Raw genomic sequence first — 57,671 nt, forward strand, 5'->3', positions numbered from 1 at the left:
GTGCTCGATGGCCTCGAAGAGGCGGAACGCACCATGACCAACTTGCAGATGGTGCCCAAAGGTCAGTTAAGACTGACAGCCCCTGTGACCTTTGGCGAAAAGAATATCGCCCCGCTGGTGAACAATTTCGTGCTGCGCTACCCGGAACTGCAAGTACAGCTCAACCTGACCAACCAAAAACTGGATTTGGTGGCCGGCGGTTATGACCTGGCAATACGACTGGGTAAGCTCGAAGACTCCAGCATGATGGCAAAACGCTTATCCTCAAGAACCCTGCATGTGTGCGCCTCACCCGCTTATCTGTCGGCCTTCGGAACTCCACATTCCCTGTCAGAACTGGATAAGCACAACTGCCTTCAGGGAAATCTGGATTACTGGCGTTTTCAGGTAATGGGTAAACCGCAAAACATCCGGATCAAAGGCAACATCATGTGTGATAGCGGGTGGGCCTTACTGGACGCAGCTCTGAAAGGCATCGGCATTGTGCAGCTGCCGGATTACTATGTTCAACCTTCTCTGGCGTCCGGAAAGCTGATCAGCCTTTTAGGGCCCTACCAGGAGGCTGATGATGGTATCTGGGCCATTTACCCACACAACCGCCATTTATCACCGAAGGTTCGGATGCTGTTGGACTACTTGAGTGAATCACTGCAGGCGAAGTGACTGCCATCACATCGGTGGGCGCAAGGAAATAATAGGGAGTCTGAAACGAAAAAAGCCGTTAACTGCGATGCAGCTAACGGATTTCTTAAATAGTGGCGGAGCGGACGGGACTCGAACCCGCGACCCCCGGCGTGACAGGCCGGTATTCTAACCAACTGAACTACCGCTCCACAGTTATAACCGATTGCTTTTCAAATACTTTCAAAGCGCTGCAATCTCTAAAAGATTGCTCGGTGACAACGAGAGCGCATTATAAAGAGGTGCATGATTAAGTCAACGCCTTTTCTGAAAAAATCTATAAACCCCGCCTATTACATGGCATCAACCATCGCATCTTTACCCTGGGCGGTTTTCCGATACTCTATGGGCGTCATGCCAGACCAGCGTTTGAACGCACGGTAAAAGGTACTCGGCTCGGAAAACCCGGTGAGGTAGACGATCTCATCAATCGACTCATCTGTGGTTGCCAACAGCTGCCGGGCCAGGCGGTATCGGAAATCAGCCAGCACCTGGTTAAAGCTGGTTTCTGCCTCAGTAAGCCGAGTACGCAGCGTGCGAGGCTTGATGTCCAACCGGGTAGCTACCGAATCCAGTGTTACTTCACCGCTATCGAGTAATTCAGCAATGATGCGCTCCACCTGCCCAACAATATCCTTTTTCTCCAGCCGAGCCACCTGCTCACTGGCAAAGCGCTCATGCAAATCCAGGAGTTCCGGCTCGGCATGGGGCGACGCGTGAGCAAGCAAGCTTATGGGAAAGTACAGGCGGTTTTCCTGAGCACCAAACACCACGTCGCAACCCAGCAATTCCGCAACGTACTCGCGCCCTTCTTCACGTTCATGTTCAAACTCGACCCGCGACGGACGGAACTCGTTATCCGTGATGGATCGGAAAAAGGTAAGCAGGCCCTGCACAAAGCACTCGTTAAAATGTCGCAGGCGTCGGACTTCATCAGAGGCCGCATCCAGTACCATGCAGGCTTCCTCACCTTCAATGAAGAAATCTGTATTGGCGGCATCACTTAACAGGCGCTGGTAGTTCTGTGCGCGGCGTAACCCTTCACCAAACGTAGGGCTACTCAAAAACAGATACTCGAGAACCTGGCCTTTATAAACTGGCAAAAGCTGCCCAAGGTGGAGCCCGATATCGGGATCACCGGATACATCTTCTACCGCCTGCCAGAAAAACATCTGGGCACTATGGGGCGTGCGAAGCTGTTCGGTGTACACATACTCCGCATTCACGCCAAGTCGGCTGAAAATAAGATCGGTATCAAGACCCTTCTTTTTCATTGCCTCGTAGATAAGGCGCAGCATCACGCCCGCGTCACGTAGTTCCTGCATATAATCCCGCTTTGTATCTATTGGATACTACTTTGGCCCGGCAGACACCTGCCAGAACACCCCAAGTCAATGCGTCATCCGGACGGGTTTGCCAGACTGATGGCTGGCCTGAAATCACTACCGGCATCAGTCCTGAAACTGCCCGACTTGCTCAGTCGCTTACTTAGACTATCGTCTTTTATTAGAGCATATCAGGCCACAGACGCACAGTTGTAACAGAATCCATGCATATCAGGTACCTGCATCTAACTACTTTTACCAATCTTTCGCGCCATAGCTATCATCGCGTTGCCTCTAGAGAGAACTATTTATGTCAGACACACTTGTATACAGAGACACCCCACCGAAGCTGCTCCCGCTGTTTGGCAAGGCAGTATTACCGAAAAAAGTCAGTTCTGAAGGCGACATTAAGCTCCCGGAACTTTCTGCCAAGCTTCTGTACGCAAAGACTTCCAGCGATGATTTGGATCAATATGAGCGTGTATGCGGATTCAACCCCGGCAACCACATACCCATTACCTGGCCCCACATTCTTGCGTTCCCACTCCACCTGAAGCTGCTGACTGAAAAAGCCTTTCCATTGCCACTGCTTGGGCTGGTGCACCTGCGCAACAGCATTACCCAGCACAGAGCAATTGGAAGAGGAGAGGTTCTGGAACTGGAGGTTAAACTGGGCGGGCAGGAACGCACCAGCCGGGGAATCGAGTTTGACGTAAACACCACCGCTCGCTCCGCGGGCGCGGTCGTATGGGTGGGTGATAGCACTATGCTCTTCCGCCAACCCGATCCAAACTCCAAGTCTTCAGAAAAGACTGCTCCCCCAGCGCTCGAGCATTACCCAAATATGGTCGATATCAATGTAGCGGAGTCCATCGGGCGCCAATACGCCAAAGTCTCCGGCGACAGCAACCCGATTCATATGCACGCCCTGAGCGCCAAGGCTTTCGGCTTTCCCCGCGCTATCGCCCACGGCATGTGGAGCAAAGCACAGGCTCTGGCAATTATGGGGCAACAGAACGGATGGCGCTCGGGGCCAGTTAAGGTGAGCTGCCAGTTCAAGAAACCGGTATTTTTACCCGGAACAGCACAACTGAACTGGCGGGAAGGAAAAGCCGCTTGGGACTATCAACTGCTGAATGCCCGAGGCGATGCACCCCACCTCAGTGGTCGCATAGAATGGCTCTAAACTGCCTCAGAGGGGCTCTCATCGTCACCCAAGGAGGGTGATGCTGCGACGGGAAGTGTAAAGAAGAATCGTGCCCCACCACCTTCAGGGCGCTCAAAGCCTATTTCCCCTCCCTGAGCTTGTATCAGGGAGCGGCAAGTGGGCAAGCCAATCCCCATGCCCTCTTCTTTGGTGGTATAGAACGGCAGAAACAGCTTTTCTTCAGCATCTTCTGCAAGCCCTTCACCATAGTCCCTAACGTCAATGCGAACAAAACCTTTATCCGTGAGGCGCGCGCTTACCTCAACAGGCAGCGCAGCTTCTTTGCTGCGAGTTGCTTCAAGCGCGTTTCGAATCAGGTTCAGAGCAACCTGCTGAACCTGAATCGGGTCAGCCAACACCTCTGGCAGCCCTTCGGGCACAAGCAGCTCAATGGCCCCGTCGTTGTTGCGCGCATCCACTTCGGCGAACTCCCGGGTGTCTTCCAGCAGTGCAGAAACAGCAAGCACTTCCTTGCCGGTCGCTGGTTTTTTTACAAATCGCCGGATCCTTCGGATAATCTCGCTGGCACGGTGCGATTGCGCCTCGATTTTATCAAGGGTTTCTTGTAACAGGCTCAAATTCGGGTTTTCAACGGACATCATCCGCTTGGAAACCCGGGCGTAATTGGCAATCGCCGTCAGTGGCTGATTCACTTCATGGGCAACACCTGCGGCCATCTCTCCCATGGTGGTCAAACGGGATATATGCGCCAACTGGTCACGCTGCTCCTGCACAAGCTCTCGCGCCTCTTCCAGCGCCTGTTCACCATCAAGCTCAACGGTTATATCGCGGAACACAACCACAGCACCGTGTAATTCGTCATCCTCAAGTTTCGGTGTGGAGCGATATTCGGCCGGAAAGCCGGTGCCATCTGCGCGCAGCATTCTGATGTCGCGCTGGTTTTCTGCAACACCTTGGCTGCAGGTCGCATGAACCGGGAGCCCACTGGGGCACTGGGCTGCTGTACTGAAGTGGGTCTCAAAAAAATTGCGGCCGATCAGATCCTCAACAGGGCACCGCATAATAATGCCTGCGGCAGGGTTGGCGAACTCGATTAAGCCCATCTCATCAAGCCCGTAAATGCCTTCACTGATGGAATTGAGGATACGAGCCTGATCGCTTTGAAGCTCCCGATTCCGCGCCTGCAGCTCACGCTCAAGCCGAATAACACGGGCATGGGTTTTAACCCTGGCGATCACTTCAAGGGACTGAAAAGGCTTGGAGATATAGTCGGCCCCGCCAAGCGCGAAGCCTTTTACTTTCGCTTGCAGGTCATCCAGAGCTGAAAGGAATACAACGGCGCAATCGGCCGTTTCAGGATCGGCTTTGAGACGTTCGCATACCTCATAACCGTCCATTTCGGGCATCATGATGTCGAGCAGGACAACTTCGGGCTGATGGCGGTGGGCAAGATCCAATGCTTTTTCGCCTTCATTGGCGATCAGCAGCCGATAGCCTTTATCTTTCAGTGTCTCGTAGAGAACTTTCAGGTTCTGTGGATTGTCATCCACGAGCAGAACCGTCACCTCTGAATTTTCGCTGACAACTTCAGTCATATAATAAAAGGCCGGTCAAAAATATAACCGCATCATGCCGGTGAGATTACCTCGCGTCGATAAGGTTCTTTACGGACAGCACCATGCGGACAAGGTGTGCCAGTGAATGGGTACCCATCTTGTGCATCACTCGGGAGCGGTGAATCTCCACCGTGCGCTGGCTGATTTCCAGTTCAATAGCGATCACCTTGTTCGCCTGGCCTTCTATCATTCGATCCATGATCTCGTGTTCACGGGGGGTCAGGCTTTTAACCCGACGAATGATTTCCTGCTTCTCACCCAACGTTTTGCGCTGCTCCAGATCCTGCTCCAACGCCGCTTCGATTTTCTCAAGCAACGCTTCTTCGCGGTAAGGTTTCTGGATAAAGTCCACGGCGCCTTCTTTCATGGCGTCAACTGCCATAGGGACGTCACCGTGCCCGGTCACAAAAATAATTGGAAGAATTGAGTGTTTCTCGTTCAACTTTTTCTGCAATTCCATGCCGTCCATGCCCGGCATACGGATATCCAGTACGATGCAGCCAGCCATTTTTTCGGAATAATCCTTGAGAAATACGGCAGCATTCTCATAAGGTTTAACCAATTTGCCATCAGTTTTCAGTAACAGCTCCAGCGAGTCACGAACGGCTTCGTCGTCCTCTACCACGTATACAGTCTGCTGAATATCAGTCATGGGTGTGCTATCTCCTGTCTGTTTTGTTATGGCGATCGGTCAATGAATCGACGGATCTTTCTGATCGTCCCGGGCGTGTTCCTGGCGCTCGTGCTCACGCATTTTCTCAAGCCGTTGCTGGATAATGCCAAAAACACTCTGTTTCGGATAGTTGCCTTTGCTGTCTGCCTTACCGGCTGGCTTGCCCAGCAGTAGGGTCACCGCTTCCTCAACACTTGAAACAGAGTAAACCGAAAACTGATTTTCACGGACAGCCTGAACCACTTCACTGTCCAACATTAAGTTCTGGACGTTGTTGGCAGGAACAATGGCACCCTGCGTGCCAGTAAGCCCGCCCTTGAGCTGACAGGTAGCGAAGAAACCTTCCACTTTTTCATTCACACCACCAATCGGCTGCACCTCGCCAAACTGATTTACGGAACCTGTAATGGCCAGATCTTGTCGCACCCCAACACCGGAAAGCGAGGATATAAGAGCACAGAGTTCGGCCAGCGAAGCACTGTCACCATCTACCTCGCCGTAGTTCTGCTCAAACGTCAGGCTGGCGGACAGGTGCATAGGGTCCATCACCGCAAAGTGCGAGGCTAACCATGAACTCAAAATCATCACACCTTTGGAGTGAATGTTGCCACCCAATTTCACATCCCGCTCGATGTCCATAATCCCGCCATCTCCATAATAGCAGGTGGCCGTTACGCGGTTGGATAACCCAAACTCGAACCCGCCAGTGGAGAGCACAGACAGCGCGTTGACCTGGCCCACGACCGAGCCTTGAGTTGAAACAAAAGTGGAGCCGTCACGGATTGAGTCGTAGAGTTGGTCACGGATACGGCTACTGCGGTATTTAGCACTCTCAAGCGCTCTTTCCACGTGAACATCCTGGATCATCTTGGCATTCGCCTGCCGAGCCCAAAAATCCGATTCCCGGAGCAGGTTGGCAATATTGGCGGCATGCAATGAAAGCCTGTCTTGATGTTCTGCCATACGGGCACTGTGTTCGATGACCCGCGCCACGGCCTTATTGGTGCAATGTAACAGGTTTTTTTCTTTGACAACGCTGGCAATAAACTTCGCATACATAACCTGGCTGTCTTCGGAGCGATACATTTCGTTCTCGAAGTCCGCAGTCACCCGGAACAATTCTGCAAACTCGGGATCGTAATCCTGCAGCAGCATCCAGGTTTCACGATCCCCGAACAGCACAAGTTTCACATCCAGCGGCACAGCTTCAGGCTCAATGGAGATAGTGCCTGAGAGTGTCAGCTCTCTTTCAAGGGAGTTGATCTGGATGCACTTCGAACGCAACGCCCGTTTGATTCCATCCCATACGAAGGGCTGCTCGAGCACCTTTATGGCGTCCATCAACAGATAACCACCATTGGCGCGGTGCAGACTGCCTGCCCGAATCAGTGAGAAATCAGTAAACACAGTGCCCTTGTAGGTAACATTCTCAACGTATCCGAAGAGGTTGTGGTAGGTGGGGTTATCTTCCACCACCATCGGCACCTCATTGGTCTTCTGATGCACCACCACGTTAACGAGATAGCGCCGGGGCATCTTTTTGTCCAGCGACGCATAGGCAATGGCTGCCTGCTCTTCGTTGTCGTCGAGAAAAATCTCAAGATTTTCAACCAGGTCTTTGCGTACTGCCTCGAAGTAAGCCACCACATCCGGAAGGTTCTTGTAACTCTCAATCAATGCGTCAATTTGGTGGCCAGAGATGCCTTCAAGCGTTTCCTTATTCAGGGCCTGCTGCTCATCTGCGTACTCCTGTTCCCAGTCCGCCAATTTCCGGAGTGCCTGTCGGAGCTTTTTCTCGAGTTTGTTGATCGAATCTTCGAACTTGTCGCGCTGTGCATCTGTCAGCGCCTTGAAGGTCTCTGCGGTATGCGGTTTATCACCTTTCATTGCGACCAAGCGATACCCGCCTGGCGTCGTGATGGTCAGGCTGACTTTCTTGCGGCGCGCCTGAGCTGCAACTTTCTCAAGTTCGTCTTCCTGCTTTTTTCCATACTCTTCTTTAAGCTGCTCTGACCGTTCCAGAAAGCTGTCGCTATCGAAGGTCTGCGGAATGACCTTCACCAGCCGGCTCATGAGTTTCTCCATGTCCTGCTTGAGCACCACACCTTTGCCCGCAGGCAATTGCAACAGCTTAGGAATGCGCGGCTCTTCAAAATCTGCGACATAGCACCAGTCGTGACTTTGCTGCTCGGTATCCAGGTGGTGTTCAAGGTAGCGCAACATCATCGTGCGCTTGCCCAAGCCATTCCGCCCTACGGCATACACGTTGTAACCACCATGTGGCATAGCAAGCGCAAACCGCACAGCTTCCTGAGCCCGGTTCTGGCCCACAATTTCCGCGAGCGGCTCCAGTTGTCTGGTCGACTTGAACGGTAGATCTTTCAGAACACAGGCTTTGTAAAGCTGATGCAGAGACAGTGACTTCAAGGTTGGGTCCTGTAACGGTTGACTCATTGGCCGGTCATTGTAGGTTCTGTGGACCAGTCTGTCGCGCCTGGGGACAAGAATTGTGACAAACTCTCAAAGGCGGGACGTTTTGTGACGCAGCTCACGCTTCACAATCTCCTCATTGCCCTCGTCTTTCATCGAACACTACACTTCATCTTCCGACTCTAAGCCTTTAGTCTTATAGTCGGCTATAACAACAACATAATAAGCAATGGGTGCCAATCTACGATGAGTGATTCCGAAGATCGCCGGCTCAAGGATCGCTATTCTGCTTCGTGCCTTAAGGTACAGGTTCGTCAGCGCGGTTTTTTCAAGAAGAATAAGCCTTCTTTCCAGGCGACCTGCCTCGATCTAAACCGTTACGGCATGGCTTTGCTAAGCCCGCGCCCACTGGAGCCTGGCACACGGCTGTTTATGGATTTTGAGGGGAAGTACATCAGTGAATCGAAGGTGTGCGCTCGTGTTGTCGAGTGCCGCCCTTTCCAAGCCGGCTATCGGGTAAGCGTTCAATTCAGCTACTACCTTAACAAGAAAGGCTACTCCAGAACGGTGGACAACGCCTTGTCACGCATCGAAGGTTTTTACAACCGCCTCGCCAGCTAGAACGCTCCTCAGACCAACCCGGCATCCAGGCTTGCTGCAACGTACATCCCTAACTCCCGGCACTGCTCTTCGAACTCATCCTGATACTCACCACGGCACATCAGCGGCTCCTGAACAAGCTTCCAGCGTAATCCGGTGGTGATGCTTTCGATAGCGCGCCGCGTCCCGGTGCCGTCGTGGCCTGCGCGTATGTAAAAGGCAAATGGAAGACCCTGGGTTTTCTCCAGGCAGGGATAGTAGCTGCGATCGAAAAAATCCTTCAAAGCGCCACTCATGTAGCCAAGGTTTTCAGTGGTGCCAAGGATAATGGCATCGCAGGCAAGAACATCATCCGGGCCGGCATCCAGGGGCGCCAGCACGGTTACTTCTACGTTCTCAATATCTTCGTGGCGAGCACCCTGCGCGACCGCATCGCGCAGGGTGAGGGTGTTCGGAGAGGGCGCATGGGAAACAATAAGCAGTCTCTTTTTACGATCCACATCACACTCCCATGATTGCTTTAGAGCAGTTCGTCGACAGCAGCCTCTGCCTCTGCAGCGCTTTTCTTATCAACCGGCTTTGGCATCAAGCTTTCACGTACCTTGGCTTCGATTTCCTTGGCAATTTCCAGATTCTCTTCAAGGAACTTGCAAGCATTGGCCTTACCTTGGCCAATCTTATCGCCGTTATAGGCATACCAAGCGCCGGACTTATCCACAAAGCCCTCTTTAACACCCATATCGAGCACTTCGGCCATGTGATAAATGCCCTTGCCATAAAGAATCTGGAACTCGGCCTGGCGGAATGGCGGTGCAACCTTGTTCTTGACAACTTTAACGCGGGTCTCGTTACCCACAACTTCATCTCCGTCTTTTACTGCACCGATGCGACGAATATCCAAACGTACTGATGAGTAGAATTTAAGCGCATTACCACCGGTGGTGGTTTCAGGGCTGCCGAACATTACGCCGATCTTCATACGGATCTGGTTAATGAAAACCAGCAAGCAGTTGGCGTGCTTCACATTGCCCGTGAGCTTACGCAGAGCCTGTGACATCAGGCGGGCCTGCAAGCCGACGTGGCTATCGCCCATCTCGCCTTCAATTTCTGCCTTTGGAGTCAGCGCCGCCACAGAGTCAACGATGATGACGTCTACCGCATTGGAGCGTACTAACATGTCGGCAATTTCAAGAGCCTGCTCACCGGTATCTGGCTGGGAAACCAGAAGGTCGTCTACGTTAACGCCCAACTTCTCAGCGTAGATGGGATCCAGCGCGTGCTCAGCATCGATGAAGGCACAGGTTTTACCGGCTTTCTGAGCTTCGGCAATAACCTGGAGGGTCAGAGTTGTTTTACCAGAGCTTTCAGGGCCGTAGATCTCAACAATTCGGCCGTAAGGCAGTCCGCCTATACCCAGAGCAACGTCCAACCCGAGGGAACCAGTAGAAACCGCAGGTATGGCTTCGCGGGGCTGATCGCCCATTTTCATTACGGCGCCCTTACCAAACTGGCGCTCAATCTGACCCAGCGCTGCGCTCAATGCTTTTTTGCGGTTATCTTCCATCAGTTCAAACCCTCTGTTGCCTTGGCCAGCGGCATTACATGCTTGTCGCTGGAGGTATAGTTAAGCGGGAGCTCGTACAGTAGTAACAGCGAATTCCCTGTATATTTGAACAGTATTAAAACATACCCCGAGGGAGAGGCCAACCCCTGTTATTGTGAAAGCATTCAGGTTTGCTTCAAAAACCCGCTAACTCCCTGCAGGGCAAAGAGAACCGCCTGCCGTCGCACCTGATCGCGATCGCCTTTGAAGTGCTGCACAACCGCTTCGGTGCTCTCAATGCTGGCGCCCCAGGCAAACCAAACCGTGCCTACCGGCTTTTCTTCACTGCCCCCACCTGGCCCGGCTACCCCGCTAATGGCAACCGCAACATTCGCACCGGTCGCTGCAAGTGCGCCTGCAACCATCTCACGCACCACCGGTTCGCTAACAGCACCATGATTGCCCAAAGAGGCATCGGTAACGCCTAACAACGATTGCTTGGCTTCATTACTGTAGGTGACCAAACCACCCACCACATAGGCGGATGAGCCTGGTTTGTCTGTCAGCACCTTGGCAACCCAACCACCGGTACAGCTCTCGGCAGTCACTACCGCGTAGCCAAGTTGTATCAACTTTGTGGCTAATTGATCCCCAGCATGTTCGAGTTCGTGGTCACTGGCAGGCATAATGTGCTCCCTCGTTTCATCACGGGCATAATTTTCTTACAATCCGTGGCTTCATCCAAAGTAAGATTATCCGGACTTGTCCATGTCAGCAGCTCAGAACACCAAACCCCAGCACACACCCATGATGCAGCAATACCTGAAGATCAAGGGTCAACACCCGGATGAGCTAGTGTTCTATCGCATGGGTGATTTTTACGAACTGTTCTATGACGATGCAAAAAAAGCTGCAGAGCTTATGGATATTACCCTCACTGCAAGGGGACAATCCGGTGGCAACCCGATTCCTATGGCGGGCATCCCTTTTCACTCTTCTGAGGGTTACATTGCCCGCCTGGTGCGTGCTGGTCAATCCATTGCCATTGTTGAGCAGATAGGTGACCCGGCAACCAGCAAGGGGCCGGTTGAGCGCCAGGTGGTCAGAATCGTCACCCCCGGCACGCTCAGCGACGACGCCTATCTGGAAGACCGCCGCGACAACCTGCTTGCGGCCATCTATCACCACCGTGAGCAGTTTGGCTTTGCATCACTGGACATCTCCAGCGGCCGCTTTGTGGTTTCAGAACTGGACACTCTGGAAGCCCTGCAGGGAGAGTTGCAGCGGTTACGCCCAGCGGAGATTCTTATCAGCGAGGATTTCCCCTACCAGGAAGTCGTCGCCGGGCTGACCGGTGTTCGGCGTCAGGGCCCCTGGCTGTTTGAATCAGACACTGCATTCCGGGTACTAACCCAGCAACTGCAAGTTCGCGACCTGACCGGGTTTGGCTGTGAGGACCTGAGCCTGGCCATTTGTGCCGCCGGTTGCCTGCTGCAGTATGCAAAGGAAACCCAGCGCACAGCCCTGCCCCACATTCGCAAGCTCACCCGGGAACGCCGGGACGAAGCCGTGATTCTCGACGCCACCAGCCGCCGCAACCTTGAGATTGATATTAACCTCATGGGCGGGCACCAACACACCTTGGCCTGGGTGATGGATAAAACTGCCACCTCCATGGGCGGCCGTGAGTTAAGGCGCTGGCTAAACCGTCCCTTGCGGGATATCGACGTAGTAAAGCAGCGCCAGCAAGCAGTATCGGCCCTGCTAGAAGGCTTTCATTACGAGCCAGTACACACTCTACTCAAAGCCGTGGGCGATATTGAACGTGTTTTGGCCCGCGTGGCGCTCCGCTCTGCACGCCCGAGGGACCTTGCCCGACTAAGGGACGCATTTCAGGCACTGCCCGATCTGCAGGAAACCCTGAAACCGGTTAACTCCCATCATATCGTCAAGCTGGCCACCACCATTGGCGAATACCCCGAGCTTGCCGACATGCTGGAGCGCGCGGTTATCGACAACCCGCCTGTAGTGATTCGGGAAGGTGGCGTAATCCGAGAAGGTTTTGACGAAGAGCTGGACGAACTGCGAAACATAAGCGAAAACGCCGGTCAGTACCTGCTGGATGTGGAAACCCGGGAGCGGCAGCGCACCGGCATAAGCACCTTGAAAGTGGGGTACAACCGGGTGCACGGCTATTACATCGAAATCAGCCGGGCCCAGTCTGCACAGGCACCGGTGGATTACATTCGCCGCCAAACCCTGAAAAACGCCGAGCGTTTCATTACACCCGAGCTAAAAGAATTCGAAGACAAGGCTTTGAGCGCGAAGAGCCGTGCTCTTGCCAGAGAAAAAGCACTCTATGATGAAGTGCTGGAAGCAGTTGCTGAGCAGCTCGCACCTTTACAGGATGCAGCTCAGGCCTTGGCTGAGCTGGATGTCATCAGCAACTTTGCTGAACGCGCCACCACCTTACGCTTTGTTGCACCGGAATTTCGCGACGCTCCGGGGTTCGATGTCGAGGATGGCCGCCATCCCGTCGTCGAGCAGCTTCTGGATGAACCGTTTGTGCCCAACAACTTACTGATGGATGCCCAACGCCGAATGCTGGTCATTACCGGTCCCAACATGGGCGGTAAATCGACCTACATGCGCCAGGCCGCTCTGATTGCACTACTGGCCTACACGGGGAGTTTCGTGCCCGCCAACCGGGCAGTGATGGGGCCGGTGGATCGCATATTCACTCGCATGGGTTCTTCAGATGACATTGCCGGCGGGCGTTCCACCTTTATGGTGGAAATGACAGAAACCGCAAACATCCTGCACAACGCTACCGAGTTCAGCCTTGTGTTGATGGACGAAGTCGGCCGGGGTACCAGCACGTTCGATGGCTTATCTCTGGCCTGGGCTACAGCCGAGCATCTGGCAAAAGAAATCCGTTGCTACACCCTGTTTGCCACTCACTATTTCGAACTTACACAGTTGGCAGACGACCTGGAACTCGCTGTAAACGTGCACCTGACAGCAACAGAGCACGACGACAGCATTGTGTTTTTGCATAACGTACACGAGGGCCCAGCCAGCCAGAGCTATGGCCTGCAGGTGGCCAAACTCGCCGGCGTACCTCAGAACGTTATACTCAACGCCAAAGCCCAGTTAGAGCTACTTGAGAATAGCGCAGTACCCGCCACGGCTCTGCCATCCCCGGCTGTTGAAGACCGTAGCAGGCAACCGGCCATGCCCACACAGGTTGTTTATCAGAGTGATATGTTTGCCAGCGCAGAACCCAGCGCTGTAGAAGAGGCTCTTCAGGGCATTGATTTGGATGATTTATCGCCCAGAGAAGCCATGAACAGGCTGTATGAACTGAAGAAATTACTGAAAAGCTGATAACAAATTGATCTGGGTAATAAGGTTATAGCGGTCAAACGCTTGCGGCAGTGCGGGCTGCTCCCTACAATATCGCCCATTAAAATATAACCACGGAGCATGACAACAAGCTCCGGATGAGATTGACCACTGGACCAGGGATCTGATTATGGCGTTTATCGTTACCGATAACTGCATCAAGTGCAAATACACAGACTGTGTAGAAGTGTGCCCGGTAGACTGCTTCTATGAGGGGCCGAACTTTCTGGTAATCGACCCGGACGAGTGTATTGATTGCGCTTTGTGTGAACCCGAGTGCCCAGCCGAAGCGATCTTCTCAGAAGACGAGCTGCCCAAAGACCAAGAGCAGTTTGTAGAGCTTAACGCCGATCTGGCGGGCAAGTGGCCCAACATCACCGAAAAGAAAGACCCACTCCCAGATGCGGCAGAGTGGGATGGCAAGCCCGACAAACTTCAATATCTGGAAAAATAATTACAGGTAAGCCTGGCAACATTGCCAAGACCTGAACCAAAAAAGGGAAGCCCATATCGGCTTCCCTTTTTTTTATCTATACCGCACTGACAACTCTATACCACCGATCATGATGGCTCGAGTATTTTCCGGGCCGCAGCGGTTTTATAGAAAGCCGATAGCCGCCTGCGCACAAGCGCCTCAACGTAGCCCTCTTCTTGAAGTAAACCTATTACCGGGATAGCCCAAGCGTCTACCTCTGCCACGATCACGTCACGAGTAACACCCAGGTCACCGAGCAGGTCGGTAAGTGGTCGGTCCCCATACTTCACAAAAAGATGGGCAACCACGGCCCGGGCGCAACCGGCAAAGTAGTCGGTTTTCCGGAACTGCAACCAGAACTCATACCCAAGCACCACAAATGCCTGCAGCTCAACGTCGCCAAGCCCTTCGCGAAGCTCATCAACCGTGCGGTCTTCTACGGCAACCCAGGCCGCCATAACCGTATCCCGCACTTCATCATCAGAGAGTGCCCGCTGCAGGAACTGCTCACTGCGACTGATCAGCCCCGGCAAGCTATCTGAAAGCCAGGCTTTGAGCCTGCGCTCAAAGGTTTCATCCAATCCGGGTACCGCTTTGTTGGCCATGCGCTTGCCAAATTTCATCATGGAACCCACACCGGGTACCGATTTGGTGATCAGGTTGTCTTCATAGAGGTAATTAACAATTCCCTGATACACCACATTCGAAACCAGTTCCTGATAAACCGGGTGCGCCATAATTTCGCTGATTATACGTTCGCGCTGCTGGCGCAATTCAAGCATTTCTTCCACAAAGCCCGTGGCTTGTTCACGGGTGATAATGTCACTTAATACAGTATTTGCCTGAACGGATGCGTTGAGCACCTCTGTGGCCATCTCACCCGCCAGTTCAGGAATTCCGGCATCCAGTTCCATGTCCACAACCACTCGCTGAATGGTCTCCATGACCTGCTTTTCCGAGGCTATGCGATTCAGCGTGATCGTATCTGCATGATCAAGAAGTTCGTTAACCTCTTGCGTGAGAAACTTGCGCAGCTTTGTGCCTTTCAACGAGGCAACCTCGTGCTTCACATGCAATTCCAGCAACTGACTGGCTGGATCGTTTTTGTCCTTGGTCATGATGTTCGTGGTCCTATTGATATGAAGAAACACAGTTATAATTGCACTGAATACCGAAAGGCTAACACGAAGACAAGGCAGACGAGTTCGCCATAGATACGTTTGGCCAGCAGTGGCTGGGCCAGTAGCAGCCCAGCACTACACCGTAGGTTGAAGCGGCCTCCAGATGAGTGGCCAGTTACTGATAATCGCTGAAACTGTGGGGGTCTGCCGCCAGCGCCAGACAAAGACTGCCAGGGCCAATATAGATGCTGCTGGTAATGCCCATCTGCGACAGTAATAGCTCAACACCATTTTTCTCACAGGCACTTCTGAGCGTGTTCAGTCCAGGCAACGCTTCGATTTCTGCCCAAGTAAGGCCGCAAGACAAGCTCACATAGGGTGTTAGCAGGCCAGCCTCAACTCTCGCCACGGCATAGTTCACTACCTTTTCCACCGCCGCATCAAAACTACGGGTTTTGGCAACAGGCTGTCCCTCAACACCCTGGCCAAAAATTACCGGGGTGATGTTCAGGGCTTTGCCAAGAAACGCCACGACACCTGATATGCTCTTATCGCCGCGGCGCCTGGCGCGCTCGCGAATGTAGTGAAGATCGCGGGGAATAACGCAGGTGTAGATTTTGTCAGAAAAACGCTCCACCTCATTCCGCAGCGCGTTCTTGGAGAGCTTCTGGTCAATCAGCCTGAGCGTATGAGCCGCCAGCAAGCCTTGCCCTGCAAAGATCTGCTTGCTATCAATCACCCGCATGGAGAACTTGCCTTCTCGACCCGACGCAGCTCGGGCCTGCTCGTAGTTAGCCATCACGCTGTTCATAGCTTCAGATGCGTTCTGAAAAATCAGGCTTCGGCTGCGGGTGACCGTTTCACAAATTGCCACATCGTACTCGGGCACGATCTTCTCCATGAACAGCTCATGGATCTGTTCGGCGCTAAACGCCTGAGTTTCAGCATGGCGACCTTTTTGCAGGAGCCCACTCTGATAGAACTCCTGGGTTCTGACAGGGTCGTGCCGGTCAATGTAGGTTTCGCCATCAATCACCGCAGTTACGGGGAGAATGAACACGTCGTGCTTGCGACTGAATTCGAATGGTAAATCACACGCCGAATCGACGATTAACCCAACTTTCACACCAAATCTCCTGCTTTCAGTTCCCCGAGGTTTTTCTCCAAAAGTGCCCTGTTATCTTGCTGCCAGGGGTGGAAACCTTTGCGGAAATAGGCCAGAAATTCCGGCATACACTGGCGCAAAATTCCAGGCTTTCCCCACAAGAAATTGAGCCCACCCATCCAGGTGCGAAGGCTCCAGAGCTTGCCGTCGGTTTTCAACAAGCTGCAAGTATTCAAAAAGGTGTACTTGAAGAAGTTCCAGGTCACAAACAGAAAAATGAACCGTCTCAGATTCTCATTTCCAACACACTCCCGGTAAACATCAAACGCAACCGATTTGTGCTCGGTCTCTTCGATGGCATGCCAGCGCCAAAGCTGCGTCATAACAGGCGTTGCGCCTTCCAGCCATTCAGGTTGGCTGAGAATGGCATTCGCCAGCACCGCCGTATAATGCTCGGCGCCGCAGGTGCCTGCCAGTTGCCTGCTGGGAGAAAGCTTTCCAACCCACTCCATGTGTTTGCGAAAACGGCTATCCAGGCGGTCAATGTCATAGCCCCGTGCTTTCAAGTCCTCGTTGTACGCTTTGTGCTCGCGGCTGTGCAGGGCTTCCTGGCCAATAAATCCACGGATTTCCGCTTTCAGTTTCGGATCTTCAATCTTGCCTTGATATAACCGAACCGCATTGATGAACTGCTGCTCACCATCCGGAAACTGAAGCGACAGCGCATTGAAGAATGCCGTGCGAAATGCGTCATCGCCGTGCCAAAGTGTTTTTAAATCTTCACTGACATCAAAGTGCAGGTGCCGTGGTTTAACGGACACACCCTCGGGAGTGGAACTGATGGACATGACTGCCTCCTGCTTCTATTTATTATAATTTTTGACTGTTGAACAAAAAAACACCAGTAGCATCAGTCTAATGCCCAGAATGAGCTAGAAGGAAGGGCGGTGCCAGCAAAAAGGACACATTGTCACAAAATGACACATCGTCAGTGGACCGGAAGCAGGGATTATTAGAAAGCTGACACAAAAAAGGGAGGCATTTCGCCTCCCAAAGTCTTGCAGATCATTTTTTGGTGGTCCCTGGTAAAAATCAGGGACTAAATACTCAGGGTTTATCGGTTTGCGTGGCGCCCGGAGCTTCCGGGTCTGAGGTAAAGCCAAGAAGCTTGGTTCGCTCAATCAACAAGTAAAGAACCACACCGGTGCCAAGGCCCCAACCCGCACCATAGACCGCCAATACCACACCCATAGTGCCCGCAATGCCGCGCTCGGTGTTGTTCTCCAATTGCTCCAGACCAACCATCAAACAGATATAGCCAGTCAGCAAAAGAGTCAGGGACAACGCAATGGGTAGTACGGGTTGAAAAAAGCTCACCAGCGGCAGAATAAACAGGGCAATAAACCCAGTGATCCAGAAGGTGCCACCGCCACTGTAGATTGAATCCATCGCGTTGCGGCCATACTTGTAACGCTCAGCCATAGTCGCCGTTACAGCTGTCCAGATAGGGCCTGCCAGGCCGGGGTATGGCGCAAAGAACGCATGACCACCGTTACGAATGGCGGTTACCAGGTGCACTCGGTCGATGCTGTTATCGATATCCTCATCTTTACGAAGATGATCTACGCGGTTCATCAATGACTGCCCCACTACGATATCCCCGAAGGCAATAATGTAGGCGATGACCGCCGTTGGAACGGCATACAGGAAGATTTTTGGGTCGGGGAATCCAACCGTAAACGGCAGGTAGTTCCACAGCTCATCAAAAGCCGGCTTGGTAATGCCCCACTCAACATTCGGCACATCGTATTCGCCAGTGGCGAAGCCCACGAGGATGGCTACAATCATGCCCGGTACCATGCCGTAGTTAGCAATTTTACGTGCGAAGGAGTTGGTTTCAACAAAGCCTTTGAACGACACAGAGAACATCAAATACAAACAAACAAGGCCACCAACAATCAATGAGATTGGCGTGTTGGCCACTCGGCCGCCAACTTCAATTTCTCCCATCAGAGCCGCAATACCGGCACCAATAATAATACCGCCTTTCATTGAGCGTGGAATCAGATCCACCAGCTTGCTTCCCAGGCGAGTAATGCCAAGGAAAAGGAAGATGATAAACACGAGGAACTGCAGGGCGAACATTGCCTGAATGGCCTCGGGGCCGGGCTCATAGTCGCTCAAAAACAGTAGTACTACGGGAATGCCCGGTGTTATCCAGCCAGGTACCAAAGGCACGCCCAGCAATGCAGGAAGCATAAAACCGATACCGCAGATCACGGCATACGCCAAGGCGACATCGTAGGGTACGCCCAAGTATTTCTGCAGCAGAGGAATCATAGCCAAGCTGACCACAAACATGATCAGAGCCTGAACCATCTCCGCAAACTCCCAGCGGTAATGGACAAAAGGTAGCCGGATCTTGAAAGGACCGGCAGGCCAATAGGGCTGTTCTTCCCCGGTTTTACGGTGAAACATTTGCATAGCTAGGTCTCCCGCACACGTTATTTACGCATGCATGCTTTGTATTGTTTTTGTAGAAATATCCGGCAGCATCAGGAGTGGCACTGCCGATCAGGAGGTCAGTTCAACTCTTTGGCTTGATCCCTTAACAGGAACTTCTGGATCTTGCCCGTGGATGTCTTGGGCAATTCCGAGAAAATGACGGTTTTGGGTACCTTGAAGCGAGCCAGGTGTTCGCGACAGAAATTGATAATGTCTTCCTCGCTCACATCACCTGCTTCTGGTTTGAGGGTCACAAAAGCACAGGGAGTCTCCCCCCACTTTTCATCCGGACGCGCCACCACAGCTGCTTCGAGAACATCCGGGTGCCGGTACAGCGTATCTTCAACTTCAATGGTGGATATGTTTTCACCACCAGAGATGATGATGTCCTTCAGGCGATCCTTGATTTCCATGTAGCCGTCTTCGTGCCAAACAGCCAGATCCCCGGTATGGAACCAACCGCCGCGGAATGCTTCCTCGGTAGCCTTGGGGTTCTTCAGATAACCTTTCATAACAGTATTACCGCGCAGGAATATCTCACCCACGGTTTTGCCATCTTTCGGCACGGCTTTCATGGTGTTCGGATCGCCTACCATGGTGCCGGCGAGGGTGTGATAGCGCACACCCTGACGTGCTTTGATTTTGGCCCGATCGTGCAATGGCAGCTCATCCCAGTCAGATTTCCACGCACACACGGTGACCGGACCATACACTTCTGTCAGGCCATACACGTGGGTCACCTTGATGCCCATCTCTTCAACGGCACCAATCACCTGGGCCGGTGGCGCAGCGCCTGCAATCATGGAGCGAACTTCATGATCAATGCCCGCCTTCGACTCAGGTGGCACATTCAACAAGGCGTTCAGCACGATGGGCGCGCCGCACATGTGGGTAACCTGGTGTTCTTTAATCAGCTGCAGGATCTTTTCCGGATCTACCCGGCGCAAGCAAACGTGCGTGCCTGCCATGGCAGTAATTGTCCAGGGGAAACACCAGCCGTTACAGTGAAACATCGGCAGCGTCCACAGATACACAGGGTGCATCCCCATGGACCAAACCGCCTGGTTACCCAGCGCGTTGATGTATGCGCCGCGATGGTGATAGACCACACCTTTGGGGTTGCCGGTGGTGCCGGAAGTGTAGTTCAGTGAAATAGCGTCCCATTCGTTGTCCGGGAAGCTCCACTGAAACTGTGGGTCGCCCTCTTGCAGAAAGGCTTCGTAGTCCAGATCACTAACCTGAACACCCTCGCCGTATTCCGGGTCGTCAACATCAACAATAAGCGGCTTGTTTTCCAGACGGCTCACAGCGTCGCGCACCACCTCACCAAACTCGCGATCGGCAATCACCACCTTGGCTTCGCCGTGCTCAAGCATGAAGGCAATGGCTTCTGCATCCAGGCGCACATTCAGCGTATTCAAAACTGCGCCCATCATGGGCACCCCAAAATGACACTCCACCATGGCGGGAATATTCGGCAACATGGCAGCCACAGTGTCTCCCCGCTTGATGCCTCGCCCTGCTAGTGCAGATGCGAGGCGCCGTGAACGGTCGTATGTCTGCGCCCAGTTATAGCGAACAGCTCCGTGGATAATGGAGGGGTAGTCGGGGTAGACGCTGGCAGTGCGTTCGATAAAATCAATCGGGGATTGAACAGCGTAATTGGCATCAAGGGGCGCAAGGCCCTGATCGAAGATCGAGGTCATGGGGTGTTCCTCTTTGTGAGCCTATTGTTCTTGTGTCGTATTTAGAAAAGCCGCTAGAGTGACTAAGAGTAGCTATGACTTATTATAGAAATAATCTTATTTTATAGAGGTAATACTAGAAATTACACCAAGGTATTATAGTGTAATTACTATACAACACCCCAAAACGATAGAGCCGATTACTACTATGAGTTTTAGCTTGCCCGATGCAGACCCGCAACCCGGCCTGATACTCGATAGCGCTGCAAATACTTTGCGCAGCAATCTCGCCGCAGAATCATTGTGGGTGAAGAATGACCTGACAGACCCATCTGGCATCCTCCCAACGAATGTTCAGGCACTGGTTACCGCCGCGCTGACGCAAGCTCGGGCAATCGAAGATGTAGAATCCCACATCAACAACACCGTTCTTCTATGGACGTTTATCCCCTGCCTGAAAACCGCCGAGGTACTGGCCCGTGGCCGCGATGCCACGACCGATATCCTTAACCGGGATCAGGCCATTCGATCGAACCGCCTTTATCGGGTGATCACAGAAAACACCACCGATCTTATCTCGCGGCACGCTCCCGACGGGCGCTTCATTGATGCGACCCAGGCTTCATGGCGCCTCCTCGGCTATTGGCCGGAAGAGCTTCGAGGCCGGCTGCTGGAGGACCTATTCCAGAGTGATAGTTCTATGCGGCAACTGACCGAGACCCGCAACCGCCTGCGAGATGACGGCTATGCCACCATGACTCTGGACCTGACCCACCGAGACGGCAGCAAGCGGTGGTTCGAGATCGCAAGCCGGGCCATCAGAGAAACCTATACAGGTGCGGTTGTTGAGGTGGTCAGCGTATCCAGAGACATTACCGCCAGAGTAGCCTCAGAGGACAACAACCGCAGGCTGGCCGATGAACTTGCGCGTACAGCAAGACTCGCGGCGCTTGGCGAGTTGGCCTCCAGCATTGCCCACGAAATGAATCAGCCTTTGGCGACCATCGTTAACTTTGCCAGTGCCAGCCAGCGTTACCTGAAAAGCGCCAGCACTCACCCTGAACATCTTGAGCGTGTCGACGATGGCCTTGAGAAGATCATCCACCATGCCAATCGCGCTTCGGAAGTGATCAAGCACCTCCGAACCTTCCTTCGTAAAGGTCGGAAGCGCACAACAGAAGTTCTGCTAAACGAGACCCTCACAAAGGTTGCCCAGCTCTGCCAATGGGAGGCTGATAAATACAATGTAGAGATAGTCTGCACCCCGGCCGACAGCAAGCCGACAATCATTGCAGACCAGGTATTGCTGGAGCAGGTACTGATTAATCTGATTCGTAATGGCATGGAGGCGAATGTGGAAGCGCTCGCCGCCCAAGCAGCCACTACAGGTTCCCGCCTGATGCTCTCAGCATCCATAAACAGCGAAGGTGAAACGCTGATTGACGTCACGGATGAAGGGCCTGGCCTTGATGACCAGGAAATCCGGAAGATGTTTCAGCCTTTTTACACAAACAAGCCCCAAGGGCTCGGGCTGGGGCTTTCCATGAGCCGCTCCATTATCGAAGGTTTTGGTGGTTTTCTGGATGCCCGCCCCGCTTCAACCGGCGGCCTTACCCTGACCTGCCGCTTCCCGGCGGCATCCGCAAACAAACGCATATCCAGCACAGAGACTGCACCCGATGAGTAACGAACGCACCCCGGACACATCCACCGTTTACGTTGTTGATGACGACGCCGGCATGCTGGAGTCCACTCAGTGGTTACTGGAGTCCGTTGGCCTGAACGTTCAAGCATACAGCGACGGGCGCAAGTTTCTGGATGCCCTCGGCGATAGCCGGGGCGGCTGCGTGGTGTTGGATGTGCGGATGCCGGGACTCGGTGGGCTGAACGTTCAGGAAGAGCTGCAAAAGCGAAGCATTGAGTTGCCAATCATTTTCGTATCCGGCCATGCGGATGTGCCAATTGTGGTGCGCGCGTTCAAATCCGGTGCCTTTGATTTCATTGAGAAACCATTCAATGAGCAGCTACTTCTCGACAGCGTGCAGCAGGCACTGGAAGCTCACCATCAATCCAATCATCTGCAGCTGGGCGACGAACGGACTGATGCGCTCATTTCGACGCTTACACGCCGGGAGCGGGATGTATTCCTGCCTATGGCCCAAGGCTACACCAGCCGTGAAATTGCCGATCAACTGGGCGTAAGTGTGAAGACCATCGATCTCTACCGGGCCCGTGTAATGAAGCGACTGGGTGCGGAGCGGCTGCCCGATGTTACGGGCTTAGCCATTACCGCTGGTCTGCTCGACCCATCAAACCTGCGCTAGCTCCTCATGGGCCAGCGCGCCCAGCCTGGCGATTGCCTGGTCGATACGCTCGTTCCAGGGATTGCCGCCGTTCAGCCGCAGGCAGGATTCAAACTTGTCTGATATGGAAAACATCAGGCCCGGAGCCACATTAATATTCTCTGCCCGGGCCCGGTGATAAAGCCGTGTGCCTGAAATGCCTTCCGGCAACTGCACCCAGAGTACAAAGCCGCCCTGTGGCCTGCTGACCGCAGTACCCACAGGGAAAGACCGCGCAACCGCCGCTCTCATACGCTCCGTGGTTTCCCGATAATTCTGCCGCGCCGAACGCAGATAACGATCGTACCCACCCTGCTCCAGAAAATGCGCCACCGCCAATTGCGGGATCGAAGACGTTGCCAGATTCGAAAAATACTTCTGTTGCCGAGCACCTGCCATGTATCGCCCAGGCAACATCCAGCCCAACCTTAACCCCGGCGAAATGGTTTTAGAAAACGAGTTGCAGTAGATAACATTATCCGTGCGATCAAATGCTTTCGCAGGCTTTGGGCGTTCGCCGGCATGATAAAGATCCCCGTAAATATCATCTTCTATCAACGGCACTCCAGCGGCAGCAAGCATAGACACCAACTGTTTTTTGCGCTCATCCGGCATACGTGCGCCCATGGGGTTGCTGTGATTGCATACCACTACGCAGGCTTTTACCGGCCACTGCTCCAGAGCCAACTGTAAACCCTCAAGACTTAACCCATCGGATGGGTGAGTCGGTATCTCCATCGCCCGCAGCCCAACAACTTCCAAGGCCTGAAGAATACCGGGGAACGATGGTGACTCAACTGCCACTATATCCCCCGACTTAGTAACGGCGCGCAAACCCAGAATGATGGCTTCCTGAGCGCCGTTGGTAACAAGCACATCATCCGGCGTAATCGGAACACCAATCGTCGCCATGCGCTGCGCAATCTGCCTGCGGAATGATGTTTTTCCGGGAAAAGCGTAATCCAGAGTTTCAAGGCCCCGCCGAGCCGCCCAAATCGTACTCTGCTGAATCTGTCGCAACGGCAAAAAATCCGGATGGGGAATGGCAGTAGCGAGCGGCACCATGCGATTTTGTTCATCTGCACACAGCTCCAGAGTCATCTCACGGGCTGTTACCGGCGCCGGACGAATCCTGAGCCTGCCCATCACTGGCTCAGGGGCATCCACAACAGGCAAGCGAACAAAAAAGCCACTGCGCTCCCGGGCCTGAAGGTAACCCCGAGCTTCAAGTGTTTGGTGCGCTTGCAACACAGTTGAAATACTCACTTCGTACTGTTTGCTCAACACCCGCACGCCCGGCAGGCGGTCTCCATCCCGATAGACACCGTCCTGAATCAACGACTGAAGCCTGTCTGCCACCTGGTTGTATAGAGCCCCCATACTGCTCACCTCACCCAATCAAGAAATCATTTGCCCATTCGGACAGCCAGCACGCCCATTGCAACAGATCCGCACCAAACCGGAACGGTACAGATACCCGGAAAATCGACCGGTACAGACCGGCAACTTTTAGCTCTGTACCGGTTCAAAAACAGATTATCTGAATCTGTTATGGCTGTCAGTTCAGGAAGACAATAACAACATCGAAAATCAGAAGAAGGAGTTTCATCATGGGCATCGCAAACAGTCAGGCTCTGACCGCTACCCGAGGCAATCTTTTTGGCCTCAACCCGGGCGCTCCCGCACTGTACGGTGAAGACCTGAACACCAACCGCCAATGGCTGGAAGACCTCGGGTTTTCTGTACGCCAGTCAGGCCATAGGCACTGGGTAGTAACACACAGCAATCCATTGCCCGAGCTGCACTTTTACAGTGAGACTGAGCTGGCGCAGTTTGCCAGTTACAAAGGCCACCACTACGCTAAACACTTGCTCCCAGAGAACAGAACATGAATTACCCCATTTATCAGGTAGACGCCTTTACCAGCGAGATATTCAAAGGGAACCCTGCCGCGGTCATGCCGTTGGAGACGTGGCTTCCCGACGACACCATGCAGGCACTGGCCGCCGAGAACAATCTGGCAGAAACCGCATTCTTCGTGCGGGAATCCGGAACCAATGGTGCAGACTTTCATATTCGCTGGTTCACTCCCAGTGTTGAAGTACCTCTTTGCGGCCACGCTACTCTCGCCAGCGCCTGGGTAATTTTCAATAAACTGGGGTGGCAATCAGATGAAATACGCTTTGGTTCTCGCAGCGGTATTTTAGGCGTTCACCAAACCCCGGATAACTGGCTGATTCTGGACTTCCCGAACCTGAAAATTGAAGAACAGAACACACCACCAATCATTATCCAAGCACTGGATAGCGCGCCGGAAACGGCCTTTTACGTGCCGAATGACACCAATTACATGGTTGTTCTGGAAAACGAGGCAGCTGTGAAAGCGGCGCAGCCGGATATGCGAAAGCTCAAACAACTGGGCAATCAAGGCGTGATCATCACCGCACCCGGTGATACTGCCGACTTTGTCAGCCGGTACTTCGCGCCTGGCTCCGGAATTGATGAGGACCCGGTTACCGGCTCCATTCACAGTGTTCTGGTGCCCTACTGGGCCGAAAAGCTCGGCAAAACAAAGCTGGAGGCGCGGCAACTGTCTGCACGGGGCGGTCTATTACGCTGTGAACTGAAAGGCGATCGCGTTGCGATTGCCGGGCAAGCGGCTTTTTATATGGAAGGCACAGTTCATCTGGAATGAGCCATACAGCCGCCCTTAGGCTGGTATACTGCGCGCCACACAAACCAATCGGCGGGCAGTAATGACGGCAAGTTCCAGTAACCAGTACGATGTGATTATTATCGGTGCCGGCGCCGCCGGCCTGATGTGCGCCGCCACTGCCGGCTATCGTGGGCGCAAAGTGCTGGTAATCGATCACGCCAATAAGCCGGGGAAAAAAATCCTCATGTCCGGCGGCGGGCGCTGCAACTTCACCAATCTCAACAGCACGCCCGCAAACTTCCTGTCGGACAACCCACGCTTCTGTATTTCCGCCCTCAAGCGCTACACCCCCCAGCACTTTCTGGATCTTGTTGAGCGCCATGGCATTGAGCACGAAGAGAAAGCTGCCGGCCAACTATTCTGCAAAGACAGTGCGAAAGATATAGTCACCATGCTGCTCACTGAATGCGACTGGGCCGGAGCTGAAATCCGCATGAAAACCAGCGTGCAAAACATAGTGCAAGGCGATGACAGCTACCGCGTTAATACCAGTTCAGGCTCCCTGACCTGTGAATCTCTGGTCATTGCCTGCGGAGGCTTGTCCATCCCTACCATGGGCGCTACGGGATTCGGTTACGACATTGCCCGGCAGTTCGGGCTCACGATTTTACCCACCCGAGCCGGGCTGGTGCCTTTCACCCTGCACCCGGAACTGAAGCAACAGTTGGCGCCTCTATCCGGCGTAAGCTGCCCTGTTGATGCAGCCTGCAATAACCAGAACTTCCGGGAGCCCATGCTGGTCACACATCGAGGCCTGAGCGGGCCATCGATGCTGCAGATCTCCAGCTTCTGGCAGCCTGGCGACCCTCTGACCATCAACCTGCTACCAGATCGCAACATCCACGAAGATCTTCTGGCCCTGCGCAAACAGAAGCCGCAATCCACGATTGCCAACTACCTGGCTCAGCACCTACCCAAGCGCTTTGCGCAGGTATTCAACGAGATTTATGGCTGGCATGGCCCGCTTCAGGGCTACAGAAACAGTGACCTTGAACAGGTGTCAGACACGCTTGGGCATTGGACAGTCAAACCGGCTGGAACAGAAGGCTATCGAACCGCTGAAGTGACACTGGGCGGCCTAGATACGCGCCAACTTTCTTCAAAAACCATGGCAGCGCTAGAGCATCCAAACTTGTTTTTCATCGGCGAGGTCGTGGACGTAACGGGGCATTTGGGCGGGCATAATTTTCAATGGGCGTGGGCTTCAGGGGTGGCGGCCGGGTTGTCAGCATGATGCCTTCCATACCTTTATTAATTCCTCGACAACCAGAACGTTAAGGGCTGACTAGCCACTTGCAATTCTGACCGCGATTAACTCTACCCTCGCCAATTTGCCATTAAAATTTCGATCTACCCTTCCCTCGTTTGGGTGATACCTACCTATGAATTGGCTTGCTAACATCCGATAAGCAATAGGGTCAATTTTCAGGCACCGAAAGCTAAGGAAAACACACAAGAGGAAGGACACATGATCTCATCGGCGCAATCAGTTTACGTTCGAAAACCGGCATCTGAACTTGGTTACTTTCGCACTGTGCTTATCACATGCCTCGCAATACCAGGCTTGGTGGCCTGCGGCGGAGGCGGAGGCAGTGGCGGAGGCGATAACAGCTCACCGGATATAACCGTATCGGCCAGTACCGTTACACCGTTCCTGAACGGCAAGCATGAAGCAACTGTAAAAGCGACAACCAATGCCACAAATCCGACCTACGCCTGGACTGTCGAATCCCGTCCGGAAGGCAGCTACCTGCACAACAGTGGTATTTCGAATCGCGACAAGGCAGCAGCCAGCTTCACTACAGATGCTGTTGGTAGCTACGAATTAAAGGTAACTGTTAACGGGAATGTCAGCGATACGGTTACCCTGGAAGCTGACAACATCTGGCGCCCGTTAGCCGTCGATGACCTGCCGGATGGCGCAGTTTCTTATGGTTTGTCGCTCGCTACTGCTCCCAGTGGCGAGCCTTATGTTGGCCATCTTGGAAGAGTCGGTGGCGTTAATAACGGCCTTACAACCCTGAACTTTGACGGCATTAGCTGGCAAAACGTTGGCAGCGACAACTATGCTCACCTGGACTTATCTCTTGCCATTCACCCCGACGGAACCCCTTACCGAGCGTACTCTGACATCGCGACTAAAGGCGCTGTGCAAAAATTTGATGGTAACAGCTGGGTGTTGGTTGGTTCAGCTACCCTGGCCGCTGACGACGCGGCCCGTATTTCCTTGGACATCGCGCCGGATGGAACACTTTATCTTGCGTATCTTGATACGTCAGATGACAACAAAGTTGTTGTCCAGATGTTTGACGGCACTGCATGGAGCAAGGTTGGCGGCTCCGCCGCCAGTGGCAGAGATGCGGGATTCGCCTCCCTGGCCGTCGCTTCCGATGGCACCCCCTACATTGCTTTCAGCGACAGTTCCAATGCTAACAAAGCGACAGTCAAAAAGTATGATGGTTCCAACTGGGTGAATATTGGTATTGCCGGTTTCTCTCCGAGCGAGGCGGAGCATCTTTCATTGGCTATATCCCCGGTAGACGATACACCCTATCTCGCCTACGTTGATGCGAATGAGCAAAAAGGCGTGGTAGCCCGTTACCAGGGTACTAGCTGGTCACGGGTCGGTGGCGGTTACCTGCCAAACAGCCGTATCACGCGCGAACTCGCTCTGGCCGTGACACAGGACGGGCGTCCCATGGTCGCGTTCAGCGATGGATCTGCAAACGTTGACTTTAAAGCCCGGGTAATGCTGTATGACGGCACCGACTGGAACAATCTGGGTGAACCAGGCTTTTCATCAGACCGAGTGTCTTTTGTCAGGCTGGCGTTGCTACCGGACGACACCCCGCTCATCGCCTATGCTGTCTCTACCAGCGGGCAATCCAATAAAATGTTTGTACGCAAGCTGAGCACATTAGCACCTCAGGTAACCCACATCCTTCCGGGAAGAGGCGAGCGGCAGGTTGATAAAAGCACAAAGCTGACGGTTCGCTTTGATCGGGAAATGGATGAGACAACAACAATCAATAGCAGCAGCTATGTAATCCGGGATAGTAATGGAGTTGTTAATATCAACAGCATTCAATCCGGCCTGGGCAACATGACCGTCGAGCTTGAACCCGGCCGTGACCTTGTGGGTGAGGTGACGGTTACTCTGGAAGAAGATGAGATCCAGGATGTTGACGGCAAGAAGTTCAAAGGTATGAGCTGGCACTTCTGCATATCCTGCTAACGGCCTCTGCGCGGCATGAGTACTAAGGTATTACCCATGCCGCGCCCGGTATTCACAGTTCATACGAGCCAGTCGATAAAAGCTTGCCTTCAGCAAGCAGGAGACGGGATAGAAAACAGGAGTTAGAGCCAACAAAATGTATGCGGGGCCGTCAATTCAGCCGGACCCGCTTAAGGGGGGCGCTATGAACCTTTAGCGTAGAACAACCAAGGGCTTCTTTGCGGTTCTCAGCATAGTGGTTGTCGTACTGCCCACAAAGAACTGGCGTATGCGGGAGTGGCCGTAAGCACCCATTACCAAGATGTCGATATTCTGCTCTTCCTGATACTTGTGCAGCGCCTGCTCTACATCACCAGATAGGATGGTGAGAGTGATATCTGCTTCGAGTACTTCCAGCATCTGCTTTGCTTTTTCCAGCTGGCTTCTGCGCTCGGCGTTGTCAGTCCCGACCATCACCAGGTGCAAAGGCATACCCTTCAATACCGGGCTCCCCGCCAACAACTCAACACCTCTGAACGCCGTAGGGCTACCATCAAATGCAAGCATGGCAGTGCGAGGCATTGAGAAGGAATCTGGCACGAGCAGGATTGGCCGGTGCACACTACGGATCACCGTTTCGAGCTGGCTGCCGATGCCTGCGCCACTGTTGGAGCTGCTGTCACCTTGCAAGCCCATCACTACCAGCCGGGTTTCATCTTCAAGCGCCATCAGGGATTCGGTCAAATCACCGTGCCGCTGGCGTTTTTTAATGTCACTGATGCCTGCACTCTGCAACCGGTGAGCGGCTTCATCCAGCATGTGTTCACCGTGCTCAAGAGCCAGCTTGGCTCGCCTACGATCCAGCTGCGCAAGCTCACCCAGCAGTTGCTCACGACTACCCAGCCCAATATTCCCGGCCAGATCCGGCTCTGAAGGATAACGCTCCTGATCCAACACATGCAGGAGGGTCAGGGGTGAACCCATATGTTTGCTGGCCCAGGCCGCATAGTCGCAGACTGCCGGCGCCGCGGGTGAGCCGTCAATGCAGGCCACTACCTGCAGGCTGTCCTGGATGCTCTCAGTTGTATTTTGCATATTAATGGCTCATCAGCTGATCTATGCCTTCCGGCTTATCGTGCACGCCAAAACGGTCAACGATGGTGGCACTGGCCTGGTTCATACCAATCACTTCCACCTCTGCGCCGTCGCGGCGGAACTTGATAACCACCTTATCGAGCGCACCCACAGCGGTAATGTCCCAAAAATGCGCACGGCTAACATCTATGACCACTTTATCGACCACTTCACGGAAATCAAACGATGCAACGAACTTTTCCGAAGAACTGAAAAACACCTGGCCAGTTACCTTGTAGGTACGGGTGCCTGCTTCTTCATCAAGAGAGGACTTAACCTCCATAAAGTGACCAATTTTGTTGGCAAAAAACAGCGCCGCAAGCAGCACGCCGGCGAACACGCCCAATGCCAGATTGTGGGTCACAACCACAACGCACACAGTGACCAGCATCACTATATTGGTAGAAACAGGGTGGGTTTTCAGGTTGCGAATGGAGTCCCAGGAGAAGGTACCGATAGACACCATGATCATTACTGCCACCAGTGCAGCCATTGGGATCTGCACCAGTATGTCGTCCAGCACTACGATCATCACCATAAGGAACACGCCCGCTGTGAACGTGGAAAGCCGCCCGCGCCCCCCGGATTTTACGTTGATAACGGATTGCCCAATCATCGCGCAGCCAGCCATACCACCAAACAGGCCAGATCCGATGTTGGCGATGCCCTGCCCCCGACACTCGCGGTTACGATCACTTTCCGTATCCGTCAGATCGTCAACAATGGTGGCGGTCATCATGGATTCCAGCAAACCCACAACAGCCAGCGGAATGGAATACGGAAGGATGATCATCAAGGTTTCAAGAGTAAGGGGAACATCTGGCCAGAGAAAAATTGGCAGCGTGTCGGGCAATTCACCCATGTCGCCCACTGTGCGTACGTCGATATTGAACATTACCGCCACAATCGTGAGCGACACGATGCATACCAACGGCGAGGGCACGAGTTTTCCCAACTTGGGCACATAGGGGAACAGATAAATAATACCCAGCCCAGCTGCAGTCATGGCGTATACATGCCAGGTTACGTTCGTGAGCTCCGGTAGCTGAGCCATAAAGATCAGGATAGCCAAGGCATTCACAAAACCAGTTACCACTGAACGGGACACAAACCTCATCAAGCCGCCCAGTTTCAGCCAGCCAGCCACTATTTGAATCACACCTGTGAGCAGCGTGGCGGCCATCAGGTACTCCAGACCGTGCTCCCTGACCAAGGTGACCATCAGCAGCGCCATGGCACCGGTTGCTGCCGAGATCATGCCCGGGCGGCCGCCTACAAACGCAATGATCACGGCAATACAGAAGGAAGCGTAGAGCCCGACTTTAGGATCGACTCCGGCGATGATCGAGAAGGCAATCGCTTCCGGAATCAGCGCAAGGGCAACTACGATCCCGGCGAGCAAATCGCCCTTAATATTGGAAAACCATTCGGCTTTCATTGTATTTACCATAGCTTTAGGTACCCGGAAATTTGCGCAGATTAATGACCAAGGGATTGCCGTTACATGAATTGCGAATTACGGCAAAATAAAGGGCGCGAATTCTACCAAAATACCGCTTCCGGCGTAAGGGCGCCTGTTCTCTCAGTCTTGCTGACTGCTATGATCACGGCAACACCCACCAAAAAATGAGCTACCTTCGTTCATGGATGACGTTGCATCCCAGTTTCTGGCTTCAAATGAGACCACGCTTAACCTTGCGGTGGCACTTCTTTTGGGGGCCATCATTGGCCTGGAGCGGGGCTGGGGCTCCCGCGAACAGAAACCCGGCGAACGCATAGCCGGCATTCGAACCTTTTCTCTTATCGGTCTTTTGGGCGGCATATCTGCGGTTCTGGCAGAGGAAATCACTGTCTGGGCGTTTCCTGTGCTTCTTCTGAGCGTTGTAGCGATGGCCATTGTGGCCTACAGCGAGCGGCTTGATCACATCCGCAACTTCAGCATTACCGGCATGGTCAGCATGGTGCTTACCTTCTGCTTCGGTGCCATAGCCGTGGCCGTCGACCCGGTGATAGCGACAACCGCTGCTGTGATTACTGCCATTATCCTGGATAACAAGGACGAAATTCACGGCTGGGTGCACAAGCTGAAAGCCCACGAGCTGGATGCTGCACTCAAACTGCTGGTTATTTCAGTGGTTATGCTGCCACTGCTACCGAACGAGCCTATGGGGCCTGGTGGCGTGCTCAATCCCCGGGAAATCTGGTGGATGGTGGTGATGATTGCGTCCATATCCTTCGTGGGTTATTTCGCCATGCGGATGGTCGGTACCAGCAAAGGGATTCTGTTTACCAGCCTGTTTGCCGGCTTGAGTTCATCCACCGCCCTGACCCTGCACTTTGCCCGCCAGGCCGGCAAACACCCTGCCCTGAATGCGCAATTTGCCACCGGTATTCTGATTGCCTGCGGCACCATGTTCCCGCGCATCCTTGTTTACTGCTTCGTCATCAATAGAGACTTGCTGCCGAGTCTGGTCTGGCCCGTGGCCATTATGACAGTGCTGCTTTATGTGCCGGCACTCATCATCTGGCGCAAGAATTACGAAACCGGCAAGATCAGCCAGCCAACGCTTAGCCAAAACCCGCTCGATCTGAAATCCGCGGTGGTTTTCGGCATGCTGCTGACGGCTATTCTGCTACTGGGGGACTTTCTGAAAGACTGGCTGGGCGATACCGGTATTTATATGCTGGCTGCCACCTCCGGCGTTGCGGATGTTGATGCTATCACCCTGTCCCTCACCCGCATGTCCAACAATGGCTTGGCGATGGATGCTGCGGTGCTCGGTATCGTGATTGCTGCGGCCACCAACAATCTGGTCAAATCCGGTATGGCATGGGTGATCGGTAACCGACAGATAGGGCTCTACGTGGCGGGTCCCATGCTGCTCTCGCTGGGCGCGGGACTTTTGGTAGCCTGGTTGCAATAACCGTACTACCGCCAGTCCGCTTTCCAGAAGAAATCGAACGGCTGGATGAAAGCCTGTTCATGAATATCCTCTAAAAAACACGTATATTCTGTGGTCTGATCCATTATCCCCTAAGGACGTTTTAATGCTGTTTGCGATGATCATTGGTGGTTTGATTGGTTACAGCTTTGGCAAGTTTCCCGGATTTTTAGTGGGTGCTGCTCTGGGCGCTTTTCTGCTTAACCGCGCTAAAAGCCGCCTGATTGGCAAACTTCAAGGTATTCAATCCGGTTTTATTGAATCTGTGTTTGCCGTTATGGGTGCTCTATGCAAGGCCGATGGCATTGTCTCGAAAGACGAAATTCAGATGGCCGAAGCCATGTTTGTGCGCTTTCGTTTGAACGAAGCCCAGAGAGAAACCGCAAAAGCCGCGTTCAGTCGGGGTAAGGCCGCAGATTTTGATCTGGATGCGGAGCTGAACCACTTTTTGAGCATCAGCGGGCGGCAACCGGCTTTTCTGCAAATGTTTCTCCAGGTACAGGTTTCGGCAGTAGCCGCAGATGGCGTAGTGCATCCGGCAGAGCACGAAATGTTGGTTCGTATAGCCCGCGGACTCGGCCTGCCTGAGAGCCAGGTAGACCAACTGGAAGCCATGCTGCGCGGCGCGCACGCGGGTCAGGCCGGCGGCCAACGCTCTACGGCCCAGCAAACCGATGATGCCTACAAGGTTCTGGGTGTAACGCCATCAATTAGTGATGCAGAACTGAAAAAGGTGTACCGCAAACTAATGAGCGAGAACCACCCAGACAAGCTTGCAGGAAGGGGTCTTCCAGAGAGCATGCGCGAAATGGCAGAAGAGCGCACACAGGAAATTGCCAACGCCTACGATGTTATCAAGCAGTCCCGGGAAAATTCCTGACCGCTCACCACGTTCATACAGGCCCGTCGAATCTGGCGGGCTTGTAAACTCATACCTGAAATGACATGTCCTCAGGTTTTACCTTCGAGTAAAGTATGGCTCCCGAACAGCAGCATGCAGCGAGCTGCCAGACATTAAGGCGGAGATGCCTCGGATGCCAGCTTCTGACTCCCCTCAGACCGCCAATACATTTACCAACGATGCCCTCGGGAACAGTGATGCGACTGCCCTGGCAGAGCGAATCCGCCGCCGGGAGGTATCGGTAACTGAAGTAACCCAGGCCGCCATCGATAGATTGCACAAGGCTGAACCACTGGTTCACGGCGTTGTTGCAGAACGCTATCAACAGATGCTGGAAGCCGCTGCCAAACTGGATAGGCAACCTGATCTGGCGAATGCACCGTTTTTTAGTGGTGTACCCACCTTTATCAAAGACAACACCAATGTAGCGGGACTACCAACTCGTCAGGGCTCAGCCGCGGTGCCTGCTGGATACCTCGTAAAGCACACGAGCCCCTTCGCGGAACAGATGTTGGCCCAAGGCTATCTCTGCATGGGAAAAACCACCATGCCAGAGTTCGGATTTAACGCTTCAACAGAGCCGGTTCATGATGCCCCCACTCGAAACCCCTGGAATCTGGCTTATTCCAGCGGAGCCTCGTCAGGTGGCGCGGCAGCACTCGTGGCAAGCGGTGCCGTTCCCATTGCCCACGCCAACGACGGCGGCGGTTCCATTCGAATTCCTGCGGCCGTTTGTGGCCTCATTGGACTCAAGCCGTCCCGCGGGCGTGTGATCGAAAACGATGCCTCAAAATCGCTTCCCATTGATATTCTCAGTGATGGTGTAGTCACGCGCACCGTTCGGGATACGGCCAACTTCATCTATGAAGCGGAGCGCTATTACCGCAACCCGAAATTGCCAGTCATTGGCAAAGTAGAAGGCCCATCTGGCAAGCCAATGCGGATTGGCTTCGTTATAGACTCCATTAACGGTCACAAAACCGACGACACAACACGGCAGGTTGTTGAAGCCACTGCGCGAAGACTGGAAGCCCAGGGCCACCATGTTGAGCCGGTGGACACGCCTGTAAACTCGAGCTTTCCCGATGACTTTGCGATGTACTGGGGGCTGCTGGCCTTTGGCATGAAGCTCAACGGGCGCAAAATAACGCACCCGGGTTTTGACAAACGGCAGGTAGACGGTTTGACTCAGGGCCTGGACAAAATGTTCAAGCGAGGCTTCTGGAAGATGCCGGCAGTGCTGTGGCGGTTACGCCGCGCCAGGTTCGAGTTTGCGGAGGCCATGTCTACCTACGATGCGGTGCTGACACCGGTTCTGGGACACACTACTCCAAAACTGGGCCACCTGAGCTCAAAAGTGCCTTTTGACATACTGTTTGAACGCCTGACTCAATATGCCAACTTCTCCCCACTGGCAAACGTTACCGGCACGCCGGCCATATCAGTCCCCATGGCAATGACATCAGAGAATCTGCCGGTTTCGGTACAGCTTATGAGTAAATTCGGGGATGAGCGCACGCTGTTGGAGCTTGCATTCGCCCTGGAGTCCAAGTTCTCACCCTGGACTTTTCCGGTGAACACTGCGGAATACAGTCACGCCTGAGTATTGATGGCTAGCGTCGCGTCCTCGCTGGGCGCGGCCCAGGCCACAACACAATTACGGCCATTGGCCTTGGCCTGATACAGAGCTTCATCCGCCCTGCTGAAAAGCGTCTCTGTGGCATCTGCACTGGCTGGTAGCTCAGTACACACTCCCACACTGACGGTGAGATGGAGTGTTTGGCCGGATAGCTGAAATGCCATAGCTGCTACCGCTTTTCGGATGCGCTCGGCAACATCGAGAGCGCCTTTGTGTGGTGTGTTTGGCAGTAGCACAACAAATTCCTCACCACCATAACGGGCGGCCAAATCCTGTGGCCGGGTAACCAACTCGCGTACACACTGGGCAACCATCTGCAGGCAATCATCACCTACCAGATGGCCGTGGTTATCGTTGAATTGCTTGAAGTGATCAATATCCAGCACCAACAGCGAGAGGGGTTCCTGGTAACGATAGGCATGCACAACCGCAGATTGAAACACCCGATCAAAGTGACCACGGTTTTTGAGCTCAGTCAGCGCATCCGTAGAACTTAACTCAAGTAGCTGCTCGTTCAGGCGTTCAAGATCGCGCGTACGCTCCCGCACTCTTTCCTCAAGTAACACGTTCGCTTCACGCTGAATATCCAGAGTTTTAGCTTGGGCGAGCCTGGCTTTACGCTCCTCAAGCAAAGCACCCTGCTGGGCTTCGAAAACCCGTTTCTTGTCTTTGTTGAGGCGGTCTGCCAAAGCGATTGACAGTAAAATAACCCCAAGAGCTGAGCCAACCTGTGTGGCATTCTCGGTCAGCAAGTTACGCGGCAACATGGTGAACTTGTTCATCGCCAGCACAATGCCACCGAACAACAAGAACACCCAGGCGAAGGTATAGTAACGTGCGGCCGGATCTTTTTTGACCCAGCGGACAATACTCAGCAACAACAGGGTGGTGCAAGTGTAATGGGCAGAACGAAATTGCGGTGCAGGATGGGGCGATCGTAAAACGGTTGTTTGTCGCCCAATACCAGGGCCGTCTGGCTCCCATCGCCCGGGCTGATATACACCTCGATGTAGTCGAGAACCGGATAGCCAATTTCAAGAAAAGTGTTAGCTTCACTGCTGGTGGCGTTTTCAAGGGCCACGCGAAACCAGTAGATCTGTTTGCCATATCCCAGATTAACGCTGTCGCTGCCATTACGCGTCCAGGCGTCCTCGCTTAAGCGGACAACGTGACCAATGTCGATAGCGTCTTCTGGTTCTTGCCAATAATCAACGAAACGAGACAGCTCCACCCGCTTGGAATATTCACTCCATATAGCGGCCTGCTCCGCAGAAAAAGCCGTCACGGACGTCAAAAACATGAGTAGCAGGCAAAATAATCTGAAGTCTCGTTTCAAAGCTGGCTCCAATCCTACGCTGGCTTGTGCGTCGCTAAACGCTACTGAAGTAGTATGGTCGCAGAATCGGGCATTTACCTGCATTTACTACCAAATGGAGCAAATCAACAAAAATGGATACAAATCCCTACAGCTTTGCACAACTTTACGATCAAATCGTGCCGGGCACCCTATTCTGAAGTCCGAAAACGTTGGATTTTTCGGCGCAAGGCCTCCCCTACCCGATCACCCAGCACCAGCATCGCCGGAGTCAGCAGCAACGTCAGAATGGTAGCAAATGCCAGGCCTCCGGCAATGGCACTGGAAAGCTGCGCCCACCACTGCGTTGACGGTGCCCCCAGCCCGAGCGACGGCGTCAGCAGATCAACGTTGACGCTCAGAACCATGGGCATCAACCCGAGTACAGTCGTAACAGCGGTGAGGAGTACCGGGCGTAAACGCAGGCAACTGGTTTCCAATGCCGCTTCGTACGCGGCCATTCCGTCTTTCTTCATCTGATTGTAGGTGTCGATCAGAATGATGTTGTTGTTCACCACAATGCCCGCGAGCGCGATAATACCCATGCCCACCATTACGATGCCAAAGGACTGGCCGTTCAGCAGCAAGCCCAGAAGCACCCCCGCGGTAGAAAGGACAATCGCAGAAAGAATCAGGAAACTCTGATACAGCGAGTTGAACTGGGTAACCAGAATAAGCAGCATCATGGCAATCGCAATCAAAAATGCACTTACAAGAAAGTTAGATGCCTGCTGTTGGTCTTCGTTTTCACCGGCAAACTTGACCGATACGCCATCTGGCGTTTCAGGAAGTTTGGCTTGCAAGGCTTTCAACAAGCTGTCTACTTGCTCTCCTGGCCCAATATCCGACTTGATGGTGACCGTACGCTGGCCATCTACTCGGGCAATGCTGCCGGTCTTGTTTCCGGGTTGCAGATCAAGAAACTGCGAAAGAGGCACCTGCCCCCGCGCTGTGTTGATGGTCTGGCGCTGCAAGTGATCCAGTTCGCGCCAGTTGCTGGGAACCCGCACAACAATGTCCACTTCGTCTCGCACATCTTCAGGCCGATAGGTAGCCAGCACCAAACCATTGGTAACCAGGCGCACAGCACTTCCAATACTCAACACATCGGTTCCAAAACGGGCAGCGGCTTCACGATCCACCTCAAGACGCCATTCAATGCCAGGTAGGCTGCGGTCATCTTCAATGTCTACAAACCCGCCTATAGCGCGCATCTGATTCTCAATCTGATCCACATACCCATTGAGTTTGCTGCTATCGCGGCTACTGATCAAAAGCTCTATCGGCTTGCCGCCAGCCGGGCCATTTTCCTGCTTGCGAAATTCCAGCTCGATACCTGGAATATCCTCGGTGCGGGCGAGGAAATCATCCAGAATGGCGCTGGCGGGGCGGCGGGTGAACCAGTCCGTAAACTGAAACTGAAGCACCCCGATTACATCCGGCGCCATCTGAGTGCTGGCGTTCAGCATTGATCGCGCATACACCGCTTTTACTTCCGGCATGCCCTGCAACCGGCCTTCAACCTGTCGCACTATGGCATCCCTTTCCAGAACAGACAGGTCACCCCGGGCACGAACCTGGACCTGAGCCGAATCCGGCTCCACGCTGGGGAAAAACTCAATGCCGTAATTGAACTTGCCATAGGCGATATAGATCACCACAACCACGCCCAGCACACCTAACAAAGTGAGGCCGGGATGAGACAGGAGTTTGGAAAGCAATGTGCGGTAGCCATGCATCATTCGACCGCTTTCACTGACCGTGCGGGCGCGACGGCCACCACTCACGCCACCCAATACCGGCAAAAACACCAGCGCCATGGCGAGAGATGCAATCAGGCAGATAATCACGGTAATAGGCAGGAATTTCATGAACTCGCCTACTACCCCAGGCCAAAACAGGAGCGGGACAAACACCGCCAGCGTTGTTGCCGTCGAAGCAATAATTGGCCAGGCCATGCGGCTTGCCGCCTCTGCCCAAGCGCTTTTTACAGTGTGTCCTTCAGACAGGTTTCGGTCTGCCAGCTCAGATACTACGATCGCCCCGTCCACCAGCATGCCCGCGACCAGAATAAGACTGAACAGCACCACGATATTGAGGGTGAGACCCATGGACCAGATAACCAGGATGCCTGTCAGGAAGGCACCAGGAATGGTCAGCCCTACCAACAAGGCTGAACGCGGCCCCATGGCAGCAATGATCACAATAATAACCAGCACAATGGCAGTCAGTACGTTGTTGAGCAGATCGCTCAGCAGGTCGCGCACCTCATCAGACTGATCCATGATGTAGCGCACTTCCAGGGCTTCCGGCAGGAGCGGTTGTGCCCGGGCAATCAGATCACGTACCTGAGCCACGGTTTCAATAATATTAGCGCCACTGCGCTTGGATACTTCCAGCACAAGTGCCGGCTCCCCATTGATGCGCGCAAACCCGGTCGGGTCTTTGAAGGTGCGCTGTAACATAGCGACGTCTCCAAAAGTCACCACCGTATCGCCATCAACCTTAAGGGGCATGGACATAACATCTTCAATATTCTCGATAACACCCGGCACTTTCAGGGTCATACGACCATTGCCGGTATCCAGCGACCCTGCCGCTACCAACTGGTTGTTTCGAGTGACCAAGCTGCCAAGCTGGTCGAAATCTACGCCATAGCCCTCCAGCACCTGGGGGTCCACTACAATTTCAAGCAAATCTTCCCGGTCGCCGCCAATATCAACTTCCAGCACCTCGGGAATTGCCTCGATGGCATCCTGCAGCCCACGGGCAACCGTAATCAGCTCTCGCTCAGACAGCGGCCCCGACAGGCCAATGGAAAGCACAGGGAACAGAGACACGTTGATTTCATTTACGCTTGGCTCGTCGGCCTCCCGGGGGAGCTTGCTACGGGCAGTATCCACGGCCTCGCGAACGTCCTGCAGGGCTGTGTCCGGGTCGAACCCGGCATCGAATTCCAGCATTACCGAAGCGTGCCCTTCAGAGGCGGTACCGCGCATTTCCTTTACGCCTTCCAAAGAACGCAGTTCCTGCTCCATAGGGCGAACCAGCAGTCGTTCTGCATCTTCCGGGCTTATACCCTCCAGGGCCATGGAAACGTAAATCATGGGAATGGTAACGTCGGGATTGGCCTCCCGGGGAATAATCTGGAACGCCGCAATGCCGCCAAGTGTCAGGAAAAAAAGCGTAAGCAGAGTGGTGCGGCTGCGATCTATGGCCGCAAAAATAAGTGCGCGCATACGGCTCAGCCCCGCTCTTCGGAAGCGTCTACAGGCTCGACTTGCTCGCCCTCATTAACAAAACCCGCACCACGGGTAATCAGGCGAGTCTCATCCGGCAAGCCCGTAACCCAGGCGCCGTCAGTGGACACACTGAGCAATTTCACCGTACGAAAAACGACCCTGTTTTGGTCATCAACGTACTTCACCCCCGGGCGCCCATCATCCCCAAGGGTGAGGTAAGCCGGGGAAATAAACGTGGCCTGGACCTCCTCCAATGCAACACGAAGGTTGGCGCTACCGCCAGCTATACGTTTTTGATCGGGATTTTCCACAGCGATCTCTATGGCAAAGCTTCGTGTCTCAGGGTTTGCAGCACTCGCGACAAATGTAACTACACCATCCAGAGTTTCTCCATCCAAAGGGCGCACCCTTACCTTCTGGCCCGGCGCCACCTGAGCAACGGATTGCTGGGGTATCTGTCCCTTGGCTTTGAGCCTGTCGATTCGAACCAATTCATACAAGGGCGAACTAACCTGGACCAGGCTGCCGGTCTCAACTTCCTTGCGGTTTACCACTCCATCAAACGGTGCTCTGGGTCTTAGATGGGCAACCGCAAGCTGTGCACCCTCCAACTCCGCTCGGGCAGCCGCAAGGTCACTTTCCACACCAAGGGTTTCAGACTGCGATGCAAGATTTTTGGAACCCAGTCTTCGTACTGCAGCCAGATCACCTTCCAGTTTTTTAACCCGTGCCTGCCAACGTTGCACTCCCGCACCCCGGCCATCTTCGGATAAGGTTAAAAGTACGTCTCCGGTCTTTACCGAGTCGCCAAGCTCCGCCGCAATCGTTTCAACTGTGCCGGTGACCCGCGCACTCACCATTACGGAACTCCAGGGTTCCAATTGACCCTGAAGCAAAAGCCCTGGCTCATATAACTGAGCATTGAGTGTTGTAACCTGAACTCGCGTGCGCTCTTGTTGTGCAGCTTCGGGCTCTAGGGGGGCTTCGGTACTTGCGACTTTCACCTCGCCTGTCGCCATCCAGATAATCAGGGCAATTACAACGATCACAGACAGTCCCAGCGAACTCCATTTTACTTTGCTCATTAAATACCTACATAGCCTGCATTTGGTGAACCATGGCCCGAAAACGACGCTAACGAGAAAATAAAAGGTCGAAACGGTTGCAACCTGATCAAATCGTGGGGTAGATTCTACACAGATTCCTTTTGCTAATTCAGGCCAGAATGTCGTTTTTATGAACATCAACTCAGTAATTATTCTCGCAATGCTCGTCCTGGTGGTAGTGATACCTTCCGGGGGATTTTGCGTGGATAAGCGGGTGAGATAGCGACAAACCTGACAAAAACACCAGAAACCCCCGGCACCGCAAGGTCCCGGGGGTTTCTTTTTTACGGAAGAAAAAACAGGAAATATAACGATGAACGGCGCACAGCATATTCTTCAAGCGTTCCACCACCACAACATCGAAACCGTTTTTGGTTACCCCGGTGGCTGCATCATGCCGCTATACGATGCACTGGTGGATGATGTGAGCGTTGAGCATGTGCTTTGCCGCCATGAACAAGGCTGCGCTTTGGCTGCCGACGGCTATGCTCGGGCCAGCGGGAAGCTGGGGGTGTGCATTGCCACATCCGGCCCCGGTGCTACCAACCTGATAACCGGCGTTGCCAACGCATACCAGGATTCAATCCCCATGTTGGTTATCACCGGCCAGGTTCCCTCGGCGCTGATCGGAACCGATGCCTTTCAGGAAACCGATGTGTTGGGAATGACCCTTGGCATCGTCAAGCACAGCTACCTGATTGAAACTGCAGACGAGTTGCCCGGCATTCTTGAAGAAGCCATAGAGTTGGCGCAAAACGGACGACCCGGGCCGGTGTGGATTGATATTCCGAAAGATGTATTGCTGACGGAGACAACGGCTGCGCCCACCAGAGCAACTGCGCAGCCACAAGCAACCAGCCCTGATCTCAGCAGCGCAATCGCTCTGTTGCGCGATGCTCGCAAACCACTGCTATACAGTGGCGGTGGCATCAGCCTGGCCCATGCAGAAGACCGCTTCCGGGAATTTACCAAGTGCTCAGAGTTGCCAGCCGTAGTAACGCTGAAGGGAATTGGAAACGCCGGCAAACACAGCGCTTACAATCTGGGCATGCTGGGGATGCATGGTTCTCGCGCTGCCAACCGGGCCGTGGATGAATGTGATCTGCTTCTGGTTATCGGCGCCCGCCTGGACGACCGCGCCACCGGCAAACTGGACGGATTCGCCCCGAATGCCCGCACGATTCACATTGACGCCGATGCGGCGGAATTCAACAAGCTCCGCAATGTGGATATCGCGGTTCGTGGCGACCTGAACAGCATTCTGAACGAGCTAACCAAAAGCCTCACAGACGCACCCTTAGCGATCAGCGACTGGCGTAAACAGTGCCAGACCTGGCGCACCACGGGTGGGTTTCAGGCGGCGGACAACGAAGAACCATTGGCACCCATTACCGGCCCGGCCTTCATCAGCCAGCTTTCCCGCACGGCACCGGACGACACGGTCATTGCCTGTGACGTTGGCCAGCACCAGATGTGGGTTGCCCAGCACTATCAGTTTGACCGCCCCCGACATCACCTGACCAGCGGTGGCCTTGGCACTATGGGCTTTGGTTTGCCCGCAGCGATTGGCGCTCAATTTGCGAACCGCAACAGCACCGTCATCAATGTAACCGGCGATGGTTCCTTCATGATGAACGCTCAGGAGTTGGCCACCATTCGCCGGTACGATCTGCCCGTTAAGTTGATCATTATGGATAACCAGTGTCTGGGCATGGTTCGCCAACAACAGGAGCTGTTCTATAACAACCGGGAAAGCCATATCAACCTGGACGACAACCCGGATTTTGTGGCCATGGCTCGAGCCTTCGACATCCCTGCCCTGAAGATTGATCGCACCGATCAGGTTCGACGCGGCATCGAAACCATTTTGGCCTATAGCGGCCCCATGCTGCTGCACGTAGCCATTGCCCGGGAAGAAAACGTTTGGCCGATCGTAAAGCCAGGTGGAAGCAACAAGGAAATGATTGATGAAACCCGCCGCACCGCAGCGGACAAAAAGGAGAAAATCGCATGACCACTGAGAGCAGCTGTACAACGCCCAGCTACAACATTACTTGCAGGATGAGCCACGAAGCGGCTGCGCTCGAGCGCCTGTGCCAGGTGGTTCGCGTTCGTGGTTTCAGGATTGCACAAATGGCAGTAGATTCAGCAGACGGAGCGCTGAACATCGCCCTGACAATTCAGGGCACACGCCCAGTTGCCATGCTTCAGTCTCAGCTGGAAAAGCTGCATACGGTAGCGGAGGTAAAGCTTGCTGCGCCGGTGGTGGCGGCCGCCAGTCGTATCGCCTGACATAGAAAGCCGGTGTAGCGCCACACTTGCGCTACACCGGCTTTCTATCAGAGAAGCTCTACAGCAACGGCCGTGGCTTCACCACCGCCGATGCACAGAGACGCCACTCCACGCTTCAACCCTTTCTGTTTCAGGGCGTTGATGAGCGTAATTATAATACGTGAACCTGATGAGCCAATGGGGTGCCCAAGTGCACAAGCGCCCCCGTACACGTTCACCTTCTCAGCATCGAGTCCCAACTCATTAATCGCCAGCAAAGAAACCACTGCAAAGGCTTCGTTGATCTCGTAGAGATCCACATCGTCTTTGCTCCAGCCGGCCTTTTTCAAAACCTTTTCAACCGCACCGATGGGTGCAAGCGTGAACTCCGCTGGTAACTGGGCGTGAGTCGCGTGGGCAACAATCCTGGCCTGAGCAGTCAAACCACGGGCTTTTGCTTCTTCCGCGGACGCCAGTACCAGAGCCGATGCACCATCACTGATGGAACTGGCGTTGGCAGCCGTGACTGTGCCGTCTTTTTTAAAGGCCGGTTTCAGTGTGGGGATTTTCTCGGGGCGAGCATTTCCAGGCTGTTCATCAACGCTCACTTGGGTATCGCCACCACGGCCGGATACGGTAACCGCGCAGATTTCCGGTTCGAACCAGCCATTGCTGATGGCCGCGTTGGCGCGCTCCAGAGACCGAATGGCAAAGTCGTCCATCTGCTCGCGGGTGATCTTGTAATCGTCTGCGCTCTTTTGTGCGAACACACCCATCAGGCCGCCTTCGTAGGCATCTTCAAGGCCGTCGAGGAACATGCTGTCCATCACCTGTCCGTGGCCCATCCGCATACCGCCGCGCGCTTTCGGTAACAGGTATGGCGCCTGGCTCATATTCTCCATGCCGCCAGCAACCATAATATTGTTGGTGCCTGCTTTAATCTGATCATGAGCCATGATCACGGCTTGCATACCGGAGCCGCACATCTTGTTCACAGTAGTGCAACCGGAGCTGTCTGGAATACCTGCACCACGGGAAGCCTGGCGAGCTGGCGCCTGCCCCAAACCGGCAGGCAATACGCAACCCATGACCACTTCCTGAACATCCACAGGCTTCAGCCCACTGCGCTCAATGGCTGCTTTGATGGCAGTAGCCCCCAACTCCGGAGAGCGTACAGAGCTCAGCGAGCCCATCATGCCGCCCATAGGTGTTCGGGCAGACCCGGCAATCACAACGCTGTTATTGCTCATATTCAAACCTCACTGATTTCAGCCTCTACCCAGAACGGAGCGGGCAATGATTTCTTTCATGACTTCTGAAGTACCGCCGTAAATACGCTGTACCCGGGCATCCATGAATGCGCGGGAAATCGGATATTCCGTGGTATAGCCATAACCGCCGAACAGCTGCAAACAGCCATCCGCCACACGGCATTGCATTTCCGTGGCGCTGTACTTGGCCATGGAAGCTGTAGCAGCATCCAACTCACCCGCTTCGTATTGGCTGATGCACTGGCTCACGAATGCCTTGTTAACCTGATAATCGGTTTCCATGCGGGCTATTTCAAAACGGGTGTTCTGTAGTTGCGCCAGTTTCTGGCCGAACAGCTCTCGCTCCTGGGAGTAGGCAATGGTCAAATCCAAAGCGCCTCTGGCTGCTGCTACGCCCAGCGCGCCGATAACCAGGCGCTCCCGTGGCAGCTCCTGCATCAGGTAGGCAAAACCTTTGCCCTCCTGCCCTACCAGTGCGGTGGCAGGAACGCGCATATCTGAAAAGAACAGTTCGGAGGTGTCGCCACTGTGCTGGCCGATCTTGCCGATGTTACGGCCTTTGCTGTATCCCGGCAGGCTGGTGTCTACCAGAAACAGGCTGATGCCTTTGGCGCCGGCAGCCGGGTCAGTCTTCGCCGCAACAATCACCATGTCCGCATGCTGGCCATTGGTGATGAAGGTTTTCGAACCATTGAGGATATAGTCGTCGCCGTCTCGCACCGCGCTTGTGCGCATGGCCTGCAGATCACTGCCGGCACCCGGCTCGGTCATGGCAATGGCGCCAACCACTTCGCCCGACACCATTTTGGGCAGCCACTGCTGCTTTTGCGCTTCGCTGCCCAAATGGCTGATGTAGGGGGCGACGATATCCGAATGCACCATTACATTGGTGGAGAGCGCACCAAACCCCATGCGGGCCAGCTCTTCGCCCACCACCACGGAGTATTGGAAAGGCGCCCCGCAGCCGCCGCAATCTTCAGGAATATCCACACACAACATGCCGGCATTGCCGAGGGTATTCCAGAGTTCACGGGGCACAAGGCCGGATTTCTCCCAGGCCTCGTAATGGGGCGCAACTTCTGTTTCCAGAGCCTTGATGACAGACGCTCTGAACAGATCGAGCTCTTCCTGATCCACTGAGTTGGTCATTGCGCTCTCCTGTATTTAATCGGATTTATCTGGGTGCCATGCGCAGTGCGCTGTCCAGCCGGATGGTTTCGCCATTCAGAATAGGGTTACGCACCATCTGATCCACCATCATGCCGAACTCTTCGGGCTTACCCAGGCGCTGGGGGAACGGCAAAGTTGCCGCCAGGCTGTCCTGCACTTCTTGCGGCATGCCAGCCATCATGGGTGTCATGAACAAGCCTGGTGCAATGGTGTTCACACGAATGCCTTCGCGCGCCAGCTCACGGGCCGACTGTATGGTCAAGGCAACAACACCACCCTTGGAGGCGCTATATGCTGCCTGCCCGATCTGCCCTTCGTAAGCGGCGACCGAGGCCGTGTTAATAATCACTCCGCGCTCACCGTCTGCGTTAGGTTCGCGTTGGGCCATATCGGCAGCCGCCAGCCTCAAAATATTGAAGGTGCCGATCAGGTTGATCTGAATAACCTTACTGAAGTTCTCCAGCGGCATAACACCGTCACGACCGAGGATTTTACCCGCCCAGCCAACACCCGCGCAGTTGACAGCAATGCCACACAAGCCGTGGGCTTCACGGGCTGTTGCCAACGCAGCTTCTGCACTTTCAGCTGAACTCACATCGCAGTGCACAAAGATTCCGCCAATGTCTGCAGCCACTTTCTCGCCCTGCTCTTTTTGCAGGTCGAAGACTGCTACTTTGCAGCCAGCAGCCGCCAATGCGCGGGCTGCGCCCTCGCCAAGTCCTGAGGCTCCACCTGTCACAATGGCCGGTACATTATTGAATTCCATCAACTTCTCCCTTCGTTTCGGGGTTTTAATCGGCAGCTATTGGCTAAATTGGGCCAGCTCACGCTTTACGTTAACGTAAACTGTACCCAATTCAGCCTTAAAAAGAAATCCGACTGATTGATCAATTAATGCGCTCAATAATCAACGCAATACCTTGGCCACCACCAATGCACATGGTGATCAGGCCGTAGCGGCCACCGGTGCGCTCAAGCTCGGCCATGGTTTTAACGATAAGGATGGAACCGGTAGCACCCACAGGGTGACCCAGAGCAACCGCACCACCATTCGGGTTCACTTTATCTGCGGGCAAGCCAAGCTCCTTGCTAACCGCCAGTGCCTGGGCTGCAAAAGCTTCGTTGGACTCGATCACATCCAGATCTGCCACGCTGAGACCTGTTTTCTCCAACACAGTTCGTACCGCCGGGATCGGGCCAAGGCCCATTACGCTGGGGTCTACCCCGGCAAAGGCATATCCCACAATACGTGCACGGGCTTTCAGGCCGCGCTTTTCGGCTTCAGCTGCGCTGGTCAGCACCATGGCTGCCGCACCATCGTTAATGCCCGACGCATTGCCCGGCGTAACTATGCCGTCTTTGGCAAAGGCCGGTTTCAAGCCTGAAAGGCTTTCAGCTGTAGTGCCTGCACGCACGTGCTCATCCTGCTCAAAAACGACTTCCTTGCGACCCTGTTTGACAGTTACCGGCACAATCTGCTCTTTGAAGTAACCGTTCTCAATGGCCTGGCTCGCACGACGGTGGCTTTCTGCTGAGAAGGCATCCAGATCTTCACGGGTTAAACCGTACTTTTCGGCAATACGCTCAGCCGTCATGCCCATGTGGCCGCTGCTAAACGGGTCGGTGAGGGTTCCCAGGGTCATATCAACCGCTTTCCCGTCACCCATGCGCAGGCCTTTGCGAACGTTGGGCAGCACATAGGCACCCTGGCTCATGCTTTCCGCACCACCAGCCAGTGTAATCTGGCTATCGCCCATCATGATCATCTGAGCGGCACTGATAACCGACTGAACGCCAGAACCACAGAGGCGGTTTACGTTGAATGCAGCAGATCCTTTCTGCAGGCCAGAGTTCAGGCCTATGTGGCGAGCTACATAAGCATCCGCGGGGCCAGTGGGGATAATATGGCCGAATACCGAATGGTCGATATCTTCTGCAGGCACGCCTGAACGGCTAATAGCTTCTTTGGCTGCGCAAGTTCCAAGCTCAGCCGGGGTCAAAGAGCTCAGGCTACCGCCAAAACCGCCAATCGCGGTGCGAGCACCGTCGAGAATGACAACATCAGTAAGTTTCATTGATCGTTCCTCAAGATTTGGATGACTGGAATTCCACAGAGCGCATAATCTATTTGCCCAGCATGGAGCGGGCAATCACTTCTTTCATAATTTCCGAGGTGCCGGCGTAGATTGTCTGCACGCGGGCATCCACAAAAAATCGCGACACAGGGTACTCCACGGTATACCCGTAGCCACCAAATAGCTGCAAGCACTCATTGGCGATATCGCACTGCATTTCCGTGAGCATCAGTTTGAGAATGGCAGCTTCCGTTGGCCCCATTTCACCGTTCAGGTAGTTCCCGATGCACTGGTTCAGATAGGCTTTTCCTACTTCAAGCCGCGCTTTCGCTTCGGCCAGCTTGAACCGAGTGTTCTGAAAATCCGCAACCCGTTGACCAAACGCATGCCGCTCTTGCACATAGTCCAGAGTCAACGCCAGTACACCCTCAGTTGCGCCCACCGCTTGGGCAGCCACACCCAGACGTTCGCGGGGCAACTCTTGCATCAGATAGGCAAAGCCCTTGCCTTCCTCGCCAAGCAGTGCGTCGTGGGGCACCACCAGATCAGAGAAAAACAGCTCTGCCGTATCGCTGGCATGCTGGCCTATTTTACGGATGCCTTTACCACGGGAGAACCCGGGCAGGCTGGCATCCACAAGGAAGAGAGAGACGCCCTTGGCGCCGGCTTGAGGGTCGGTTTTGGCACACACTATCACCAGCTCCGCCTGCAAACCGTTAGTGATAAACACCTTGGCACCATTGATGACATAGCCATCATCTGTGCGCTGCGCGGTGGTGCGCATAGCCGCCAGATCACTGCCTGCACCCGGTTCTGTCATGGCAATTGCACTGAGAATGTCACCCTGGATCATTCCCGGGAGATAGCGTTCTTTCTGGGCGTCCGTACCAAGATGCAAAATATACGGCATGACTATATTGGCGTGGATGTTATAGCCACCGGCCAGGCCACCAAAACCCTTACGAGCTATTTCAGAGATCGCCAGCTGTGAGATTTCGAAACTGGCAGCTGCGCCTCCGTACTCTTCCGGCATATCAATACCAAGCATGCCGGCTTGCCCCAGCGTATTCCAAACCGGGCGTGGAATAGCAGATTGCTCCTCCCACTCGTCATAATGCGGTGCAATTTCCTTATCAAGAACCCGGTTGATCATTTCATGAAACAGCGCGGTATCGTCTTGGTGTCCGGACATAGGTAACCTCTCAAGTAGCCATGCTAGCAAACCGGTTAGTCGTCTGATTATTCAGGCAGCCAACCATTTAAAGGGTTATCCTGCTCTTCGGGAATGGCTGTACAAGCCGAAAAAATTGACACAATGCGCACTTGATCAACGGTAGACATGCCCAAATCGCAATCTGTAGCCCACATCGCGAACCACTACCTCCAGGCCTCAATCCGCGGCGCCGAAAGGCAGGGGTTGAGCAAAGGTACACTGCTGGCTAGCGCCGGGATTCCTAATGGATGGCTGAATAAACCCGAGAAGCTGATTACGGAACAACAGCTCACCCAGCTTATTAAGAGCGTGTGGCGGGCAACCCGCGATGAGTTCCTGGGGTTATCCACCAGCCCCTGCAAAAACGGCACCTTCGCATTGATGGCCGACTACTGCCTTGATTCCGCTTCCCTCGGGGCAGTGCTTCGCAAAAGTGCCCGGGTTTACAGCATCGCCTGCAATAATGTCGACATAGGTTTGAGAGAAAGCGACAGCAACAAACTGGTGTTTTTCCGCCTTAGCCTCGAAGATGCCAGCCAGGATACAGACCACATGCTGCAGGAATTCCTGCTTCTTATGTGGCAAAGATTCACATGCTGGTTGGTGGATCAACAGATCCCATTTGCTACAACCTGCTTCAGTTATCCCGCGCCGAAACATGTTAACGAGTATCGCGCCATGTTCCCGACTGAATTACAGTTTGAAGAATCGGTGTGCGGCTTTTCTTTACATGAAAAATACCTGCAACTGCCGATCACCCGGAGCGAAGCAGAGCTGGAAACCTTTTTGAAGGAAGCTCCAGCCTACATTTTGCACAGACCCGACAACGACGACAGCCTGCGAAACCGTGTACGCGCCTTGCTCGCAAACCAGAGCCTGAACAACATGCCCAGCCTGGGTGAAATTGCAGAGCTATTGCACATGACACCCAGAAGCATAGGCCGTAAGTTACAGGAAGAAGGCACCTCGCTGCGCCTGATCAAAAACAGCCTGCGGAGAGAGTACGCCATAAAACTCATGAGCACAGAAAACCTGAGTGTGGCGGACATCAGTGAACGGGTCGGTTTCTCGGAAACCGCCTCATTCTGCCGTGCCTTCAAGCGCTGGACGGGCAAGTCCCCCTCTCAATGGGCTGACTAGCAACCATGTAACAAACACATCTACTTGGCTGATTGGGTCAATTTTTTCGACCTGACAGGTCATTCCCCAAACCAGCGCTTCTTTGAGTTAATGCCAGTCATACCAATATAAAAACACCAACAGAGGTACTTGCATGAACAACCACAGCACAACTGCCTCCAGCGCTCTGCCGGCGGGCATTGCCCGGGCACTGCGCAACACCATAGGTGATGCCCTCGCCCGCGCCGCGCGCACTCACGGCAAGCGCACAGCCTTGGCATTCGACGAGAGAACCTGGACCTATACCGACATTCACACAGCCTCAAACCGCCTGGCCCACCGCCTTATCGAACTTGGGCTGACTAAAGGTGATCGTGTTGGCGCTTATGGTAAAAACTCCGACGCCTACCTGTTACTTTGGCTTGCCTGCACAAAAGCCGGGCTCATTCACGTACCGGTTAACTACGCGCTGATTGGGAAAGAGCTGACCTATGTAGTGAATCAGTCCGGTTGCAAGGCCCTGTTTTTCGATACGGACCTGCAAGCTCAGGTAGATGCCGTTAAAAACACTGTGGAGGTTGGCACTTACGGAACCCTTCACAACGGGCAAAACGACAAGGCCCCGGATGCCCTGAAACTCGCGTTTGCAGCCGGTGATGACACCGCACCGGACGTTAAGATTTCAGATACAGACGTTGTGCAGATTCTTTATACCTCAGGCACAACCTCCGATCCCAAAGGTGCCATGCACACCCACCGCTCGCTGATGAGCCACTACAGCGCCTGCCAGTACCATCTGAACATCCGCGCCAGCGATCGCTCTCTCGCGGCCTTGCCTCTGTACCACTCTGCGCAAATGCATGTATTTTCAATGCCCATGCTGCTAAGTGGCGGCTACAGCCGACTGATCAACACGCCAACACCGGATGCCATTCTCGGGCTGTTGGCCCGCGAACAACTCAATGCCTTTTTCGCGCCACCCACCGTCTGGATTGCACTGCTGCAGAACCCGCAGTTCAACCCGGACAAACTCCAGCATATGGACAAGCTCTACTACGGCGCCTCCATCATGCCCGGCCAGGTGGTCAAAGAGCTGGGTGAAAAGCTCCCGGGTGCAGGCCTCTACAACTGCTACGGCCAAAGTGAAATCGCACCTCTGGCAACGGTACTGCTACCTGAGGAACATGCGGAACGGCCTTCCTCTGCCGGCCGCCCTATGCAAACTGTGATGACCCGCATTGTGGACCCGGTAACCGGTAAAGATTGCCAGCCTGGAGAACAAGGCGAACTGGTGCACCAGTCACCTCAATTGATGGTCGGTTACTGGGCCAAACCCGAAGCAACCGAAGAAGCCTTCAAAGATGGCTGGTTCCATTCTGGCGACCTGGGTTACCAGGATGAAGAAGGCTATATCTACATCGTTGACCGCATTAAAGACGTGGTGAATACCGGCGGTGTTCTGGTTGCCAGCCGTGATGTGGAAGAAGCTCTCTATCAACATGAATCCGTTGCAGAAGTGGCTGTGATTGGCGTACCCGATGAAAAGTGGATAGAAGCCATCTGCGCGGTTGTAGTACTCAGAGACGGATACACCGAAGATTCAGACGCCTTGATGAGCCATGCCCGCGCCAAACTCGCCAGCTTCAAAGTGCCGAAACACATCCACTTTGTAGATCAGCTGCCGAAAAATACGGCGGGGAAACTGCTGAAGAGAAAGCTCAGAGAAGACCTCTCCTAAGGCGTTACACGCTAGCTTGGCTCACTCCTTCTCTTCAGGGTGAGCCAGGCCACCCTCCGAACAAACCCGCCCAGTTTTCAATGCAACCATCCATGCACCTGGTTTCATCATCCAAACCACTTTACGTTAACGTAAACTTCCTCTAATCTAGTTTAAAAGAGGATACCACCATGACCGAAAAGCAAACGTTCAGCATCAGCGAGCTTGCCAGCGAGTTCGATGTGACCACCCGCAGCATCCGGTTTTATGAAGACCAGGGCCTGCTGAAGCCTACACGGCGGGGGCAAACACGCATTTTCAGCACCACAGACAGAGTTCGCCTGAAGCTGATCCTCCGTGGCAAACGCATGGGCTTTTCACTTGCTGAAACCAAAGAAACATTCGACCTCTGGGATGAGACCCTCTCCGGTAACGAAAAGCAGCTCCTGAAAATGCTGTCAATACTGGACGAAAAACGAGCGCACATCGAACAGCAGAAAGCCGATATTGCTATGGCAGAACTGGAAATCAATACAAGAGAAGCCCACTGCAGGGAAGCTCTTGCAGAACTACAGAAAAAGAAGCAACAACACGAATCTACAATCGAGCAACCTGGACACCCCGCCGAACAAAGCTGATATCAACCAACAGCTGGCGCAGTGCCCTGCACCCAAATTCGAATCTGACAGAACAAAAAGGCAAACACATGAAATCACAATACTCAGAACTCAACTTCGGCCTTGGTGAAACCCTCGACAGCCTGCGTGAACAAGTAAACCGCTTCGCCGCCGCCGAGATCGCGCCCCGCGCTGAAGAAATCGACCGCACCAACGAGTTCCCCATGGACCTCTGGAAAAAATTCGGCGACATGGGGTTGCTGGGTATCACCGTAGATGAAGCCTACGGCGGTTCTGACATGGGCTACCTCGCCCACGTGGTTGCCATGGAAGAAATCAGCCGCGCATCTGCCTCCGTTGGCCTGTCCTACGGCGCTCACTCCAACTTGTGCGTAAACCAGATACACAAGAACGGAACCGAAGAACAAAAGCAGAAATACCTGCCCAAACTCGTCAGCGGCGACCACATCGGTGCCCTGGCCATGTCGGAACCCAACGCAGGCTCCGACGTCATCTCCATGAAACTCAATGCACAAGATGCTGGCGACCACTACGTGCTGAACGGCAACAAAATGTGGATCACCAACGGCCCAGACGCTCACGTTTACGTTATCTACGCCAAAACCGACCCGAAAGCAGGTTCCAAAGGCGTTACCGCATTTATCGTAGAGCGCGACTTCGAAGGCTTCAGCCGCCACCAGAAACTCGACAAACTCGGCATGCGCGGCTCCAACACCTGCGAACTGGTCTTCCAGGACTGCAAAGTGCCCAAAGAAAACGTACTCGGTGAAGTAGGCCGCGGCGCCCGCGTACTCATGAGCGGACTCGACTACGAACGCCTCGTCCTCTCTGGCGGCCCATTGGGCCTCATGCAAGCAGCTATGGACGTTGTAATCCCCTACATCCGCGAACGCAAACAGTTCGAGAAAGCTATTGGTGAATTCCAGCTGGTTCAGGGCAAAGTAGCGGACATGTACACCTGGATGAACACCGCCAAGTCCTACGTTTACATGGTGGCCATGTCAGCAGACCGAGGCGAAACCACCCGCAAAGACTCCGCCGGCGCGATTCTCTACTCCGCCGAAATGGCCACAAAACTGGCCTTGGATGCCATCCAGCTTCTCGGCGGTAACGGCTACATCAACGACTACCCCACAGGCCGATTGCTGCGGGATGCCAAGCTGTATGAAATCGGCGCAGGTACATCCGAAATCCGCCGTATGCTGATTGGGCGGGAACTGTTCCTGAACAACTAAGCTGTAGCTTCGATCCAGACACCCGCCAAAGCGAAATAGTTTTGGACGGCCAGCACCCAAGTTCGACGAGGGCCTGGCGGGGCGTCTTTCCGGGAATGTCGTAGGCCAAGGACGGCCGAAGACAAGCGCACATGGGTAAGGCAAGCGTTTATGAAGCGGAGCTTCATGCGCAGCCGAACGACAGCAATCTGTGATTGCTGGCCGGACCCCGCAAGGGGTGCTCGTAGCGTTTCCCGGAAAGACGCCCCGCCAGGCCCGCCGCCCCGAAAATCGAGGCCAGGAAAAATGACGATACTGCAAAGCAAAATAAACCCCCGCTCTGAAGAGTTTCAGGCCAAACAGGCCGCCATGGCAGAAGCCGTTGCAGACCTGCGGGAAAAAGTCTCTACCATCCAGCAAGGCGGCGGCCCCTCCTACCAGGAACGCCACATCGCCCGCGGAAAACTCCTGCCAAGAGACCGCATCAACCGCCTGCTGGACGACGGCTCGCCCTTTCTCGAAATCGGCCAGTTCGCCGCCTACAACGTATACGGTGAAGAAGTCCCCGCAGCCGGCGTAATCGCCGGCGTAGGCCGCGTCTCCGGCACCGAATGCATGATCATCGCCAACGATGCCACCGTAAAAGGCGGCAGCTACTACCCGCTCACGGTGAAAAAACACCTGCGCGCCCAGGAAATCGCCCTGGAAAACCGCCTGCCCTGCATCTACCTGGTAGACTCCGGCGGCGCCAACCTGCCAAGACAGGACGAAGTATTCCCCGATCGTGACCACTTTGGCCGCATCTTCTACAACCAGGCCCGCATGTCTGCCGACGACATCCCCCAGATTGCCGTCGTCATGGGCCTGTGCACCGCCGGTGGCGCGTACGTGCCTGCCATGGCCGATGAATCCATCATCGTACGCAACCAAGGCACCATCTTCCTGGCCGGCCCTCCGCTGGTAAAAGCTGCGACAGGTGAAGTCGTTACTGCAGAAGAACTCGGCGGTGCCGACGTACACTGCAAAATATCCGGGGTTGCCGATCACTACGCCGAAAATGACGCCCACGCGCTGGAAATTGCTCGCCGCTGCGTCTCCAACCTCAACCGCAAAAAGCCGGTTCCGGTAGAGATCCGTAAACCCAAAGCGCCTCTGTACGATCCCAGCGAAATCTACGGCATCGTCGGCACCGACCTGCGTAAACCCTTCGACGTGCGCGATGTAATTGCCCGCACCGTAGACGGCTCCGAATTCGACGAATTCAAACGCTACTACGGCCAAACCCTGGTCACCGGCTTTGCCCACATACACGGCTACCCCGTAGGCATCATCGCCAACAACGGCATTTTGTTCAGTGAGTCCGCCCAGAAAGGCGCGCACTTCATTGAATTGTGCTGCCAGCGCAATATCCCGCTGCTGTTCCTGCAGAACATCACCGGCTTCATGGTGGGCCAGAAGTACGAAGCCGAAGGCATCGCCAAGCACGGCGCCAAAATGGTCATGGCCGTGGCCTGCGCCAACGTACCCAAGATTACCGTACTGATCGGCGGCAGCTACGGTGCCGGCAACTACGGCATGTGTGGCCGTGCCTACAGCCCCGACTTCCTTTGGATGTGGCCAAATGCCCGAATCTCGGTAATGGGCGGCGAACAGGCCGCGGGCGTACTGGCCCAAGTTCGTCGTGATGGTATGGAGCGCAAAGGCCAGGAGTGGAGCGCTGAAGAAGAAGCCGCGTTCAAAAAGCCGATTACCGATACCTACGAAGAACAGGGCCACCCCTACTTCGCGAGCGCACGCCTGTGGGATGACGGTGTAATCGACCCGGCACAAACCCGGGAAGTGGTTGCCCTCAGCCTCTCTGCCACCCTCAACCGGCCGGCGAAGCCTACACGCTTCGGCGTGTTCCGGATGTAATCGGGGAGAAGAACCATGACAAACACCAATGTTCATACAGAACAGGAATCGGCCGTTCTACTCAATCGCCGCGCCCAGGGCGTAACCGAAGTCGTGCTGAACCGGCCTGACAAACGCAACGCCTTTGATGACGTGGTCATCCAGCAACTGATCAGTGCATTCACAGAAGTGGATGCCGACACCGCAACCAACGTGGTCATCCTGCGCTCAGAAGGTAAACACTTCTCCGCCGGGGCAGATCTTGGCTGGATGCGCCGCATGGCAGACAACAGCCAGCAGGAAAACCTGGATGATTCCCGCCAGCTCGCGCGCCTGATGGACTGCCTGAATCACCTCAGCAAGCCCGTCATCGGCCTTGTTCAGGGTGCAGCCTACGGTGGCGCCGTCGGCCTGGCCGCCTGCTGCGACATTGTTATTGCTACAGAAACATCCAGCTTTTGCCTGAGTGAGGTCAAGCTGGGCCTGATTCCCGCAGTGATAAGCCCTTATGTAGTGCGCGCTATTGGCGAACGACAGGCCCGCCGCTACTTCATTTCAGCGGAAGTATTCAGTGCCCGGGAGGCTGAGCAGTTCGGCCTTGTGCATAGTGTCTGCGACGACATTGACGCCATGAACGCCCGCTGTGACGAGATGCTGAAGCAACTTGCCCAGAATGGCCCGGAAGCCATGAAAGCTGCAAAGGACCTGGTGTTTGCGGTCAGCCAAAAGCCCATCGATAGCACTGTGATAGACGACACTGCACACCGCATTGCTGATATTCGCGTAGGCGAAGAAGGTCAGGAGGGGCTTAACGCCTTCCTGAATAAACGCCGCGCCAACTGGATTCCGGAGAGCAACTAACATGTTCAGCAAAATCCTCATTGCCAACCGGGGCGAAATCGCCTGCCGGATTATCCAGACCGCACACCGCATGGGTATCCGCTGCGTCGCTGTTTATTCCGATGCAGATGCCAACGCCCTCCACGTCGCCATGGCAGACGAAGCCTTCCATATTGGCCCGGCGCCGAGCTCAGAAAGCTATCTGCGTAGTAACAAAATCATTGAGATTGCCAAGCAGAGCGGTGCGCAAGCAATCCACCCAGGCTACGGCTTTCTTTCCGAAAACACAGGATTTGCCGAAGCCTGTGAGGCCAACGGCATTGTCTTCATCGGCCCACCTTCTTCAGCGATTGCTGCCATGGGCTCCAAATCCGCCGCTAAAGCCATCATGGAAAAAGCCGGCGTACCACTGGTGCCCGGCTATCACGGCGACGACCAAAGCCCGGACACCCTGCGCGCCGAAGCTGAAAAATGCGGCTTCCCGCTGCTACTGAAAGCCGTCGCCGGTGGCGGTGGTAAAGGTATGCGGGTAGTAGAGAACATCGATGAGTTTGATGATGCTCTGGCCGCTGCCAAGCGCGAAGCAAAGAACGCCTTCGGCAACCCGGACATGCTGATAGAGCGCTATCTGACCCAGCCACGCCACGTTGAAATCCAGGTGTTCTGTGACCAAAGCGGCAACGGCGTGTATCTGGCAGAGCGTGACTGCTCAGTCCAGCGTCGTCACCAGAAAGTTCTGGAAGAAGCCCCGGCACCGGGCCTGAGCGAAGAAACCCGCAAGGCCATGGGCGACGCCGCTGTAAAAGCGGCCCAGACGATCAACTACGTAGGCGCCGGCACCGTAGAGTTTCTCTACGATGTGGACGGTTCCTTCTTCTTCATGGAAATGAACACCCGCCTGCAGGTAGAGCACCCGGTGACCGAAATGGTGACCGGCCAGGACTTGGTGGAATGGCAGTTGAAAGTAGCCTGGGGTGAGCCCCTGCCGCTGGAACAGTCACAGGTGAAAACCCGTGGCCATGCTCTGGAAGCCCGTATTTATGCCGAAGACCCGGATCAGGATTTCCTGCCTGCTACCGGTAACCTGCGTTACCTGAGCACACCTGATGAAAGCGCCCATGTGCGTGTCGATACCGGTGTGATCGAAGGTGATGAAATCAGCATTCATTACGACCCAATGATCGCCAAACTGATCGTGTGGGACGAAACCCGTGAGCAGGCCATCAATCGCATGGTCCAGGCTCTGGAGCACTATCGGATTGCAGGGGTGAAAACCAACATCCGCTTCCTGCACGCGCTGGCCGACTCGCAGCCCTTCCGGGAAGCGG

The 57,671-nt window shown here is 54.3% G+C and carries 47 protein-coding genes and 1 tRNA gene (2 of these 48 running past the window's edge); 23 read left to right on the top strand and 25 right to left on the bottom strand.

All coding sequences use genetic code 11. The annotated features are described in order from the left end of the window. Positions 1–663 carry the 3' portion of a LysR substrate-binding domain-containing protein gene (locus AADB16_RS15085; protein WP_309045290.1) on the top strand. It extends 213 nt beyond the left edge of the window, so only the last 663 of its 876 coding nucleotides appear in the window; the start codon falls outside the window, past its left edge; it ends in the stop codon at positions 661–663. Between the two features lie 93 nt (positions 664–756). Here AADB16_RS15085 and AADB16_RS15090 read toward each other — a convergent pair. Next, positions 757–833 (bottom strand) — tRNA-Asp (locus tag AADB16_RS15090). A 141-nt stretch (positions 834–974) separates the two neighbouring features. After that, entirely contained in the window at positions 975–2,006 is a 1,032-nt protein-coding gene (locus tag AADB16_RS15095; RefSeq protein WP_309045289.1) for an AraC family transcriptional regulator, read from the bottom strand. A gap of 310 nt (positions 2,007–2,316) precedes the next feature. On the opposite strand from AADB16_RS15095, the gene AADB16_RS15100 reads away from it, so the two are divergent. Further along, positions 2,317–3,192, top strand: coding sequence for a MaoC family dehydratase (locus AADB16_RS15100; RefSeq protein ID WP_410804459.1), 876 nt, complete (start codon positions 2,317–2,319; stop codon positions 3,190–3,192). Here AADB16_RS15100 and AADB16_RS15105 read toward each other — a convergent pair. Genes AADB16_RS15105 through AADB16_RS15115 form a run of 3 tightly spaced genes read right to left on the bottom strand, consistent with a single transcriptional unit; the run spans position 3,189 to position 7,890 of the window. Beyond that, positions 3,189–4,769, bottom strand: coding sequence for a response regulator (locus AADB16_RS15105; protein WP_410804461.1), 1,581 nt, complete (start codon positions 4,767–4,769; stop codon positions 3,189–3,191). The two genes, AADB16_RS15100 and AADB16_RS15105, sit on opposite strands and share 4 nt — an antisense overlap. 46 nt (positions 4,770–4,815) lie before the next feature. Continuing rightward, positions 4,816–5,442 (bottom strand): response regulator FixJ, encoded by a 627-nt coding sequence (fixJ, locus tag AADB16_RS15110; RefSeq protein WP_309045286.1) that lies wholly within the window; start codon positions 5,440–5,442, stop codon positions 4,816–4,818. Positions 5,443–5,481: 39 nt separating this feature from the next. Then, positions 5,482–7,890, bottom strand: a complete 2,409-nt coding sequence (locus tag AADB16_RS15115) for a Lon protease family protein (RefSeq protein WP_410804587.1) — start codon at positions 7,888–7,890, stop codon at positions 5,482–5,484. Between the two features lie 249 nt (positions 7,891–8,139). On the opposite strand from AADB16_RS15115, the gene AADB16_RS15120 reads away from it, so the two are divergent. Further along, positions 8,140–8,514: a PilZ domain-containing protein gene (locus AADB16_RS15120; protein ID WP_309045285.1), complete on the top strand. Its 375-nt coding sequence runs from the start codon at positions 8,140–8,142 to the stop codon at positions 8,512–8,514. Positions 8,515–8,522: 8 nt separating this feature from the next. On the opposite strand, the gene AADB16_RS15125 is transcribed toward AADB16_RS15120, so the two are convergent. The 3 genes from AADB16_RS15125 to AADB16_RS15135 all read right to left on the bottom strand — a co-directional run bounded on the left by AADB16_RS15125 (position 8,523) and on the right by AADB16_RS15135 (position 10,722). Continuing rightward, on the bottom strand, positions 8,523–8,993 hold the full coding sequence (locus tag AADB16_RS15125) for a flavodoxin family protein (protein WP_309045284.1): 471 nt from the start codon (positions 8,991–8,993) through the stop codon (positions 8,523–8,525). Between the two features lie 20 nt (positions 8,994–9,013). Then, positions 9,014–10,057, bottom strand: a complete 1,044-nt coding sequence (gene recA / locus AADB16_RS15130; RefSeq protein ID WP_298450202.1) for a recombinase RecA — start codon at positions 10,055–10,057, stop codon at positions 9,014–9,016. Positions 10,058–10,221: 164 nt separating this feature from the next. Next, the gene (locus tag AADB16_RS15135; protein WP_309045283.1) at positions 10,222–10,722 is read right to left on the bottom strand and encodes a nicotinamide-nucleotide amidohydrolase family protein; all 501 of its coding nucleotides are present in this window, start codon (positions 10,720–10,722) and stop codon (positions 10,222–10,224) included. An 82-nt stretch (positions 10,723–10,804) separates the two neighbouring features. Between AADB16_RS15135 and mutS the strand changes: the two genes are divergently transcribed. Continuing rightward, a complete protein-coding gene (gene mutS, locus AADB16_RS15140) occupies positions 10,805–13,423 on the top strand; it encodes a DNA mismatch repair protein MutS (protein WP_410804465.1) in 2,619 nt (872 codons plus the stop codon). A 148-nt stretch (positions 13,424–13,571) separates the two neighbouring features. Next, positions 13,572–13,895 (top strand): ferredoxin FdxA, encoded by a 324-nt coding sequence (gene fdxA, locus AADB16_RS15145; RefSeq protein WP_298450196.1) that lies wholly within the window; start codon positions 13,572–13,574, stop codon positions 13,893–13,895. Between the two features lie 107 nt (positions 13,896–14,002). On the opposite strand, the gene AADB16_RS15150 is transcribed toward fdxA, so the two are convergent. The 5 genes from AADB16_RS15150 to AADB16_RS15170 form a co-directional block, all read right to left on the bottom strand. Further along, positions 14,003–15,034 (bottom strand): hypothetical protein, encoded by a 1,032-nt coding sequence (locus tag AADB16_RS15150; RefSeq protein WP_410804466.1) that lies wholly within the window; start codon positions 15,032–15,034, stop codon positions 14,003–14,005. A gap of 178 nt (positions 15,035–15,212) precedes the next feature. Beyond that, entirely contained in the window at positions 15,213–16,163 is a 951-nt protein-coding gene (locus AADB16_RS15155; RefSeq protein ID WP_410804468.1) for a DegV family protein, read from the bottom strand. Further along, complete coding sequence (locus AADB16_RS15160) at positions 16,160–16,990, bottom strand: metal-dependent hydrolase (RefSeq protein ID WP_410804470.1); 831 nt, start codon at positions 16,988–16,990, stop codon at positions 16,160–16,162. The genes AADB16_RS15155 and AADB16_RS15160 overlap by 4 nt, the downstream gene beginning before the upstream one ends. A 259-nt stretch (positions 16,991–17,249) precedes the next feature. After that, complete coding sequence (locus AADB16_RS15165; RefSeq protein ID WP_309045278.1) at positions 17,250–18,626, bottom strand: solute carrier family 23 protein; 1,377 nt, start codon at positions 18,624–18,626, stop codon at positions 17,250–17,252. Between the two features lie 98 nt (positions 18,627–18,724). Next, positions 18,725–20,353: an acyl-CoA synthetase gene (locus tag AADB16_RS15170; protein ID WP_410804471.1), complete on the bottom strand. Its 1,629-nt coding sequence runs from the start codon at positions 20,351–20,353 to the stop codon at positions 18,725–18,727. Positions 20,354–20,540: 187 nt separating this feature from the next. Here AADB16_RS15170 and AADB16_RS15175 point away from each other — a divergent pair, with 187 nt between their 5' ends. Both AADB16_RS15175 and AADB16_RS15180 read left to right on the top strand, forming a co-directional pair. Continuing rightward, positions 20,541–22,019 carry a sensor histidine kinase gene (locus AADB16_RS15175; protein WP_410804473.1) on the top strand — a complete coding sequence of 493 codons (1,479 nt, stop codon included), beginning with the start codon at positions 20,541–20,543 and terminating at the stop codon, positions 22,017–22,019. Then, positions 22,012–22,656 carry a response regulator transcription factor gene (locus AADB16_RS15180; protein WP_410804475.1) on the top strand — a complete coding sequence of 215 codons (645 nt, stop codon included), beginning with the start codon at positions 22,012–22,014 and terminating at the stop codon, positions 22,654–22,656. Before AADB16_RS15175 ends, AADB16_RS15180 begins: the two co-directional genes overlap by 8 nt. Here AADB16_RS15180 and AADB16_RS15185 read toward each other — a convergent pair. Then, on the bottom strand, positions 22,642–24,054 hold the full coding sequence (locus AADB16_RS15185; RefSeq protein ID WP_410804477.1) for a PLP-dependent aminotransferase family protein: 1,413 nt from the start codon (positions 24,052–24,054) through the stop codon (positions 22,642–22,644). The genes AADB16_RS15180 and AADB16_RS15185 overlap by 15 nt on opposite strands. A gap of 230 nt (positions 24,055–24,284) precedes the next feature. Between AADB16_RS15185 and AADB16_RS15190 the strand changes: the two genes are divergently transcribed. The 4 genes from AADB16_RS15190 (at position 24,285) to AADB16_RS15205 (ending at position 28,625) form a co-directional block, all read left to right on the top strand. After that, positions 24,285–24,566: a hypothetical protein gene (locus AADB16_RS15190; RefSeq protein ID WP_410804479.1), complete on the top strand. Its 282-nt coding sequence runs from the start codon at positions 24,285–24,287 to the stop codon at positions 24,564–24,566. Next, complete coding sequence (locus AADB16_RS15195; protein WP_410804481.1) at positions 24,563–25,369, top strand: PhzF family phenazine biosynthesis protein; 807 nt, start codon at positions 24,563–24,565, stop codon at positions 25,367–25,369. The genes AADB16_RS15190 and AADB16_RS15195 overlap by 4 nt, the downstream gene beginning before the upstream one ends. A gap of 61 nt (positions 25,370–25,430) precedes the next feature. Next, complete coding sequence (locus AADB16_RS15200) at positions 25,431–26,624, top strand: NAD(P)/FAD-dependent oxidoreductase (RefSeq protein ID WP_410804483.1); 1,194 nt, start codon at positions 25,431–25,433, stop codon at positions 26,622–26,624. Positions 26,625–26,858: 234 nt separating this feature from the next. Further along, on the top strand, positions 26,859–28,625 hold the full coding sequence (locus AADB16_RS15205; RefSeq protein ID WP_410804484.1) for an Ig-like domain-containing protein: 1,767 nt from the start codon (positions 26,859–26,861) through the stop codon (positions 28,623–28,625). 192 nt (positions 28,626–28,817) lie between these two features. On the opposite strand, the gene AADB16_RS15210 is transcribed toward AADB16_RS15205, so the two are convergent. Then, positions 28,818–29,699, bottom strand: coding sequence for a universal stress protein (locus AADB16_RS15210; protein WP_410804486.1), 882 nt, complete (start codon positions 29,697–29,699; stop codon positions 28,818–28,820). A gap of 1 nt (position 29,700) precedes the next feature. Further along, on the bottom strand, positions 29,701–31,188 hold the full coding sequence (locus tag AADB16_RS15215) for a SulP family inorganic anion transporter (RefSeq protein ID WP_309045268.1): 1,488 nt from the start codon (positions 31,186–31,188) through the stop codon (positions 29,701–29,703). 193 nt (positions 31,189–31,381) lie between these two features. Here AADB16_RS15215 and AADB16_RS15220 point away from each other — a divergent pair, with 193 nt between their 5' ends. The 3 genes from AADB16_RS15220 to AADB16_RS15230 all read left to right on the top strand — a co-directional run bounded on the left by AADB16_RS15220 (position 31,382) and on the right by AADB16_RS15230 (position 35,184). Next, complete coding sequence (locus AADB16_RS15220) at positions 31,382–32,662, top strand: MgtC/SapB family protein (protein WP_410804489.1); 1,281 nt, start codon at positions 31,382–31,384, stop codon at positions 32,660–32,662. Between the two features lie 124 nt (positions 32,663–32,786). Further along, a complete protein-coding gene (gene djlA, locus AADB16_RS15225; RefSeq protein WP_410804491.1) occupies positions 32,787–33,560 on the top strand; it encodes a co-chaperone DjlA in 774 nt (257 codons plus the stop codon). Positions 33,561–33,714: 154 nt separating this feature from the next. Further along, positions 33,715–35,184, top strand: a complete 1,470-nt coding sequence (locus tag AADB16_RS15230) for an amidase (protein WP_410804493.1) — start codon at positions 33,715–33,717, stop codon at positions 35,182–35,184. On the opposite strand, the gene AADB16_RS15235 is transcribed toward AADB16_RS15230, so the two are convergent. The 4 genes from AADB16_RS15235 to AADB16_RS15250 form a co-directional block, all read right to left on the bottom strand. Further along, a complete protein-coding gene (locus tag AADB16_RS15235) occupies positions 35,175–36,098 on the bottom strand; it encodes a diguanylate cyclase (RefSeq protein ID WP_410804495.1) in 924 nt (307 codons plus the stop codon). The two genes, AADB16_RS15230 and AADB16_RS15235, sit on opposite strands and share 10 nt — an antisense overlap. Then, entirely contained in the window at positions 36,092–36,556 is a 465-nt protein-coding gene (locus AADB16_RS15240) for a 7TM-DISM domain-containing protein (protein ID WP_410804497.1), read from the bottom strand. The genes AADB16_RS15235 and AADB16_RS15240 overlap by 7 nt, the downstream gene beginning before the upstream one ends. Before the next feature lie 170 nt (positions 36,557–36,726). Beyond that, positions 36,727–39,813, bottom strand: a complete 3,087-nt coding sequence (locus AADB16_RS15245; protein WP_410804499.1) for an efflux RND transporter permease subunit — start codon at positions 39,811–39,813, stop codon at positions 36,727–36,729. 5 nt (positions 39,814–39,818) lie between these two features. Next, positions 39,819–40,901, bottom strand: coding sequence for an efflux RND transporter periplasmic adaptor subunit (locus tag AADB16_RS15250; RefSeq protein ID WP_410804500.1), 1,083 nt, complete (start codon positions 40,899–40,901; stop codon positions 39,819–39,821). A gap of 334 nt (positions 40,902–41,235) precedes the next feature. On the opposite strand from AADB16_RS15250, the gene ilvG reads away from it, so the two are divergent. Both ilvG and AADB16_RS15260 read left to right on the top strand, forming a co-directional pair. Further along, a complete protein-coding gene (gene ilvG, locus AADB16_RS15255; protein WP_309045261.1) occupies positions 41,236–42,936 on the top strand; it encodes an acetolactate synthase 2 catalytic subunit in 1,701 nt (566 codons plus the stop codon). Further along, positions 42,933–43,214 carry an ACT domain-containing protein gene (locus tag AADB16_RS15260; protein ID WP_309045260.1) on the top strand — a complete coding sequence of 94 codons (282 nt, stop codon included), beginning with the start codon at positions 42,933–42,935 and terminating at the stop codon, positions 43,212–43,214. Before ilvG ends, AADB16_RS15260 begins: the two co-directional genes overlap by 4 nt. Positions 43,215–43,261: 47 nt before the next feature. On the opposite strand, the gene AADB16_RS15265 is transcribed toward AADB16_RS15260, so the two are convergent. From AADB16_RS15265 to AADB16_RS15285, 5 genes are all read right to left on the bottom strand, one after another. Further along, on the bottom strand, positions 43,262–44,443 hold the full coding sequence (locus AADB16_RS15265) for a thiolase family protein (RefSeq protein ID WP_410804501.1): 1,182 nt from the start codon (positions 44,441–44,443) through the stop codon (positions 43,262–43,264). A gap of 18 nt (positions 44,444–44,461) precedes the next feature. Further along, complete coding sequence (locus tag AADB16_RS15270; protein ID WP_309045258.1) at positions 44,462–45,613, bottom strand: acyl-CoA dehydrogenase family protein; 1,152 nt, start codon at positions 45,611–45,613, stop codon at positions 44,462–44,464. A gap of 25 nt (positions 45,614–45,638) precedes the next feature. Next, positions 45,639–46,400 (bottom strand): SDR family NAD(P)-dependent oxidoreductase, encoded by a 762-nt coding sequence (locus AADB16_RS15275; RefSeq protein ID WP_309045257.1) that lies wholly within the window; start codon positions 46,398–46,400, stop codon positions 45,639–45,641. 121 nt (positions 46,401–46,521) lie between these two features. Continuing rightward, positions 46,522–47,709 (bottom strand): beta-ketothiolase BktB, encoded by a 1,188-nt coding sequence (gene bktB, locus AADB16_RS15280; protein ID WP_410804504.1) that lies wholly within the window; start codon positions 47,707–47,709, stop codon positions 46,522–46,524. Between the two features lie 49 nt (positions 47,710–47,758). Beyond that, positions 47,759–48,901, bottom strand: a complete 1,143-nt coding sequence (locus AADB16_RS15285) for an acyl-CoA dehydrogenase family protein (RefSeq protein ID WP_298450154.1) — start codon at positions 48,899–48,901, stop codon at positions 47,759–47,761. Positions 48,902–49,048: 147 nt separating this feature from the next. On the opposite strand from AADB16_RS15285, the gene AADB16_RS15290 reads away from it, so the two are divergent. The 7 genes from AADB16_RS15290 to AADB16_RS15320 all read left to right on the top strand — a co-directional run. After that, complete coding sequence (locus AADB16_RS15290) at positions 49,049–50,062, top strand: AraC family transcriptional regulator (protein ID WP_410804506.1); 1,014 nt, start codon at positions 49,049–49,051, stop codon at positions 50,060–50,062. 133 nt (positions 50,063–50,195) lie between these two features. Then, a complete protein-coding gene (locus AADB16_RS15295; protein ID WP_410804508.1) occupies positions 50,196–51,779 on the top strand; it encodes a fatty acyl-CoA synthetase in 1,584 nt (527 codons plus the stop codon). Positions 51,780–51,949: 170 nt separating this feature from the next. Continuing rightward, the gene (locus tag AADB16_RS15300) at positions 51,950–52,396 is read left to right on the top strand and encodes a MerR family transcriptional regulator (RefSeq protein ID WP_298450148.1); all 447 of its coding nucleotides are present in this window, start codon (positions 51,950–51,952) and stop codon (positions 52,394–52,396) included. 68 nt (positions 52,397–52,464) lie between these two features. Further along, a complete protein-coding gene (locus AADB16_RS15305; protein WP_410804510.1) occupies positions 52,465–53,631 on the top strand; it encodes an isovaleryl-CoA dehydrogenase in 1,167 nt (388 codons plus the stop codon). A gap of 285 nt (positions 53,632–53,916) precedes the next feature. Beyond that, complete coding sequence (locus AADB16_RS15310) at positions 53,917–55,524, top strand: carboxyl transferase domain-containing protein (protein ID WP_410804512.1); 1,608 nt, start codon at positions 53,917–53,919, stop codon at positions 55,522–55,524. A 15-nt stretch (positions 55,525–55,539) separates the two neighbouring features. Beyond that, entirely contained in the window at positions 55,540–56,364 is an 825-nt protein-coding gene (locus AADB16_RS15315; RefSeq protein WP_410804514.1) for an enoyl-CoA hydratase/isomerase family protein, read from the top strand. A gap of 1 nt (position 56,365) precedes the next feature. Beyond that, on the top strand, positions 56,366–57,671 hold the 5' portion of the coding sequence (locus AADB16_RS15320; RefSeq protein ID WP_410804516.1) for an acetyl/propionyl/methylcrotonyl-CoA carboxylase subunit alpha. It continues 698 nt past the right edge of the window; 1,306 of the gene's 2,004 nt are visible here — the first part of the coding sequence; the start codon lies at positions 56,366–56,368; its stop codon lies beyond the right edge, outside the window.

It is taken from the genome of Marinobacter sp. KMM 10035 (assembly GCF_046537445.1).
GTDB classification, from domain to species: Bacteria; Pseudomonadota; Gammaproteobacteria; order Pseudomonadales; family Oleiphilaceae; genus Marinobacter; species Marinobacter sediminicola.

Coding starts and splice junctions, on each gene's coding strand:
- AADB16_RS15105 (WP_410804461.1), bottom strand. CDS start 4,769: ATGACTGAAGTTGTCAGCGAAAATTCAGAGGTGACGGTTCTGCTCGTG.
- AADB16_RS15195 (WP_410804481.1), top strand. CDS start 24,563: ATGAATTACCCCATTTATCAGGTAGACGCCTTTACCAGCGAGATATTC.
- AADB16_RS15190 (WP_410804479.1), top strand. CDS start 24,285: ATGGGCATCGCAAACAGTCAGGCTCTGACCGCTACCCGAGGCAATCTT.
- AADB16_RS15165 (WP_309045278.1), bottom strand. CDS start 18,626: ATGCAAATGTTTCACCGTAAAACCGGGGAAGAACAGCCCTATTGGCCT.
- AADB16_RS15285 (WP_298450154.1), bottom strand. CDS start 48,901: ATGTCCGGACACCAAGACGATACCGCGCTGTTTCATGAAATGATCAAC.
- AADB16_RS15175 (WP_410804473.1), top strand. CDS start 20,541: ATGAGTTTTAGCTTGCCCGATGCAGACCCGCAACCCGGCCTGATACTC.
- bktB (WP_410804504.1), bottom strand. CDS start 47,709: ATGAAACTTACTGATGTTGTCATTCTCGACGGTGCTCGCACCGCGATT.
- AADB16_RS15120 (WP_309045285.1), top strand. CDS start 8,140: ATGAGTGATTCCGAAGATCGCCGGCTCAAGGATCGCTATTCTGCTTCG.
- AADB16_RS15205 (WP_410804484.1), top strand. CDS start 26,859: ATGATCTCATCGGCGCAATCAGTTTACGTTCGAAAACCGGCATCTGAA.
- AADB16_RS15180 (WP_410804475.1), top strand. CDS start 22,012: ATGAGTAACGAACGCACCCCGGACACATCCACCGTTTACGTTGTTGAT.
- AADB16_RS15095 (WP_309045289.1), bottom strand. CDS start 2,006: ATGCAGGAACTACGTGACGCGGGCGTGATGCTGCGCCTTATCTACGAG.
- AADB16_RS15260 (WP_309045260.1), top strand. CDS start 42,933: ATGACCACTGAGAGCAGCTGTACAACGCCCAGCTACAACATTACTTGC.
- ilvG (WP_309045261.1), top strand. CDS start 41,236: ATGAACGGCGCACAGCATATTCTTCAAGCGTTCCACCACCACAACATC.
- djlA (WP_410804491.1), top strand. CDS start 32,787: ATGCTGTTTGCGATGATCATTGGTGGTTTGATTGGTTACAGCTTTGGC.
- fixJ (WP_309045286.1), bottom strand. CDS start 5,442: ATGACTGATATTCAGCAGACTGTATACGTGGTAGAGGACGACGAAGCC.
- AADB16_RS15160 (WP_410804470.1), bottom strand. CDS start 16,990: ATGTCCATCAGTTCCACTCCCGAGGGTGTGTCCGTTAAACCACGGCAC.
- AADB16_RS15275 (WP_309045257.1), bottom strand. CDS start 46,400: ATGGAATTCAATAATGTACCGGCCATTGTGACAGGTGGAGCCTCAGGA.
- AADB16_RS15300 (WP_298450148.1), top strand. CDS start 51,950: ATGACCGAAAAGCAAACGTTCAGCATCAGCGAGCTTGCCAGCGAGTTC.
- AADB16_RS15220 (WP_410804489.1), top strand. CDS start 31,382: ATGGATGACGTTGCATCCCAGTTTCTGGCTTCAAATGAGACCACGCTT.
- AADB16_RS15265 (WP_410804501.1), bottom strand. CDS start 44,443: ATGAGCAATAACAGCGTTGTGATTGCCGGGTCTGCCCGAACACCTATG.
- recA (WP_298450202.1), bottom strand. CDS start 10,057: ATGGAAGATAACCGCAAAAAAGCATTGAGCGCAGCGCTGGGTCAGATT.
- AADB16_RS15305 (WP_410804510.1), top strand. CDS start 52,465: ATGAAATCACAATACTCAGAACTCAACTTCGGCCTTGGTGAAACCCTC.
- AADB16_RS15170 (WP_410804471.1), bottom strand. CDS start 20,353: ATGACCTCGATCTTCGATCAGGGCCTTGCGCCCCTTGATGCCAATTAC.
- AADB16_RS15245 (WP_410804499.1), bottom strand. CDS start 39,813: ATGCGCGCACTTATTTTTGCGGCCATAGATCGCAGCCGCACCACTCTG.
- AADB16_RS15210 (WP_410804486.1), bottom strand. CDS start 29,699: ATGCAAAATACAACTGAGAGCATCCAGGACAGCCTGCAGGTAGTGGCC.
- mutS (WP_410804465.1), top strand. CDS start 10,805: ATGTCAGCAGCTCAGAACACCAAACCCCAGCACACACCCATGATGCAG.
- AADB16_RS15135 (WP_309045283.1), bottom strand. CDS start 10,722: ATGCCTGCCAGTGACCACGAACTCGAACATGCTGGGGATCAATTAGCC.
- AADB16_RS15185 (WP_410804477.1), bottom strand. CDS start 24,054: ATGGGGGCTCTATACAACCAGGTGGCAGACAGGCTTCAGTCGTTGATT.
- AADB16_RS15295 (WP_410804508.1), top strand. CDS start 50,196: ATGAACAACCACAGCACAACTGCCTCCAGCGCTCTGCCGGCGGGCATT.
- AADB16_RS15250 (WP_410804500.1), bottom strand. CDS start 40,901: ATGAGCAAAGTAAAATGGAGTTCGCTGGGACTGTCTGTGATCGTTGTA.
- AADB16_RS15315 (WP_410804514.1), top strand. CDS start 55,540: ATGACAAACACCAATGTTCATACAGAACAGGAATCGGCCGTTCTACTC.
- AADB16_RS15290 (WP_410804506.1), top strand. CDS start 49,049: ATGCCCAAATCGCAATCTGTAGCCCACATCGCGAACCACTACCTCCAG.
- AADB16_RS15100 (WP_410804459.1), top strand. CDS start 2,317: ATGTCAGACACACTTGTATACAGAGACACCCCACCGAAGCTGCTCCCG.
- AADB16_RS15270 (WP_309045258.1), bottom strand. CDS start 45,613: ATGACCAACTCAGTGGATCAGGAAGAGCTCGATCTGTTCAGAGCGTCT.
- AADB16_RS15200 (WP_410804483.1), top strand. CDS start 25,431: ATGACGGCAAGTTCCAGTAACCAGTACGATGTGATTATTATCGGTGCC.
- AADB16_RS15150 (WP_410804466.1), bottom strand. CDS start 15,034: ATGACCAAGGACAAAAACGATCCAGCCAGTCAGTTGCTGGAATTGCAT.
- AADB16_RS15230 (WP_410804493.1), top strand. CDS start 33,715: ATGCCAGCTTCTGACTCCCCTCAGACCGCCAATACATTTACCAACGAT.
- fdxA (WP_298450196.1), top strand. CDS start 13,572: ATGGCGTTTATCGTTACCGATAACTGCATCAAGTGCAAATACACAGAC.
- AADB16_RS15215 (WP_309045268.1), bottom strand. CDS start 31,188: ATGGTAAATACAATGAAAGCCGAATGGTTTTCCAATATTAAGGGCGAT.
- AADB16_RS15310 (WP_410804512.1), top strand. CDS start 53,917: ATGACGATACTGCAAAGCAAAATAAACCCCCGCTCTGAAGAGTTTCAG.